The following is a 57671-nucleotide window of genomic DNA, read 5'->3' as shown; positions in this document are numbered from 1 at the left end:
AAGGCTAAAAAAATACTTCCTTTAGGTGGACATATCGAATTGAATGAATTGCCAGAAGAGGCATGTATTCGTGAAGCACAAGAAGAATCAGGTTTAAAAATAAATCTATACAATCCAATAAATAACCAACTTAAGAATTCATGCGAATTGTAGGAGAAAAATTGTTAATAAATCCTATGTACACAATTTTCGGTGAAATAAATCCAGAACATTATCATATAGACTTTGTTTATTATGCAACTGCAAAATCTTTTGATACAATACCAGGAGATGGGGAATCTAATTTGCTCAAATGGTATAATAAAGAAGATTTGAAAAACGCATATGACGTTCAGCATAATATTTTGACAATGGCTAATGAAGCATTAGAATTGTTATCAGAAGGATAGATTTGTTCGTAAATTATTACATGATTTTCTTATTAGACGTCACAATCAATAAAAGGTTGTGGCGTTTTACTTGTGACGACTTAGGCTGATAATTCGACACAACTAGGATTAAAAGCAAATCAATCATCATTAGATACAACTAATACTAATGTAGCTACTAAATTGGATAAGGTTGGAGGGACAATGACAGGTATTCTCATAGCACAATCAAATACATCATATACAGTAGCTCAACTTCATAATGTTATTTTATCTACATCAGATGCAGTATTGGGGAGTATGCAGAATGGTGACATATGGATTAAGTATGTGTAAGAGGGTGAGGTAAATGAGTAAATACTACTATGACAAATACACAGTTGCTAAAGCGGGCGGGTATTACATGGGGACAAAAGTATACCAAAGTGCTATGAGTTCAGATACATCTTGTTGGTCAGATTATATATGCAATATTAATACCGGAGCGGTTGTCCCAAATACCGCGAGTACTTGGTTTACGGTAACAAGAACAAGTAATAGTGTGGGTTATTCCGGCACTGGAGATTCAAGTTTACATTATATAACAAGATATGAAGGTTCGGGAGCGGGTGGTACTACTGTTAAACTTTATACGTATACCTCGACAGGCTCTCCACAGTATGATGTTAGAGGTTCATTACTTCAATCTAATATAATAGCAGAAGATGGTACGTACCCTGTAGATGGTCAAAGTGGTGGTTATTGGTATGTTAGAAAAGGATTAGCTTTCCCTTCCTTCAAAATGAAAGTTGATGGAGTATTAAAAACATCTAGTGATGGTTGGGTAAAAATAGATGGAGTGCTAAGACATATTGATAGTATGTGGACGAATATAAATGGAGTTCTAAAAAAGATATAGAGGGGTGATTATGTGCAAATTGTAAAATATGAAATAAAAAATAATATATTAATTGTAGGATTTAAAGAAGAAAATTTCGTAGTATATGCTCAGATAGCTTTTTTTGATACAAAGACAAAACAAGAATTATTACAAATAGCTTATATTCAATGTAAAAATTCAATAGAATATGAAAAAACACTTGAAACACATGCATTGACAATAGATAAAGAAGGCGAAGAATTTACACCCCAAATACCTATGGCAGTTAAATTAAATGTAAATTTCAATACTCTTACTGGACAAGCTTTAGACCAATATGGTGAAGTTTTCAGTATAGACATTATATTTACTGTAGAAGATACAGACAAGGCTACTATATCAGATAATAAGGTAATTGAAGCAGAAGTGTTTGAGGATACTAATTACTTTATTATAGCTAAATTTAATATGCTAGAGGAAAAACAAGAGAGGATATTACATGCAACTAAAATAATTGACGAAAACGTGGATGATGAAAAAATTGCAATAGCAGAAGCTATTATTGATTTAAGCACTAGAATACAAATATTAGAGGAGGTAAAATAATATGTTAAAAAAATATTTAGTTGTATCTTATGGTATATTAGTTAAAGCGGGCAGATGGAATTTAGAAGTAGTAGAGGGTGAAGCTAAACCTGTAGTTCCAGGGGATTATATGTTAGCAGTTGCAGAATATTTAGCAGGTCAAGTTGTGACGATTTAGGAAATTATGCTGAGACAAAGATTGGGAATATCCTAATCTTTGTTTTCATGTTATATTATGGTACAATCAAGACGGAATCGTAAAACTTTGCGAACTATCATTAAATAATAGGAGGAGAATTAAAATGGAACATGATATGACTCTCTTTGAAAAGCCTTTCAATCTGATTAAAAATGGGAATAAGATTATAGAAGTTAGATTGAATGATGAAAACAGACAGGCCATTAGCATTGGAGATTTAATTATCTTTTATAAACTTCCTGAAAAGGAAGAAAAATTAACCGTTGAAGTTCTAGACAAGTATGCATTTGAAAATTTCGAGAAATTATATAGTAATTTCGATTTCTCATTATTTGGTTGTCAGGATTATACAATGAAACGCATGATTGATGAAACATATGATATTTATACAAAGGAACAAGAAAAGAAATATGGTGCTTTAGGTATTAAAATTTGTTTGATATAAATTCATATTATTCATAAAAGGTTAAGCAAAGTTTAGTTATAAGTGGAGGTTAGAAAATGGACAAAATCAATATCGGTAATAAATTAAATCTTTTTAATGAGTATTGGAGTCCAAAAATTCTAGGTGAGATCAATGAATCGTATGTGAAGGTCGCCAAACTAAAAGGTGAATTTCTATGGCATACTCATGAGAATGAAGACGAAATGTTTTATGTTGTTAAAGGTACATTAGTTATTAAATTTAGGGACAAGGATGTTATTTTAAATGAAGGCGAATTGCTTGTTATTCCAAGAGGAATAGAACATATGCCCTTTGCTGAAGAAGAAGTACATGTAATGTTAATTGAATCAAAAACAACTTTGAACACTGGAGATGTAAGGAATGAAAGAACAGTAGATAACCTCGAGGATATTTAATTGATACAAAATATTCATTTTAGACGTCACAAACAATAAAGGTTTGTGGCGTTTTTACTTGTGACGACTTAGGAATATATGCTGACATGAAGATTAGGATATATCTATTATTTATATTTATGATAAATTATGGTATTATTAAGATGGAATCGTAGAATATTGTGTAATAAAATAAGGGGTAAAAACTACAGAAAATTTACATATGAAAAGGAGTGTTAAAATGAATTCGGTAATGTCATGTATATTAAATCGTAGGAGTATCCGAGCATATACTTCAGAAGAAGTAAGTAAAGATGCTATTATACAATTATTAACTGCAGCTAATTGGGCTCCGTCTGGTAACAATATACAACCATGGAGGTTCTCTGTAGTAATGAATAGCAAAGAACTAATAAAAAAATTATCTTCCCTTACTGTATACCATAATTGGGTGGTAGATGCCCCTTGTTTGATAGCAGTCTTTCTAGATACCAAATTTTTAGACGATAAAGTGCCAAGTATTTACTTGAAACATACTCAATCAATCGGAGCTGCAATACAAAACATGCTACTTGCTGCAAATGAACTTGGTTTAGGTACTTGCTGGATTGGAGAAATTTTAAAAAATGAAGATAAAGTACGAGAATTATTAGGTGTTTCAGATGACTTACAGTTAATGGCTGTTATATCCGTTGGATATCCGAGTAGAAGCAGTTTAAAATCTAAGAGAAGAGATATCTCTGAAAATATTGTAAGTTGGTTATAAAGTTAAACATTAGTCTTTTTATGCATAACATTCATAAAAGGTGAAGTAAAGTTTAGTTATAAGTGGAGGTTAGAAAATGGACAAAATCAATATCGGTAATAAATTAAATCTTTTTAATGAGTATTGGAGTCCAAAAATTCTAGGTGAGATCAATGAATCGTATGTGAAGGTCGCCAAACTAAAAGGTGAATTTCTATGGCATACTCATGAGAATGAAGACGAAATGTTTTATGTTGTTAAAGGTACATTAGTTATTAAATTTAGGGACAAGGATGTTATTTTAAATGAAGGCGAATTGCTTGTTATTCCAAGAGGAATAGAACATATGCCCTTTGCTGAAGAAGAAGTACATGTAATGTTAATTGAATCAAAAACAACTTTGAACACTGGAGATGTAAGGAATGAAAGAACAGTAGATAACCTCGAGAAGATTTAATTCGAATTCTTCATAAACTTCGTCACAACTGTAGAAAAGTCTGAAGTTAGAATTATTTATTTTTAAATGTATATGGGGGAATTTAGATGGTTACAAAATGTATAAGTACAAAGCGAGTAATTATAATAAATATTGCTCTTATTCTATTTTCTGCAATTTTTGCGATTATTGTTCATGCACTTCTGCCCACTTCTGTAGATGTTGCGCAGTTTGATAGTATTTTTGTTAAATGGTTTGGGTTTCCAGCCGTAGCAACATTTTATTTCATTCTGCTATTTATACAGTGTGCGATGGTGGTAAGATACATAGGCGTGAGAGCAGATTTGCCTAAATTACAAGTAGGGATTAGATTTGGGTTAGCATTCGCAATGACTTACTTATTGGGAATGCAAGAGATAGTAGTTGTGGGGTCTCCTTTTTCAAATTGGGGACTTGGGTTTATTAAGTATGAGCTTATAATGGGGATAGGAGATGGGCTACCTGCAATATTGTTATGTGTGGCAATTGCTTATTTTACATTAAGTGAAAGTGAGAAAATTAAACCAATAAGTAAATTACAAATGACGAAATGCATAGAAACCATTGCTATTATTGCAATTGCTATTTTTGTGGAGAGAACAATTGGTTATGAAAGCGGTCTTATAAACAGTGACAGTGCTACATATCCAGTTCCGTGCTATGTATGGACAGGTTTGTTTGGAATACTGATGGGTTATATTTACGTGTTTTTGTATCCTTTGTTAGTATTCGAAAAAAAGCAGAGTGGTATAGGTATACCATTAAGGTTTATAGCAACTATAGGTGTGAATTGGATGATTTTTAATAGCTTTTTTGGCTTAATAATGAAAGGTGCTATGCCTCAAATGCTATTACGGAGTGGATTAGATGTTGTGGTGTTGTTTTTGGCTTCAGCAGTAGCAGGTAAATATATTATTAAATTGAATGACGCTAAATAATTAACGTAATGTGAAAATATTTTAATTCGCAATTTTCATAAGTTACGCCACAACTGTAATTTATTGCGTATCAATAACCCTACTGTTGTTTATCTATAAAATAATTAATAATATGGGAAAGAGAGGGGTGTTTAAAAAGCATGAACAAAATAAAAGATATTTTTATTGGATTAGGTGTAAGTGCGTTTATACTAATAATATGGGTATATAAAATGGTAGTTACAAGTGATATACCTGTTAAAATATCTTATAAGGATAGTGTAGTAATATCTTGTTTATTAGTTTTATTTCTAATATTATATAGTTTTTATACAAGAAAAACAAAATATATACTAATGAATACAATACTGTTGTTAATTCCGTTGTTTCTATGGTTTATGTCTATGCAACAGGCATTAGCATATCACTATCACAAATATGATACGGTGGTTAGTATTATAGGTTTTTCTATTGCTTTGATTTCATTTTTACAACTTATTTATAGGAAAATAAAAATAAAGGGTAAGACGTAATATTCTAATATCATGCAACATTATAATATTAAAAATATAAACATGAAGTTTAAAAATGAATAATTCGGTACTGAATACTAATATATATCCTACAGTAATAAGTTGTATTTCAAAGATATAGAAAACATGTTATAATTTAAGTGGGATTATTGATAAAGAAATAGATTTTTCGGAGGGGATATGAATGGCTACTATCACAAAAATAAGTCTTATTCTTAATATTTTTGCTTTTTTAATAATATTAAGAAAACTATATAGAGTAAGCCATCATGGAAAAATTATTGTAAACGCAAATAAAAGTAGATTTTCGGCTATATTTTCGGTTATATTATGGGCTGGGGTAAGTATCGGCTGGTGTATATTAGCGTATTTATACTATACGCAAAGCGGTTATATTATTTTTATTTTATTGGCTATATTCTGGATTGAAATTTCAATTTCTAATATAATAAGGGTTTTACATAGTTCAGAAATAAGAGAAAATGGGATATATGGCTTTGGAAACTTTTATAAATGGTCTAAAGTTCAAAGTTATAGTTGGATATTACCAACTACTATTCATTTTGAAGTCAATACATTTTTCAAAATTAATTACATTTTTGAATTTACCATAAAAGAAGAATTAAAATCAAAAAAAATAAAGCAGTACAAAAATACGTTCTTTAAAGCTGAATTAAGGGAAGTCAAAAATTTTTAAAAATTGTAAAATAGAAATAAGCAGAAGGTAGTGTTAAACCTTCTGCTTATTTCTATTGTTAAAGCAACTAGTAAAGAGGTTTCATATCTATCTTTACCCCCAATTCTTGTGGGAGTAACCCTTGCCGAAGTTAATTGCGTATCTAACGCAAGGGATATAACGCCAGTACCTTCTACAATTATAGCTTTTATTGCTTTTAATCTAACTATCTCAGCAAGCGTCTCTTTAGTTAATCCAGTGCTAGTAGACAATAGTATTGGAGCATTATACTGTTTACTTAAAGGCGAGGGACATAAAGCATCTGGGAAATCTTCGCCAGAAGCAATGATTACAGTATCTGCAGATGTGAATCTTTCACTCAGTGCATTTGAAGTTGAATATCTATCATTTCCTGAGATTCTGTTTGATATGATAGTGCTACCAGTAGTTGAAGCTTGTACTGAATTAAATGTAAGCATAGTTGATACCATTGTACAAATACCTAATAAATACTGGACATTAGAAACAGGAATTGAGGCTACTAAGTGGCTTGTAGAGGAAAAACTTAAATTGTCAACATATGATATTAACAAGAAATTATCTCGAAATGTATTTAATGAATATGGTCTAGGTGGTATGCTGCGAAGGTGTTTTAATCGATCTGTTTTCAAGGCACTTAACTCAACATACCCCGATAGATTTAAGCTAACAGGGAATTAAAAATCCCTGTTTTTGTTGACCAAAATTAAATTACAAGGACTACCGTTTTTATAACATAACAATAGGCTTTCACAACCTTTCTGATGTAATTTGCTGTGTCTCATTTTTACAGTTTGCAAAGAAGTATTCAAATTTGATATAATTAGTAATAGATATGGAAATAAAGAAAAATTCTAAATGTATTTAACTTATATTCAAAAGGAGAATTATTAATGAAAAATTTAAAAGGACCAATTTTACTGGTTCTAACCGCTATTATATGGGGAACTTCTTTTGTAGCACAAAAACTTGGAATGAATTATGTTGAACCTCTTACCTTTGGTGCAACAAGATTTTTACTAGGGGCATTGGTTTTAATTCCGTTAATATTAATTTTTGATAGAATTAATAAGAAAAAGAATGGAAATCTGCCTGAAAAAGATAGGATAAACTTTAATAATAAAGATCTTATTATAGGAGGCTCCTTATGTGGAGCATCACTTTTTCTAGGTGCATCCTTTCAGCAATGGGGAATTGTTTATACTACAGCAGGAAAAGCAGGATTTATTACTGCCTTATATATAGTATTAGTTCCATTGTTCGGATTGTTTTTGCATAAGAAGGTAAGTAAATTAGTATGGTTTGGAGTTGGACTTGCTACAGTTGGTTTATATATTTTATGTATTAAAGAAGGTTTTACAATACAAAAGGGAGATGCAATTGTATTGGCAGGAACGATCTTCTGGGCAGCACAGATATTAGTAGTAGATACTTATGTTAATAAAGCAGATGGATTGAAATTGTCTTTTGTTCAGTTCTTGACGGCAGGTATTTTTTCTACTATTGGAGCTTTAATATTTGAAACTCCTAAACTTGATACGATTACTGCCTGTGCAGGACCAATATTATATGCTGCTATTATGGTAGTTGGTATTGCATATACACTTCAAATTATAGGTCAAAAATCCACAGATCCTACTGCGGCTGCTATTATATTGAGCATGGAATCATTATTTGCTGTTATCAGTGGAGCAATTTTCCTAAAAGAAGTAATGAGTATGAGAGAAATTATAGGCTGTGTCATTATGTTTTCGGCTGTAATAGTAACTCAAATCAAAACCGAGGATAAAGATGATAGATAGCAACCAAGATAAGGGCATATCATAATAGCGTACATAAATTATTTACTGCGTTACGATAATTGGAGGGGAAACATGGAATTTTGCGTGCAATATACAAGGATATAATTCCTTATCTTGATTAGTCGTAGCAAGAGGCTGGGTTGTAAATTTAGAAACCTCAGAGTCGCTAACAACTAATGGTGTAAGTTAATGTTTTATATAGTCCATTTAAGGACTGGTATTTAAAAAGCCTTATATAATAAGGTATAGTGATTATTAAAACACTAAATATATCTAAATATGGACTTTGTCTCGTTACGAAAAATAATAAATTCAAACATAAGAAAATACTATTGATATAAAATCAATGCTATTTTATAATTTATTGACACGACATAAAAACACCGTAAATACAGTTATGAATATTACGCAATGAGAACGAATATAAGATATACATAAAAGGAGTTAAACTTAAAAAACAGCTTAACCCCTTTTATCAGTAAACTATTTAATTATAAAGGATAAAATCCCTAAAATTATGACTAAAATTCCACTTAATAATTGTCCTAATCCAGAAGCTTGACCCAGGAATAAAAAATTAAAAATATTCTTTCTTGTTTGGGTTTTTCCTACAAACGCCTTATCTGTTTTCATTCTATATATTCCCCATAATGTTAATACTACTCCGAAAAGTATAAATAATAGTTTTTGAATTATCATAATATTCTCCTCCACTCATTAGTTTCTTTCTCAACAATTCCATTACATACTATTCTTGTAATTGGTCCTCTTCTTCAAATACAAAAGTTTCTTCAATTGCTAATTTAAAAACCGAAGATATTTTATACGCCAGTAAAATAGATGGATTATATTGTTGTTTTTCTAAAGAGATAATTGTTCTTGAAGATACACATACTTTATCGGCTAATTCCTGTTGTGTTATTCCATGCTTTAAACGCAATTCTTTTATTCTATTTTTCATAGAGTTCTCCTTATTAAAGAAAATGGCTATAATATTTTTTAGCTAATCCGTTAGTAATCATGCAAAATATTATAATGATAAATAAAGCCATATCTGTAGGAATAGAAATCCATCTTGAAAGAAACATCATAAGCAAAATCACAATCATTAAAATACTCATGGTAAAGTATGAAGCTTTTCCGTCTATTAAATCATCTCTTTCATCATATTCTTTTGACAGTTCTCTTTCTAACTGTTTACGATTTTTTTTGCATTTAATGTGATAAGTTATACTGAAAACTAAAAAGATTGTTCCTACAAATAACTTTATAATACCAAAATAAAACCCCTCGGTAGTATTAGCTTTAGTGTAATTGAAAATTGTTTCAAAAACTCCCATTGTAAGAATTGCTAATGAGCATAAATAAAGCTGTGTAAATTTATTTTTCAAACAAGTCACTCCTAACATAGTGCGATATGAAGTTAAGTTCACATGAATTAAACTTCATGTGAACTTAACTTCATATTACATTATCTTGGAGTAAGTGTCAAGAATAAAATTGTTTTATTTAAATATTAAAATAATGAATTGAGATATTATATTTTTTCTGATATAAAAATCGAGGTAAAACACTGTGATATTTTTAAATTTGCACCTCTAAAGTAACCCCGTTATGGTAAGACGCATTTTTCTACAAGTTCGACTTAAATCCATAGAAATTATAGCATGTTTTGTATATTTTTACATCATTATATTCCTAAAATGGTAAATTTTTTATTTTTAAATATCGTATTATTCAAGTATCAAAGTTCGTATTTTCAATTTCAATAGTTATGTCGACCCTTTCTTATAATATCTTTTTATATCTTATACAAAAAACTTCCACAATATCAATTACTCCTATAGGGTCTATTTAAGTATTAAAAGCATTGCTTTTAATAGCCTCTAAATCCTCATTAGCTATCTTATAATGTCTATCTGAAATAATTAATTCATATACAATATTTTCAATATTGAACTTACAAGACTATATAAAGCGAGTGGTTTGTATTTTTTCATATCGTGATTTTTGCAGATTGCATATAATTTTGATTTCGGTTGGTCAAGAAGATACTCTCTTCTGTTAAAACTTTTAACCCCATCTTCTTCGAATTAAGGGAAGTCAAATTGTGTCCTAATAAATTGTGTTTACAACAAAATTATAACCTTAATTTCCTATAACTAAGCGAAAGTCTTATGTATATACAAATATAGTATTGGAAAGTGTAAATTTCTTAGAGGGAATGTTAATTTTTATATTGACAGAATTTTCTGTATGTTATATATTTATAACATACAGCTTGTAAATATATAACATTGGGAGGAATCGAAAAATGAGTATTAAATCAAAGCTTGCTCTGCAATTAGTAGCAGCATCATATGTATTAATTATAATATTACTGTATAAACTAAATCTACTTTATCCTGTGATCATATTTATTCTATGTGTTCTTGAGATTATAGTGTGGTCCATAATTTTTTTGGATGAAAAAAGATTAAGTGGTATAACTGATGAATTAGTACTTAGTATATTATCTAAAGTAAATAAGAATAGTATGAATTTTTTAGTAATTTCAATTGTTATATTCAGCATCATACTTATATCTCCATTATTTGAATATCTTGTTATTTCAAAGGTTGCAATAGGAATCTGTTTAATGTTAATCCTTTTTATATTCACTATAATAAGATTATTATTCTTTATATATTATGATAGAAAGGGGATTTGTAAATAAGTGCCAATTTTAAATACAAACATTAAAGAGCATAGAGAGAAAGCATTAATGAAACAAGCTGAACTTGCAAAATTAGTGGAGGTTAGACGAGAAACTATAGTACATTTAGAAAATGGGAGATATAACCCATCCTTAAAATTAGCTATGGATATAGCCAAGGTATTCAATACGACAGTTGAAGAATTATTTAAATTTGTTGATTAATAAATTTAACTTTAGAATTCAGAAACCTCAGAGTCGCTAACAACTAATGGTGTAAGTTAATATTTAGAAAAGGTTGTCAGTTATATACAATAGATGTATAATTTTCTATAGCATATAAAGATGGGGATGATTGAAATGATGAAGGTTAACTTAATAAAAGATCGAAATTTTGTAGCAGTTTATGAAATATTGATGGCTCTATTGGCATTAGTTGTTGTTGCAATTTTAATAGTTGAATTATCATATAATTTACCACAAAATATTACTATCATATTTTCTATTATTGATAATATAGTATTAGGTATTTTCGCTATAGACTATTTTACAAGACTATTTTTAGCTAAAGATAAAGTCAAGTTTTTTAAGAGTAACATTATTGATTTAATTTCTATTATCCCATTCAACTCAGCATTTCAGTCAATTAGAATATTAAGGTTATCAAAATTACTAAAGTTTACTAAGATATTTAGGTCAGGTGTATTGATTTTAAAGTTTAGAAAATATATGGATAAATTTTTAAAAACTAATAATTTTAATTATATTATTTGGATAACTTTATTTACATTAATAATAGGAGCGATTGGAATACATTTTGTAGAAGGTATAACATTTGGAAATGCGCTATGGTGGAGTTTTGTTACTATAACAACTGTTGGATACGGAGATATTTCTCCACAAACCTCAATTGGAAGAATTATTGCAGGAATAATAATGCTCACTGGTATTGGATTTTTGGGTATGCTAACCGCAACTATAGCTACATTCTTTCTGAAAGGAAATGATAGTACAAGCTATAAGAATCAAACAATTGAAGATATTAAAGCAAGACTAGATAATTTTGATGAATTAAATATTGAAGACATAAATAATATCCATAATGTGCTTATAGCGCTAAAAAAATAGAAAATATATCAATTTATAATTTATACTCAAACGTTAATTGATTAACTTATGGAATTAGTTTTATGGAGCAGAAATGCTCCGTTTTTATGTATTTGAACATAGGTGAAACATTTGAAATTTGTGTGTAAATTAGGACAAATGCAGTATGGTATATAAACCAAGAAATAGAACCACAGCTTTATACTATGGCACTTAATATTGGAATAGACAAGAAAGTGATCACTTTAGGGATTGCTTCAAATTAAATACAGGCTATCCTATATTGCATAGTTTTAGATTAGTAAAGGAGATTTAAATGAAAAATTATAGAAAATATAAGGCGTATAAAGGAAATGTAATATACAGTCAGAGTAAAGATGTTCTGATTAGTAAAGAGAATTCATATATATTAATTCTTGATGGGGTTATAAAGGAGATTTGCAATCAATTACCAGAGGGCTTTCCAAAAGAAAATCTCATAGATTGGGGGAATAATCTTATCATTCCTGGTTTTTGCGATATGCATGTGCATGCACCTCAGTTTTTGCAAAGAGGCATCGGAATGGATAGAGAACTTTTAGACTGGTTAAATACATATACATACCCCAATGAAGCAAAATTTAAGAATAAAGACCATGCAAGGAAGGTGTATACTCTTTTTGTAGACGAGCTATTACGCCAGGGAACTTTACATGTAAATTGTTTCCCATCTATTCATTATGAAGCATCCGAAATTTTGTTCGATATACTTGAGCAAAGAGGATTGTTTGCATTTACAGGAAAGCTAAATATGGATCAAAATAGCCCTGAATATTATATCGAGAATACAGAACAGTCTATTATTGATACAGAAAGATTTGTTAAACAGCATGAAAAAAATGGAAATGTAAAGACTGCAATCGTTCCGAGATTTACCATTACCTGTAGCGAGGAACTGTTGGCTGGATTAGGACGGTTGTCTAAAAAATATGGAGTTCCTGTTCATTCTCATATGTGCGAGGCTGTTAATGAAATGAAAATTTGTAAGGAACTTTTCCCTGAATATAAAAATGGAGCAGAAATATTTTATAAAAACAATTTGCTTGGACAAAGACCTACAATAATGGCACATTGCATTTTTATGGATGATGATGTTTTGGAATTGATGAAAAATCCAAACTGTATGGCAGTTCATTGTCCTGATGCAACTGCAAATATTAATGCTGGCGGCATAATGCCAGTTAAAAAACTTTTGAAAATGGGTATAAACCTGGCAATTGGTAGTGATATAGGTTCGGGTGCGAGTCTATCAATAGCAAGGGGAATAGTCAGTACTATCGAACATTCAAAAATCCGCAATATGTTTGACCCGCAGTGGGAAGCTGTAAATCTCGCAGAAGCTTTTTATATGGCAACCCGTTCTGGTGGAAGATATTTTAAAAATGTTGGAGCATTTGAAGAAGAATATTGTTTCAATGCATTAGTAATCGACGATAGTAATATGTACTCGGAGGATATCACTCCTGTGGAACGACTGGAGCGCTTCTGCTATGTGGGAGATGATAGAAATATATGTATGAGATATATTATGGGAAAAGAAGTTGAAATATAAAGTTATATTTTATACTAAGTGCATAAGTGCTACTTTTACTCTAAATATGAGGTTAACAGGTTCATAAGCTTTAGTGGATTTCAAAGGCCGTGCTTCGCCTCCACCATGCATATATGCAAAAAAGATGCTAAGGTTGATTTCAACCTTAGCATTATATATTACTATTGAATCCACATAAGTGTTGATGATATCTTTGATATTATCTTTGATATTATCTTTGATATTATCAGCACTTTTGCTTCTGATAGCTAAAGCATCCTTTAATAGATAATCTCTAATTAAGTCTTTATTTAGTAGACTGTTATCTAATTTGTTTTCTAATTCTATCTTATCGGTTCGTAACCTACATTTATCAGTTTCAAGGCTGTCTAACTTATCTTTAATTGAAGACTCTTATTATTAGTAATTCTTTCTTGAACTTTAAGAAATAAATTTCTCTACAATCATAGGCATACAGATGTATGGGGCCCTAACAATATTTACAGTAAATATGAAACGAATTATGAAGCCATTATCGAAATAATAAAGTGTAAAAAAGATAAGTAGCAGTAAAAAAATAGTGCTTTTTTCAGTGGCCTGCAGATTTGTCATGGGTTTATTCATTTTTGTAAGGGGGTTTTTATAAGGTGACTTACCGTATCGCAAGTAATAAGATAAATTGTAATTGGAAAATTTTTAAAAGTAGATTGTTTTTCATTTTAAAGCATTGTATGATTATTTCAGACATCGGTGTACTAAAAAATAGGAGAAAAATAAGTGATGATAGATGAAGAATATTATGATATGATTTTTAAAAGATTTAGAAGATTTAACGACACCCTTAAGTTATCCAATGAAGAATTATATGATATTGAAGAAAAAATTAAAGGTTTAATATCCCTTGTAGATAATATAGAAGTTAAATATAGGATTGTACCAAGATCTGAAACCACTTGTAAACGAGGGGAATATTGTTTGCTAATTTATAGTGAAGAAAAAGCAAATTACTTGTTAAACCTTGGATATATGTTTGAACAGTTGGATTTATATTTGCCTTCTAAGGATATTGGTGTATGCTGGTATGGAATGGGTAAAATACAAGAAGCAGAATATCAAAACTTGAAATTTGTGATTATGATGGCTTTAGGAAAAGGTGAACCTAGAGAGTTTAGAAAAGATTATACAAAATGCAAGAGAAAAGAAACACAGGAAATTTGGACAGGTATTTCAGGGTTAGAAACCATAGTAGATGTTGTAAAATATGCTCCAAGTGCCTGTAACACACAACCATGGAGAGTTGTTTGTGAAAAGAATAAATTGAAAATATATCGAACAACCAATATTAAAGCTATAATGCCTGAAGAGAAAGTACCATTTTATAATTCAATAGATATGGGAATTTTTCTATATTTTTTAGAAGTAACTTTTGTGCATAACAATATTTCTTTTCAAAGGTCTTTATCTAAGGAAGAAGGAAAATCTGATTTAATACTTGTTGCCGTATACAATGTACTTTAACTACAATTTTCAATTTATATATTAGTGAAATTGCAGTTTTTAAATATATAAATTATTTATGTTTATTTTTCATAAAAATTTAATAAAATATAAATAAGAAAAACTTAGTCTGCCAACACTAAGCAATCCTCAGCACATTTATTTTGTTTTAGGGCTATTGGATGAAATTAATTGAAGATTAATTAAGAAAAAGTGCTACTCTTTGCAGGATGGGGCACTTTTTTCTTTGCTTTTAACTTCTATACCAAGACCAAGAAATTTAATCTTAATTCTTAAATGATGTATAAAAAGATTGTGTTTTAGAATTAATCTAATTACATAAATAACTGATATACACTTTATAAAAGTATTAAACATATCCAATACCACTCCTGCTTAAACTAATTTGTACATAAATTATAAATCTGATTTGGCATCTCTAAATCTGTTTGGGGTTATGCCGGTATATTTTTTAAATACTGTTTGAAAATGACTTTGCGAGGAAAAAGCTAGATGCAATGCAATTTCAGAAATACTTTTGTTAGTAAACTGCAGTAATCGCTGAGATTCTAAAATTTTTTCCTTCAAAATATATTGTGTTAAGGTAATACCGGTTTGTCTATGAAACTGAGTACATAAACGACAGCGTGATATTCCAAATTCGGCAGCCATTTCTTCAACTTTGATATTGTCAAACAAATTTTTGGAAATATAATTTGCACATCTTAAAAATAATTTAGAGGAGCTATTGCAATTAAATTTTGCCTTTTTTGTGCGTTCGGCAAAATCTAATAACATTTGCATGATTAATGGGTATATGGATGCAGAATCGCGAAGCATTTCAAACTTTTGAATATACAAATCGGATAAATGAAATGCAGTCTGGACATTTAATCCCCCTTCAATTGAGGCCCGAGAAGCCACGGTAGCGCAACAAATTCCCATGTCCTTAAGTTGGCGCAAGGTATCATTGGCCATTGTTCCGGCCTTTAATTTTGGAAAGGCACTGAACAATTCTTTTAAGTTTTCAGGCTGACCGTTTTTTATATAGAACAATAGCATTTTTTCATTTTGATAGTTATCGACAAGAAGAGTAGTGGCTTCTTTTTCATCAGAAAAAAGAAATGTATCCTGTATACTGCTATTCATAATATCATGTTGATAATTCTCTGATTTGGTTTCTACAAATACGTCTTCTACAAAAAGAGGATTCTTATTGATAGCGGAAGCAATAAAGGAAAGGAGCCATCCTATACGTTCGGCAGAAATAGAGGGGGCGCACTCCAGTTTACCAATATATTCTTCCTGATATTTTTCTTTTACATCCAATAAAAATAAAAGTTTATCCATTTTATCCTTGTCTTTTGTTAAAATGGAAGATGGACCTATCACAATTCGATAATCCTCATCCAAAGAAACATAACCATAAAATTGAAACAAGTCGGTAGTAATGATACCGGCAGTATGCTCAGACTGTAGCATATCTTTCTCATAAAGCAGAAAAGGATCAGGGTTCATGGGATATACCGAGTAATAGTAGACTAGATTTTCTCTTTGGTAAAGTCGGACAGAAGCACTTGTGGATTTGGCAAGTGCTTTACTTAAATATTCTAATTCATTTAAATTCATGTATATTACCCACTTTCTCAGATTCGTGCTTTTTATATAATTTATAAAACAAATTTGAAATACAAGTATAATTTTACCATATAAAATGTAATTAATCAAAAAAATATATCGCTGTAATAATGCTTAACCCAAAACGGATAGCAGAGCAAAAAAGGAGGAACGGACTATATGAAAAGAAAATATCATGAGGTACTTTTAGAAGCAATAAAACAAAATGAAAAAGAGGAAGTAGTAAATGGTATTAAAGTATTGGTCAAGCCTATTCCAGAAGGTGGAGAACCGGGAGATATGGATCCACGGCTTTATAAATCAATGAGGAAAGTTGCTATGTTGATAAAGTTTATGCCAAAGCCCAAAAAGAATCAAAGTGCTTTGAAAAGAATAAAGCCTATGCGAAAGATGTTTAATGAGTATAAGGGAATTCAGCTGGTTGAAGAGGGTGTTACCACACAATACTTTAATGTAAGCAGCGCAGATGGTTATCAAGTACCAGTTCGAGTGTATAAAAGAACGAACGCCGGCACAAATTTACCCATGTTTGTTTACTTTCACGGTGGTGGATTTTTTGGCGGTTCTGCCGATGTTGTAGAACAGATGTGCAAAGTTCTGGTACAAAATATTGATTGTGTAGCCTTTAATGTTGATTACCGTCTATGCCCAGAAAACCACTATCCACAGCCCTTTGATGATTGTTTCTTTGCAACAAAGTGGGCATATGATAACGCAGAAAAATTTGGTGCTGATAAAAACAAAATAGCAGTATCTGGAGACAGTGCGGGTGGAAATTTGGCAGCAGCAGTTACCTTGCGTGACAGGGAAGAAAAAACCGGAATGGTAAAACTTCAGGTCCTAATTTATCCTGCGGTCAACATTTCGGGGAAAAAAACGGAGTTTTATCAAGGTGTGGATTTAAGCAAATATCAGCGCAACAAAAGGCATGGGAAGGTTTTGGATGCTACGTTGTCTATGATGAACAGTTTGTTGGAGGGCGGCGGCGACATCAGTATGCTGGAGGAGGTCTATTTGCAAGGGAACATAAATCCGGAACATATATATGCATCTCCATTATTGGATGATATGCATAATTTACCTCCTGTTTTATTGATTTTCGGAGAACATGATTTCTTAGTATTTGAAGACTTTGCTTATGCAAGAACATTTGCAAAAGCTGGTGGAAAAATAAAGACAATTGTATATCGCGGATTGGGGCATGGGTTTGCGGATCAAATCGGAGTAATACCACAGGCTGAAGATTGTATGAAAGAAATTGCTTCTTATATGAAAGAAATTTTATAGTATCAAAATTAAAAGGTAATCAGAAGCGGTAAAAAAAGAGAGGTTTTTAAAAAAAGAGAGATAGAAAGGAGCTAAATATGGAATTGTTATGGCTCAAAAGAGCACAGAAAGGAGTTTGAACATGGAAAAAGTTAATCATACGTTAAAAACTGTTTTACCAAGAGCAAAGGAACTTGTAAAGATGATGTCTCTTGAGGAAAAAGCTAGTCTTTGTTCTGGAAAGGATTTCTGGCATACAAAAGGAATAGAACGTCTTGGAATAAAATCAATGATGGTAACGGATGGGCCACATGGTTTACGTAAACAGGGAGGAGATTCCGATCACTTGGGTATTAATAATTCGGTATTAGCTACTTGTTTCCCTACGGCTGTAGCAACAGCCTGTAGCTTTGATCGTGATTTAGTGTATGAAATGGGTATTGCACTTGGAGAGGAATGTGTACAAGAAGAGGTTGCTGTGATTCTGGGACCAGCAGCAAATATAAAGCGTAGTCCACTTTGTGGCCGTAATTTCGAATACTTTTCAGAAGATCCACTTCTGACTGGAGAAATGGCTGCGGCACTCATTGGTGGAATACAGAGTAAAAACATAGGTACCAGCCTGAAGCATTATCTTGCGAATAATCAGGAAAAAGCGCGTCTTATCTCAAATTCGGTAATTGATGAGCGGGCATTGAGAGAAATATATCTTACTGGATTTGAAATAGCGATAAAGAAAGCAGAACCTTGGACATTGATGTGTTCGTATAATAAGATCAATGATATTTATGCTTCCGGACACAAACGCTTTATGACAGACATTCCCCGTGGTGAATGGGAATTTGAGGGAGCCATAATGACGGACTGGGGAGCAATGAATGACAGGATAGAAGGTATCCAGGCAGGACTGGATTTGGAGATGCCGGCTTTTGATGGAGCTACGGACAGATTGATTGTTGATATGGTTCTAGCAGGGAAATTAGATGAAAAACTTGTTGATATTTGTGCTGTAAGAATGACGGCTATCGCACTACAGGCAGAGAAAACACAGGCAACACCTTATGATGCAGAAGCACACAATGAATTGGCACGACGCATTGCACGTGAAAGTGCAGTATTGTTGAAGCTTGGAAATGTACTGCCAGTAGATAAAAATAAGAAGATTGCTTTAATTGGAGAATTTGCTAAAGTTCCTCGTTATCAAGGGGCAGGAAGCTCAAAGATAGTTCCAACAAAGATTACTTCCGTAACTGATGCCTTTGATGCAGAAAATATAAGCTATTCTTATGCACAAGGTTATTCAGCTGCAAGTGATGAACCAAATGAAGATTTAATTAGACAAGCAGTTAGAGTAGCAAAGGAAGCGGATGTAATATTTGCATTTGTTGGATTACCAGATAGCTATGAAAGTGAGGGCTTTGATAGATCTCATTTAAATATGCCGAAAGCACAGACAAGATTGATAGAAGACCTTGTTTCTACAGGAAAAAAGATAGTAGCAATTATAAGTTCAGGAGGAGTTGTAGATATTCCATGGCGTGATAAAGTTGATTCAATACTTTTGATGAATCTTTCAGGACAAAACAGCGGTTACGCCACATATGATTTGATTTTTGGGGATTATTCTCCATGTGGTAAACTAGCAGAAACCTATCCGTTAACACTTACTGAAACTTCTAGTATTGCTCATTTTGGCACAGGAGGCAATATTGAATACCGAGAAAGTATCTATGTGGGGTATCGTTACTTTGATAAAGCACAAAAACAGGTTATGTTTCCATTTGGACACGGACTTTCCTATACAACATTTACCTATTCGGGATTAAAGCTTAGTGCAAAAAACATTGGAGACAGAGATACACTTCAAGTAGAGTTAGTGGTTACCAATACCGGAAAGTGTGCTGGAAAGGAAATAGTTCAGTTGTATGTTTCAGCACCAGAAAGTACTGTTTATAAATCTGTGCGTGAACTTAGAGATTTTGCAAAAGTGGAATTGCAGATGAATGAAAGTAAAACGGTTGAATTTACATTGGAAAGGCGTGCATTTGCTTACTATAATGTTAATGTGAAAGACTGGTTTGTGGAAAGCGGTGATTACAAGATTGAAATTGGTGCATCGTCAAGAGATATACGATTAAATGATATTGTTGCCATTGAAAGTAAACAAGAGGGAGAAATACCTGATTATCGTACATCAGCACCAGCATATTATAATCTTTTACAACAAGAAACTTATGATGTTCCAAAGTCAGAATTTGAGGTAGTTTTAGGAAGAAAAGTACCAGAAGAGCGCAAACTAAGACCTTTTACCATCAATTCTACCCTGGGAGATATAAGAGTTCACTGGATTGGACGTATGATGAATAAGCAAATAGAAAAGTCTGTAAAGAAAATATTTTCAAGTGGACAACCTAATTCAGAGGATGATATCGTGAAGATGATAGATGCAATGCTGGTAGATATGCCACTTCGTCAGTTGGGTATGATGTCACAAGGTGCATTATCAGTTAAAATTATTGAGGGACTCATAGATATAATGAATGGACATATTCTAAAGGGACTTCGTGGATTAATGAAAAAATAAAACGCAGTAGTACCTTATCCAGCATTAGGAGATTTGGGTTACTTGAGATTATTCAATTCTTAAAATGGATTAATAAAAAGGTTAAAATTGATATGAACTATGGATTTATGGCAAATAGGGAAAATTAAGCGAGGAAATATAAGATGGATAATATAAAACCAGGTTTACACACGGTGGAACAGATAGCACCTAACACCTACCGAATAGATGAGAACGGTGCCGTCAACTGCTATCTTGCGGTGGGCAAAGAGAGGGCATTACTCATAGACACGGGCTGCGATAGGTTCTGTGATTCTTCTAAAGGAGGGAGAAAAAAGATTAATGATATCTGTATCTGTTGAAGAAATTACATAGGAAGACTAGCAAAAAAGAAGTGGTAGAACAAATAAAATCAGAAGATATGATTATTGAACCGAACTTTTAAGGGCATATAAGGAGGAAGAAAAAATGGAAAATAATAGAGGATATTGGAATGGACCCAAAGCAGCACATCGTCGTGTTATGTTAAAAGCATCTGGATATACAGACAGCGACATAAAACAAAAACCCCACATTGGAGTACCAAACTCATTCATGGAAGGTTCTCCAGGTAGTGCGCATCTTCGCCAAATTGCAGAAGCAGTAAAACAAGGGATTTGGGCTGCAGGCGGGATCCCTATAGAATTCGGAATCCCTGCAACATGTGGTAACGTAGCAAATGGATCAGAAGAATTAAAATATGAACAAGTTGGACGTGATATCGTAGCAATGTCCATTGAATTTGTTACAAAAGTACATCATTTTGACGGCTTGGCAATGATTGCATCTTGTGACAATATTATCGCAGGTACGTATTTAGCAGCAGCTAGACTGGATATTCCATCAATGGTTATCACTGGTGGTTCTATGCAGCCAGGTAATTACTGTGGTAAAAAAGTAGTAGAAGCAGATCTAGATGTTGCGGTGCTCGGCGGTGAAAGTGAAGAAAAATTAGCGGATATGGAGGAACATGTATGCCCATCTTTTGGTGCTTGTCCATCTATGGGAACAGCTAATACAATGCAAATGCTTGGGGAAGTTTTAAATTTGGTTCTACCAGGAACAAGTACAATTCCAGCATCTGATAACTTAAAGATTCGTAAAGCTAGAGAAGCAGGAGCTTATATGGTGGAGTTAGTAAAATCTGGCCGCAGACCATCTGACTTAATTACAAAAGAAACATTGTTAAATGCAATTATGTTTGATATGGCAGTTGCAGGGTCAACAAATGCAGTATTACATATTTTAAGTATTGCATATGAACTTGGTATCAAAATCACAATGGAAGACTTTGAAAAATACGCGAAAGAAATTCCATGTATTACAGGTGTCATTCCAAGCGGTCCATATACAGTAGTAGATTTCCACTATGCAGGCGGGGTTCCAGCTGTTATGAAGATGATTGAAAGCAAACTTTATTCAGATGTTCCAACTATCACAGGAAAGACGTGGAAAGATGTTTTAGCAAACGTAAAAGTAGAAAGTACAGATATTATCAGAAGTCTTGACAATCCATTATACAACGAACCAGGACTTAAAGTGTTGCGCGGTAATCTTTCTCCAAATGGTGCTATCGTAAGACCAACAGGTGTGCCAAAAGAAATGAAATACTTCAAAGGAAAAGCAAAAGTATTCGGCAATGACTTTGAATCCTTGGAAGCAATCGAAAAAGGTGAAATTGTACCAGGCGATGTAATCGTTATCCGTTATGAAGGATGTAAAGGTTCTCCAGGTATGAAGGAAGTGATGCTTACGACAGATGCTTTGGTAGGCTATGGATTGCATAAGAGCGTAGGACTTGTAACAGACGCCAGATTCTCAGGATTTAACTACGGAGCAATCGTAGGACACGTATCACCAGAGGCATACGATGGTGGTAACATTGCACTTGTAGAAAATGGTGATGTTATTGTTGTAGATACAATCAAAGGAGAAATAATATTAGAAGTATCGGAAAAAGAATTGGAAAAGAGAAGAGAAGTTTGGGTATGCCCACCTCTTAAAGAACAAAAAGGCTGTCTCGCATTATATGCAAAGAACTGCAGACCAGCAGAAGAAGGTGGAGCTATGCAACCTTGGTAAAAAATTAGGTAACAGATTTCCTATGGGGTCTCACCGAACACCAGGGGATAGCAAGCCCTGTCGTTCCTACATCGCAAATATCTTGGGTGCTTATTTTACCTTAATATAAAAATAAGATAATGAGAGTTTGGAAAAAATTCGTGACTGATTAAAAGAAATAGCAGGAGTTATTTATAATTAAAACACTGAATTTATTTTATAAAGTGATTACAATAGGTACAGAAATTATAAGGCCCCACATATCCTGAGGGGCCTTGTTTCATTAAACCCGCAAACTTTTTATACTTAATTTTAAAAATTTTCTATTTACGCCTTCGATAGATTTGGGCAAGTTTCGCTAATCCCGTCTTGAATTACTTTTAAATATTTCTGCACAAGCAAATTCCTAGTGAACATCCTTGAATGGGTAAAGGTCTTTATGGGTATAAATATCTTTTAAATTTCATGATTTAAGGCATACCTATATAGCTCATTTATTTGTGAATGGTATGGATATAAGTGTTGTTAATTTATATGGAATTACATTACTGATAGCTGTTGATTTGTAATGATAGTTATACAATTATGTTGATATTTAAAATAAATTATACTATCATAGTTAATGTAATGTTTCACAAAGGTGGTGTCTAATATTAAATCTATTGTAAAAAATATTGTATTTTTCGGTTTTATTATGGGTACAGTTGTTGGTGCCTTTTGTTGGTCATTTATATTTCTTATAAATCTATCAAGTAATTTTTTGTGGCATGAGCTACCTCATATTATTAAAGTAAGTAGTTTTACCATTACTATAATTTTATGCACACTAGGAGGATTAATAATAGGTCTTTGCCAAAAGTTTTTAGGGCCTTATCCAAAAGAAATGGAAGAAATACTTCACGAATACAAGATTACAAAAACCATTGACTATAAACCTCTACCCAAATATATTGCATGTGCTTTTTTACCACTAATTTTTGGAGGCAGTATAGGTCCGGAAGCTGGCCTTTTTGGAATGACAGCTATGTTTTCAACTTTTTTAAGCAAGAAAATTAAAAATTCAAATCCTGAATTAAAAGAAGAATTTATAGAAACCTCTACTAGTGCTGTACTTACTGCTATTTTTCAAGTACCTCTTTTTACCTCATTTTCTTATGATAAAAATTCAATTTATAAAGTACAGCTTATTTCCAAAAAACTATTAAATTATTTTACATATAGCTGTACAGCCTTATCTACTTATTTTATCATGAAAATTTTAAATAATTTAATACATAAAGAAAGTTTTAATTTTAAATTAGCCCAAAATCATATTTCTAATAAAGATTTGTTGTTTTTTATACCTATTTTAATTCTTTCAATAATAATAGGTCTATCTTTTAACTATATCGGCCATTTAATAGAATGTATTTGTAAAAAAACTAAATTAAGTTCAAATCCATTTATAGCTGCGATAATCGGTGGATTTATTTTAGCACTTTTAGGTGCGTATTTTCCTCTTACACTGTTTTCTGGTGAACATGCTTTAAGAGAAACTATTAATAATTCAGGGGAATTGGGAAATGCTTACTTATTGCTTATTGCTTTTTTAAAGATATTAGCTACTAAAATATCCATTAATTTCCGATGGGTTGGTGGCCAAATATTTCCTACAATATTCGCCTCCTTTTGTATAGCATTTGCTCTTAGTGGTATTTTGAATATTGATCCAACTTATCTTGTAGCAATTACTTCAACTGGAGTAATTACAGTAGTGATTAGAAAACCTATTATAGCTGTAGTTTTAATATGTTTCTTCTTACCTGTAACATATTGGATTTTTGTCATAATATCATCCTTCTCAATAAATTTTATAATTAATAAATTTATATATAAAACATCTCTAAATTAATATTTATATTTTATAATACATATTATTTAGTTGATTATTGGGAGGTTGATGAAGATTCTTTGAATCATTAATTTTCAGTAAGTCAAAATCTATGATAAGATGGTCGAAGTCTAATAGAATAGCGCATTTTGAGTTATTTGAGCATATTAAAAATAATTATTATGATGGAACGATTTCCATAGTAGAGAAGATAAGAGATAATTTAAGTAATACTAAAATAAAAGATATTATAGATGGGTATGATAATTAATCCCATGATCAAAGAATGGTAAGTATGAATTCAAATATAAAACTAAAGAGCTAGATAATGCAATTTAAAATGGTTTCGAACCATTAATAGCATTTGCAAATATAAATGAAGTTTATGAAAGTCATGATATGTTTCCAGCCTTTTCAAGTAGACTACCGGATAAGAGAAGAAAAGATGTAAAAGATCCTAGAGAACTACTTACTACTTTAGATGCGACTGCTATATTACTAGTAATAGGAATGATAAAATATTCAGATGAAGTTGACATATTAATTAGGTTAATTTAAAACTGTGACAAGCATCTTTCAGATATTGGTAGTGATGCGGACAATATCTGGTGCTTGTGTGTTGACTGTAAAAATGATTTGTTGCTATAATTGTAGTAACAAATCATTTTATTACTTCTAGACCAACACCAAAACGAAGGAATACTTGTCTTATTGATCTAAATTAGTGAAGAAAATAATATATCTTAACAAATATATTACAAGAAAATGAATGATTTAATTGATGATGACGATAGTAAGGAGATGTATTTAATTGGCTAAAGATAAAAAAGTTTATATTTGTAAAGACTGTGGGTTACAATCACCAAAATGGATGGGGAAATGTAACGATTGTGGTGCCTGGAATACATATGAAGAAAAAATAGTTAAGGCAAGCTCTGCTAAATCTAACTCAAGTGGAATGCTAATAACAACTAGCCCAACAAAACTAAGAGCGATTGTACAATCTAACAGTGACAGGATAGTTACAGGAGTATCAGAATTTGATAGAGTTATGGGTGGCGGAATAGTTAGAGATAGTATAAGCATAATTTCAGCACCTCCTGGGATGGGCAAGTCAACCCTTTTACTGCAACTGGCAAATGCTCTGTCTTTAAAAGGATATAAAATTTTATATGCATCTGGAGAGGAAAGCAATAGTCAAATTAAAAATAGAGCTGACCGTACGGTAAAAGAAATAGCTGATAATTTCTGGGTAGTTTCTGATACTAAATTAGATGAAATATTACAACATATAGAAACAGTTGATGCAGACTTAATAATACTTGACAGCATTCAAACATTTACTTTAGAAGAATATTCAGGTTCGAGAGCGGGATCTCCTACTCAAGTAATTGAATGTGCCACAGCTTTAAAGGATAAAGCAAAGAATCCGGATAGACCAAGAGCTGTATTTCTCGTAGGCCAAATGACAAAGGCTGATGAGATGGCGGGGCCACGGATATTAGAGCATTTAGTGGATACCGTATTGTACATAGAGGGAGAAGATGGAGAAGAACTGAAACATTTAATTAGCAAAAAGAATAGATATGGGGATACTTCTGAGAGTGGACTATTTCGCATGACAGAAATAGGGATGGAAGAAATATCTGACCCGTCGGAGTTTTTTATGACCAAAAGGGAAGAACTAGTTCCAGGGAGTGCTTTGGCCGTCATAAAGGATGGAACAAGACCAATTGTTGTAGAGGTAGAGAGCCTTGTATCTAAATCTTTTACTCCTTATCCAAGTAGACTAAGTGAGTGTTTTGCAAGGAAGGAACAACTAGGGACTCTTATCTCAATACTTGAGGAAAGGGGAGGAGTAGGACTTTATGATAAAAATGTTATTATAAAAGCAACAGGTGGTCTTAAGTTAACTGAAACGTCAGTAAATCTTGCTGTTGTAATGAGTATTGCATCCTCCGCATTAAATCATGGAATATCTACTGACACAGTTTTTATAGGAGAGCTTGGTCTTACTGGTGAATTGAAAAAAGTACCATCATTAGAGCAAAGACTAAAAGAAGTAGATAGAATGGGTTTTAAAAAGGCGTATATACCCATGAATTCTTTGAAACCAGGGGTTAAATTTAAAAATATAAGGGTTATTCCGTGTAAGAAATTAATAGATGTTATTCAAAAGGAACTCAAATAATGGTAAGAAGTATTATAATTTATAATGTGAAAAATATTAAAACATCGGCTAGAGTTGAGGTCCCGGCAATGGGAACAAAGATGGCCACTGAGGATAAGTTTGTCACCCAACAAATTATTGATTATCATGTGGCTAGAGCTTTAGGTGGAAATGGTTTAAATTATCGCGACTACATTCATTGACGTCTATTATAATACTTTATTTAATATAATATTTTAAGTAATTATATTAAAAGGTAGGGAATAGATGAAGCTTACAAAGTTAAATAAGAATAAAATTTTCGAAATTATTATTGGATTATTAACATCTTTATTATTAATATTAGTTGTTTCTATTGCATATCATAAAAACCGAAATTCTGTAAAGATAACAATGGGAGGACAGTTTTATTCACAGTTTAGTGATAGTGAAGGGAAAGACATAGAAAAATATTTTAGACCATCAAAACTACCTTCTATTAACGATAGGTTTTCAGATTACAAATTTTTTGATAACTTCTACGATAAAAAGTCCTCAGAAATTACATTGCCTAATAATTTGCTTAAAACTCCAGAAGATACAATAATTAATTATTTCAGCGTTTTAAGGGAAGCTGCGAATCCATTAGGAGGAAAGGGAGCGGGATGTGGAACACTGGGGAATGCACAAATACCTTATCCAGTGGCATATAATTTTTTATCCTCTAAATATCGAGATAAGTTAAAGTATAATGATTACCTTAAATCTTTTGAAAATATACTTCATATAAATCTAATAAAACTAAAAAAAGTTCCTGTGTTTAATAATGATCTAAATAAAATCAAATATTTTGTTGAGATTGAAACTATTGAAGGTACAGAAGACAACATCTCTAATTTTGCTTATTATTATGCTTTTATAGAAATATCAAAAGAAGATTCTTTGTATAAAATTTCTGATGTTCAACTTTTTGGAGAGGATTTTTTATGTGCACCTTATCATGGTTGGAATCATAATGCTGAAGCTGTAGTGGATATTAAATATGGGGGTTGGTGTTCACTCGTAAAGGAAAGATATCCCACTAAACAAGAAGGATATGTTAAGAATATATATTTCAAGGGTACCGATGGTAATGATTACAAATTTGTGTTTTTCCAATTGACTAATGATACCGATATAGAGATAGCGCAATATAAAAAAGATGAAAAGGAAAATTGGAATTTAATAAAGATTAATCCGGAAAAATGTTTAGAGAAAAAAACTTAGCAACCAAAGAAACTATACCCATGAAAAAATGTCTAAGTACTATATTTTGTATAATACTTGGACATTTTCATATCTTAATTTAATTAGTAAGCATAAACTTCTAATTATGGCGCGATCTCGGGGGAGATTGCATAAGCTGGGAAGTACAACTGAGGTGCCGTTTTGTTAAATCACTTCAAATAACAATTATATCAGCTTATTAATTAGAAGGCTTTACTAAATAGTGGAGTTCTCAAAAGAATGAGTTCATATAGCTGATGAAAATGGAGTTCCATTACTAAATATTTAAGCAACTTAATAGAAAATCAAGTTTTTGATAAACAAGAAAAGCCAAGAGACGTGTTCACAGATCTAGTATACTTGAAGAGGAGAAGGCTTATGCGGCATATTTTTCAAAATTACTTAAGGAAATAATAGCTTAGTTTGTGTTGAATATTTCCTTCTATTCTATAATTTATGTAAAAAATATTGCCACCAATATATCGGGTGGAATTAATATACTATATAATATTAGTCCTTATGGGTTGACAATAAAAAAGGTATGTGCTACTATAAATTTATGAAAAGGGTTACTTTTTAACACCAATGTACAAAATTTTGTATATTGAAAACAGCCTAATACACATAGATTTTTAGAACACATTGGTTTAATATAAAAAGATCATATTTCAAATATAATCCTAATATAAATAATATGGGTGTATATGACTAATGAATATTCATCCTAAAAATAATCTTGAGATAATAATACTTACAAATAAACAAAACAATGGAGTGTATAATTCAATAGTAAAATAGTAAATCATGAGGGTGGAAATATGAACGTAAAGATGAGTTTAATGCAAAAGAGCGGATTAATAGTAATGAAATTAGCCCAACAGTTTATTGGAATGGAAGTCGGGGATAGAATTGATACAGTGGCAAATTATTCCGAAAAATATGACACAGCAAGAGGTACAGTGCAGAGCGCTATAAAACTTTTGCAGGATAATAAAGTCATAATACTTGAAGCAAGAGGGCATCTTGGCACTTTTATTACAGGTATAGATCATAAGAGACTTTTGGATTTCACGGATAGAAACTCTATAGTTGGTGTTATGCCACTACCTTATTCAAAACTTTATGAAGGTCTCGCTACTGGTCTTTATAAAACTATGTATAAAAGCAACATACCCTTTAATCTTGCATATATGAGAGGGGCAAAAACCAGAATAGATGCACTTAAGAATGATAGGTATGATTTTGCTATAGTTTCAAAATTAGCTGCTCAGCAGAGTATAGAGGAGGGCATGGACATCAGCATAGTAATTGAATTTGGACTGCTTACATATGTAAGTGAGCATGTACTTATATTCAATAATTCACTGAAGAAAAGCATTGAGGAGGGCATGAAAGTTGGTATAGACAAAACATCTACTGACCACAAAATTCTTACTTTAATGCAGTGTGAAGGAAAAAATGTAGAGCTTATAGATTTAGCATACAATCAAATTATGTCAAAGGTCATAAGTGGTGAAATAGATGCAGCTGTATGGAATATAGATGAAATACTTGATAGAAAAATAAATATAAAATACTATCCATTGGAGAAAAATCATCTAAACAATATAGATACAGAAGCAGTCCTTGTAATGAATGGTAACAAAAATGAATTGAAAAATTTCATTAAAAGGTTTCTAATTAAGGAAGAAATTTTAATGTATCAGAAAAAAGTAGTTTTAGGGGAAGTAATACCTAACTATTGATTTACGGTACAGGAAATTATTTTACGACCAATATACAGTATATTGTATATTGTAATGAAGAAGAGGAGATGTTAAATGTGGAATTAGATATTAGACTTGGTATATTAAAGGATGCAGGGCAGATTGATGAAGATGTATATAGGAATGTTATAAAAGTAATTTCTATTTTTCGTGATAGATGGAGTATAGATCTTAAAGAGGAAAACGGTGCAATGCTTATAACACACCTTTCTATTGCACTTCAAAGGGTGAAAAATAATTGCCCAGTTGAAAAAATTGATGAAGAAATTTATGAAGAGGTAAAGCAAAATCAATATTTTCAAACTTCCGAAAAAGCTTTACGTAGTATTAAAAGTGAAATGAATATGGATATCCCAGAAAGTGAAAAAAGTTTTTTAATAATGCACTTATGTGCATTATTTGAAAAAGAAAATATTGAAAAATTAGGGGGTAATTAATTTGATGAGAATAGTTGTAGGCGGACAGATGGACAAGGATAGGGTAGCAGAAATCATTAAAAAATTAGGAGGAGACAAGGTTTCTGTAGAAATTAAAACAGATATTCAAGCTGCTATGGCAATTAAAGCAAATCAAGCGGACTATTACTTTGGTGCTTGCAATACAGGGGGTGGCGGTGCACTAGCTATGGCAATAGCATTACTTGGAATGTCACTTTGTGCAACAGTTTCAATGCCCGGAAACATAAGAAGCGAAAGCGAAATAATAAAAGAAATTGAAAATGGAAAAAAAGCATTTGGTTTTACACCACAGCATGCAGAGCAGGTTATACCTGTTATCATGAATAAAATTTTAAAATAGGGGGGACTTATCATGAAGTTTATTATTATAGCCCTAATTGGGGCATTTGCCTCAATTCTTGCAAACAAGGGTGTTGCAGTTTTTAATGATGGATTAAGACCTATAGTGCCAGAATACCTTGAAGGTAGAATGAGTAAAAAGGCTTTGGCTGCAACAAGTTTTGCATTAGGTTTTGGACTTGTTATAGGATTTGGTATTCCAGTATCTGTTGCGGCAAACATTATACTTATTCATAGTATATTACTTGGTACTGATATTATTGGTACCTGGTCACCAGATGGCAAAAAAGGAATGGTGATTTCTGGAGTAATAGGTGCTATCTATGGTGTAGGAATAGTTGTAGGTTTAAAATTCGTAGTTGATGTATTTGAAATGCTGCCAGTAAATTTCCTACCAGAACTCGGTATGGTTAGTGTTCCAATAATTGCTGCATTTGCAACTTTCCCAGCTTTAGTGGTAGCTTATCAATATGGAGTTAAAAACGGTGCAATAACTTTAACTTTATCATTCCTTGTAAGACAGATTGTGCAATATTACGGAAAATTTCAAATCGGAACTGCAAAAGTTGCTCTTAATCCTGAAGGGATGGCACTACTTGTTGGTATGATAATAATGATAATATATGCAGTTAGAGAAAAGGCAGATCCAAACGCACAAAGCGTAGATCTTGTATCATTATTTAGCGATAGAGTTAAGAAAATAAAAAAGAATGTACCATATCTTGCAGTTATGGGTGGGTTAATCGCAGCGGGTACAAGTATGCTTATAATAGCAGGAGACCCTATATCCTTGAATCTTTTATCTAAGGGTAAAAATGTTGAAGCAGCACTCACAGCATTAGCAAGAGGAATTGGATTTGTTCCACTAGTTGCAACAACAGCAATTGCCACAGGTGTATATGGACCTGCTGGAATGACCTTTGTATTTGTTGTAGGACTTCTTATTAGTAATCCTATTCTAGCATTCATAGTTGGTGCAATAGTAATTACTTTAGAAGTTCTTCTCCTTGACTATATTGCAAAATTCCTAGACAAATTCCCAGGAATGAAAAATTGTGGGGATAACATAAGAACCGCAATGAGTAAAATACTTGAGGTTGCTCTTTTGATAGGTGGTATGATGGCTGCTAATGCCATGGCCCCAGGACTGGGATTATTTATAGTTATTGGAATTTACACTCTTAATAAAGTATCTAAAAAGCCTATTGTAGATATGGCAGTTGGTCCTGTGGGAGCAATTTTTGTAGGAGTATTAATAAATGTATTGTATGTACTCGGACTTTATTTACCAGTAGTAACTAAATAACTTTATTAGACTATTTTACTATGCTGTTTAATGAATCAAAGAAAGCAACTAGATTAAAAAGTACATTTTTAATTTAGCGCAGTGATTCATTAAATGGCATTTTACAAATCACAATATATTTTATTATAATACGCCTAAAATAAAGATGAGGTTTAATTATGGATAATAATTTTGAGCAAATGCTAAGAATATCAAAAGCTACAGTAAAAGCTAATAAGTTGCTTAATATTACTGTGGACAGAGTAAATGAAGACGCTGCTTTGGATACAGTTGAGATCTTAAATGATAATACTTGCCCTATATTTTATGGAGTAAAAAACACTAAAGCTGTAAGAAGAAAGTATATAAATAATTTAGCAAAACATAATAAATATGTATGGCACACCATAGATAGTATGGCTGATGGTGGAAGAGCAATAGATATAAGACTTACAAATCCTCTTACAGGTAAAATAATGACAGGATCTTCCAGTGCTACAGCTATTAATGTACTATATGGCATAAACGATGTTGGCATAGGTTCTGATGGCGGGGGATCTGTTCTTGCTCCGGCAATTAGCTTAAACTTATATTCTATAATGGCAAAGGGTATGGGGCTTAAAGCAAACTATTCTAAGAAATCCACGGATGGAATTGATTTTACTGCAGGTGTTGGAGTTATAAGTCATTCCTTAAAGATTGCGAAAGAGTGTATATATAATATGGCGGATATGCAACTTACCGAAAATTATTGTGAGGATGAACTTAGAAAAATAAAGATAGCGGTCCCCTGTATTGGAAATATAACACTTCCAAATGGTAAGGATATGAGAGAAAGTCTTAATGACATTGTATCTTTTATGAAGAAAAACGGAATAGAAATATATGAAGAAAGATTCCCTGATTTTAATCATAGGGAGGACTCAATAATAAGAGTAAATGAATTGCTATGTAAATATGATATATTGATTACTTTTGAGGGTCCTATTGATTTAGAGGGGCTAGGAGATTCTGTGTTTGGTAATATGGGCAGTTTTGCAAAAGAAATTCAAAATAGAAGTGGGAAATACCTTGTGAAGATAGCTAATATGGTTAATGCTACTGCGGTGACAATTCCTGCAAATGAAGTAGCCTCTGGTATCGTTATGGTATCAAGAGAAGGAATTGATAATGGGATTTGCGTGATAGAGCTTGCAGAGAAAATAAGTAGTCAATACATAATGCCTCAGCTTTATATTGATTATTTTAAAAAATCATATTTAAGAAGAAAATATGAATTGATATTTAATACAGATGGAGATGAAGATTAATGAAATTATTAAATGGAATTACCTATGCCCATGAGCATATAACTATAGATTTATCGGGTCCTAAAAAAGATGAGGACTGCAAGCTTGACACCATGGAAGAAATAATTAAAGAACTCAAGGAACTTAAATCAAAGGGTGTTAGTAATATCATTGATGTTACTAATAGAGGAATGGGAAGAAATATTGAGTTTCTTACAAAGGTAAAAGACGAAACTGGTATTAACATTTTAAGCTCCACAGGATATTATAAAAGCCCTTTTTTCCCAGAAGAAGTATATAAATTAAGCATAAAGGAATTAGCACATATAATGCTTATGGAAATAACAGATGGAATCGATAATACAGGGGTAAAAGCTGATATTATTGGTGAAATAGGAACAAGTAAAGATAATATTCTTCCAGAAGAAGAGAAGGTGTTTAGGGCTGCATCTATGGTACACGTAGAAACTGGAAAACCTATTGTAACCCATACAACACTTGGAACTCTGGGACTAGAGCAGTTAAAAATATTTAAAGAATATGGTGTTAACCTTGATAAAGTTGTTATTAGCCATGTTGATTTGAGTGGAGATCTAGATTGCATATTAAGACTTATAGATAGTGGAGCAAATGTTGCTTTTGATACTATAGGTAAAATAAATTATCAACCGGAAGCTGTGAGAGTTAATCTTCTTAAAGAGCTTAGCAAAAGAGGTCTTTCAGAAAAAATTGTTTTATCTATGGATATTACAAGAAAATCTCATCTTAAGTATTTAAATGGATTGGGATATTCATATCTTCTTGATAATTTTGTGCCATTACTAAGAAAAGGTGGCATAAGCGAGGCTCAAATTGATAATATGATAAAGAATAATGCCCTAAGGATATATGCTTAGAGTAAAAGGAAATGGAGTGATTATATTGAAAACATATCCCTTGGAATCTATGACAATGGACGAGGCAAAGAGATTGCAGTTTAAATTAATAGATACAATAACAAAACATTTTGATGGAAAAGATATATTAACACTTGGGGATTTGGGAGTTGTGGTGGGCATTAATAAACCAGTTACTACTTTAAAAGTAGAGCAAACCTTAGCAGATTTTTTTGGAGTGGAGAAGGTCGCACTTTTAAGAGGAGCTGGTACTGGAGCTTTAAGATGGGGTATACTAAGTATGGTAAAACCAGGGGGCGTTATGCTGGTTCATGATGCACCTATATATCCTACAACAAAAGTAACTCTAGATTCAATGGGCCTTAAAATAGTTAAAGCAGATTTTAATAGTGAGGATGAAATTAGAAGAATTCTTACAAGTGAGAATATAGATGCTGTACTTATACAGTATACAAGGCAAAAGATAGATGATAAATATGATATGGAAAAAGTTATAAAGATAATCAATGATGTTAAGAAAAACATTCCAATAATTACAGATGACAATTATGCAGTAATGAAGGTAAGAAAAATAGGCGTTCAATTCGGCGCACAGCTTTCAGCTTTTTCCTTATTTAAGCTTTTAGGTCCGGAAGGTATAGGTTGCCTAGTGGGTAAAAGTTCCTATGTGGACAAAGTAATAGAATTAAACTATTCAGGTGGAAGCCAGGTTCAAGGACATGAGGCAATGTCAGCTTTACGGGGGCTTGTCTATGCTCCAGTACAGCTTGCCATTCAGGCTGAAGTAAATGAAGAACTTGTACAGAGGTTTAATACCGGAGAAGTCAAAGGCGTAAAAAATGCTTTTCTAGCTAATGCACAATCAAAAGTACTCTTGGTGGAATTAGACAAAGCTATAGCAAAAAAAGTGCTGGTGGAAGCAGAAAAGCTTGGAGCAGCGCCTAACCCTGTTGGTGCAGAATCAAAATATGAATTTGTACCTATGGTATATAGAGTTTCTGGAACTTTTAGAGCTACAGATCCTACACTTGAAGAAAGAATGATTAGAATAAATCCCATGAGAAGCGGTGCTGATACCATAATTAGAATAATAAGAGAAGCAATAGAAAGAGCAGAACACTAATATATATAAAGAGGTGCAGTAATGTTTTTAGATATCACATTAAGAAGAAATAGAAAGCTTGTAGAAACAGCTTTTGAATTACATCAAAATGGAAGTATAGAACCAGATACCTATATTCTTGATGTTGATTCCATTTTATATAATGCAGAATGTATAAAAAAGGAAGCAGATAAGTATGGCATAAAGCTTTATTTTATGACAAAGCAGTTTGGAAGGAATCCATATATAGCTTCAGAAATTATGAAATTAGGGTATGAAGGTGCTGTGGCAGTAGATTGGAGAGAGGCGAAAACATTAGCGGAAAATGGAATAAAACTCGGACATGTAGGTCACCTTGTGCAGATACCAAATAATGATATTGAAAATATTTTATTACAAAAGCCTGAGGTTATAACGGTTTATTCTGTAGAAAAGGCTAAAAAAATCTCTGAAGTTGCAAAAAAAATAAATGTAACTCAGAATGTTATGCTAAGGGTTATAGATAAAGATGATATATTGTACCCTGCACAATACGGAGGTTTTTACTTAAATGAACTAATAGAAAATGCTGCGATAATAGCTGCTATGCCAAACATAAAAATCTATGGTATAACGTCTTTTCCCTGTTTTTTATATAATGCTGACAATATGAGTATAGAAAAAACACATAATATGGACACATTAAGTGCAGCAAAAGCAACACTTGAAAAAGAATTACACCTAAAACTGGAGCAAATCAACACTCCTTCCGCTACATGCACATCAACTATTGAAAAAATATACAGCTCAGGTGGTACTCATGGAGAACCAGGACATGGACTAACTGGTACAACACCACTTCATGCCTTGAGAGATGAAGTAGAGCTACCTTCTATAGTATATGTAAGTGAAATATCTCATAATTTAGATGAATCCTGTTACTGCTATGGTGGTGGATATTACAGAAGATCAAATACAAAGAACGCTCTTGTAGGCAGAAATATAGAAGTTGCAAAAAAACTTGAGCTTGAGACCCCTTCTTTGGAAAGTATAGACTATTACTTAGGGCTTAAGGGAAATGCCAAAGTTTCCGATACTGTTGTTTTTGCAAGTAGATCACAAGTTTTTGTAACGCGAAGCCATGTAGCTGTGGTAAAGGGAATACAAAAGGGAAACCCTGAAATTGTTGGTATATATGACAGTTTAGGAAGGAAAATAGGGAGATGATTTAATGAATAGATTTGTTGTAATTGTTTTAGACAGTTTTGGTGTAGGTTATATGAAAGATGTAGTAGATGTGAGACCTCAGGATGTGGGTGCAAATACTTGCAAACATATATTAGAAAAATTTCCGAATTTAAGACTTCCAAACCTTGAGAAGATAGGGCTTATGAATGCCCTGGGAGAAGAAATAGGTGCTATGAAAAAAAGTACTGATGCTATTTATGGGAAAGCGTCGCTAATGCATGCAGGTGCTGATACATTTTTAGGTCATCAGGAAATTATGGGAACGAAACCAAAGTTACCACTTATAGAGCCCTTTTCTAAATCTATTGATAAAGTGTATACTGCACTTATAAGTGCTGGATATAAAGTTGAATATATGGGTGATAATACAAAATTTCTGTTTGTAAATGGATGTGTTACTATTGGTGATAATATAGAAGCGGATTTAGGTCAGGTATATAACCTAACCTCTTCATTGGATTTAATAACATATGAGGAAGTTCTTAAGATTGGAAAGGTAGTTAGGAATAATGTGAAGGTTTCAAGAGTAATAGCTTTTGGAGGGAAAAACGTCAGTGTAAAAAATATCTTTGATGCAGTGGAAGAAAAAAATGGAAAGTATATTGGAATAAATGCTCCAAAGTCTGGGGTATATAAAGAAGGATACCAGGTTATGCATATGGGATATGGAGTGAATGCTGAGGTACAAGCACCAACAATTTTGGGCAAAAACGGTATATCTGTATGCCTAATTGGGAAAGTTGCTGATATAGTGGCAAATGATTATGGGAAAAGTATATCTTGTGTGGATACAAAAAAAGTTATGGAATTAACAATAGTGGAAATTCAAGCTATGAAAGCAGGCTTTATCTGCACTAATGTTCAAGAAACTGATATTGCAGGTCACGAGCAAAATACGGATAAATATGTAGAAAAACTTAAAATTGCAGATAAATATATAGGACACATAATGGAGATTTTAGATGGAAATGACAGACTTGTAGTAATGGCGGATCACGGCAATGATCCAACTATAGGCCACAGCCATCACACTAGAGAATATGTACCTATCTTATTATACGGTAAAGATTTAAAGAAGAATTATTTAGGACAGAGAGAAACATTATCAGATGTAGGAGCTACAGTAGTTAAATATTTCGTATGTGAAAATACCGAAAGTGGACAGTCATTTTTATAATTAGCTAATAACATAGTTAAATAATAAAGTTAATGGATATAGATTTATAGTATGCTCCATTAAAGTAGACAGCTGTTAATATTAGATGCATAAAATATTTCAACCCTGAGGTTAACATTTAAACTAATCCCAGGCATTGACCCATAAATATTACTACCCAGATAATGGAAGACCTGGTATAGAGCCTATTTTACTTTTTAAAATGTTGTTCATTGGGTACTTATTTGGAATAAGATCTGAAAGACAACTTGTAAAGGGACAGACGTGTTCCAAAAAATATTTGACGAAGTAGTATTTAAAGCTATAAATCTTAAAATGGTAACTGGAAAAATACTTTATACAGATTCTGCACACCTAAAAGCAAATGCTAATAAGCGAAAGCTTATAAAGATTGAAGTAGAAAAAACACCAAAAGAATATGTAGCTGAACTTAATAAAGCAGTAGAAGAATATATGCAATTAAAAATGGTTTCGAACCATTAATAGCATTTGCAAATATAAATGAAGTTTATGAAAGAGATGATTAAAAAGCTAATCACAGATATGTTAAATAAAAAAATAAAAAAGGTAATTCCCAGTGAAAAGATGCGTGAAAGTCAAATGATTGACATAGCAAACTTTTTAATAAAGAATAATACAGAAATAACCTATGATTATTATAAAAAATATGGATTAACTGATGAGGATTTTAAAGAAAATATTAATAGTAAAGTTGAGGAAGTAATTGAAGAAAGCTATGAAAAGGTAGTTGAAATAAAGAGTGAGCAGCCTGTTGAAAAGATAGTTGAAATAGAGATTGAGAAGACTATTGAAAAGAAAGAAGATTGCATAGGAAAAAATTATGAGGAGTTATATGAAAAGCTAAAAAAATACAGATATGCAAAGGCACAAGTGGAAGAAATAAAGGCATATTGCATATTTACTAATAATACTTTGGAAGAAATAATAAAAGCTAAACCTAAAAATAAGGAAGAGCTTTTAAAGGTTCAAGGCTTTGGTAAAGTAAAGGTTGAAAAGTATGGGGAGGATATTATAGGTATTATTAGGGCGTAGGTATAATTTTTTTATTCTACTAGTTGAATTTTGAAAGTTAGTATGATATAGTCTAAACAAATATGATGATTGGAGTGGAAAAGATGATTAATTTTTCTTGCTAGCTTTATAAAGCATAATAAAATTGTGGATACATACTATACCTCTTTTTATTGTGCTTATGCAAGAAAGTTAATTGTTTTTTCACTCAGAAAATATATACCCTTCGTGACCTTAATATAGGGGTGGATTTGATATATTTATGAGCTGTAGGAATAATAATTTCTTGCGGCTCTTATTTTTTATAAATAAATAGAATGAACAGGAGGGAATATATAATGGATAATAAAGATACCTTGCTAACGCATGATAATCTCCATGTAGAGCCGGATACTTCAGGTGGCATTTATATGGAGTAATACCAGTCACCTATTGTTCCGACTTTGTTATTCGTACTATTAATTACAAAGGAGGACAAAACTATGTCTTTAATAAATGTTACAAACCTGACCTTCGCTTATGAAGGTAGTTACGATAGTATTTTTGAAAATTTAAGCTTTCAAATCGATACAGATTGGAAATTGGGCTTTGCAGGAAGAAATGGGCGAGGAAAAACTACTTTTCTGAATCTTTTACTTGGCAACTATGAATACACTGGAAATATTTCAGCTAATGTAACTTTTGAATATTTTCCCTATGAGGTGAAGGAACAAGAAAATTTCACCATAGATATTATAAGAGAAATCAGTCCAAATTCAATGGATTGGGAAATAATGAGAGAATTATCACTTTTAGATATAGACGAAGATGTTTTATACAGGCAGTTTTATACACTATCAGAAGGAGAACAGACAAAAGCATTGCTTGCCAGTATGTTTTTGAAGGAGAACTCCTTTCTGCTTATTGACGAACCTACAAATCATTTGGATGCTGAAGCTAGAAAAAAACTCAGTTATTACCTTAGAAAAAAGAAAGGATTTATTTTGATTTCACATGATAGGTCTTTTTTGGACAATTGTATTGACCATATTCTTTCAATAAATAAGACAAATATAGAAATACAAAAGGGTAATTTTTCCAGCTGTCGGGAAAATAAAAAAAAGCAGGATGACTTTGAGTTTGCAGAAAACGAAAAGCTCAGAAGAGATATTAACCGTTTATCGGAGTCTGCTAAACGAACGAACAATTGGTCAAATGATGTGGAAAAATCAAAAAAAGGAACAACAAATTCCGGTTCTAAGCTAGATAAAGGTTATGTTGGCCATAAGGCAGCTAAAATGATGAAACGTTCCAAGTCAATCGAAAACAGACAGCAAGCTGCCATTGAAGAAAAATCTAAGCTTCTCAAAAATATTGAAAGCTCCGACAGCTTGAAGATTTCTCAACTTACCTTTCATAAAGATAAACTTGTAGAACTTGAGAATGTTTCGATTTTTTACGGTGACACCATGGCTTGTAAAGATGTTGACTTTAGTATTGAGCAAGGTGACCGAATTGCACTCAAAGGCAAAAATGGCTCAGGAAAGTCAAGCATTATTAAGCTTATTTGTGGTGAGGATATGAAATATTCAGGCACTTTCAGAAAAGGAAGTGACCTTAAAATTTCTTATGTATCACAAGATACATCGCATCTTAAGGGCAACCTAACTGACTACGCTTTTGATAACAATATTGATGAAAGTCTTTTTAAAGCAATACTAAGAAAACTTGATTTTTCAAGAACTCAATTTGAAAAAGATATGTTAGCTTTTAGCGGCGGCCAAAAGAAAAAAGTACTAATTGCAAAAAGTCTTTGCGAGAAGGTTCATTTGTATATTTGGGATGAACCACTTAATTTTGTGGATATTATCTCTCGTATGCAGATAGAAGAGCTACTTATAGAATATTCACCAACCTTATTATTCGTAGAGCATGACAGTGAATTCTGCAAAAATGTTGCAACAAAGATTTTTGAGCTTTAGTTTTTGGATCAGAGTGGTACATAGGGGTAGTGACAGGTCTACCCCTTTTGTTTGTCTTAATAGAATGGTAATGAACGGAGGACATTGTATGGAACAAAAACAAAGCGCAATAATTGTAGGCTGTTATCTCAGGAATGATAAGGATTTTTTAAATATGATGGGGGAACTATATAGCTTGGCTGATGCATGTGATATTGAAGTAATTTGTGAAATTACTCAAAAATTAGAACGAGTGTATCCGTCACATTATCTAGGCAAGGGGAAAATACAAGAATTGCATGCATTAATTCTTGAGAAAGAAGTGAATATGGTTATTTTTAATGATGAGCTGTCGCCTTCACAGATTCGTAATTTGAATTCAGCTCTAAAATGCAAGATAATAGATAGAACGGTTCTTATTTTGGACATTTTGGATAAAAGGTCTAAAAGCAAAGAAGCACAGCTGCAGGTTGAAATAACAAAATTACAATATATTCTACCGAGGTTAACCGGCCTTGGAGAATCATTGAGTCCTCAGACAGGAAATACCGGTTTAATAAATAGAGCTTCGGAGGAGACAAAATTTGATCAGTATCACAGGACTATTAAAGATAGAATAAGTGCACTGAAGGCTGAACTGAAAACTCTTGTAGTTCAGCGGCAGAATCAAAGAAAACAACGTAAAAAATCAGGAATACCTGTGGTTGCTTTAGTAGGTTATACAAACGCAGGTAAATCAAGCATTATGAATTCCATGATTGATTTGTACTGCTCTTCAACTGATAAGAAGGTACTTGAAAAGGATATGTTATTCGCTACATTAGAAACTTATGTAAGAAACATTAAACTTCCTGATAATAAATCATTTCTGTTAAGTGACACAGTAGGGTTTATCAGTAAACTTCCTAAACAGCTTGTAGATGCATTCCGCTCAACTTTAGAGGAAATTATTGAAGCTGATTTGTTAGTTCATGTAGTTGACTATTCAAACGCTAATTACAAACAACATATTGAAGTTACAAAGCAGACATTAAAAGAGCTAGGTGCGGATAATATCCCTATTATTTATGTTTATAATAAGGAAGATTTAGTAGAGGGTGAAATCACAATACATGAAGAAGATTGCATATATATTTCTGCAAAAAATAAAGCTGGAATAGATAAGTTAGTAAATGAAATTTGCAAAAAGGCTTTTCACCATCATGTTTGCTGTGAAATGCTAATCCCATATGAAAAGGGAAATGTACTGTCATATTTTAATGATAATGCCAATATCAAATCAACTAAATATAATAGTAATGGAGTTCTAATATCCATGGAATGCAAGGAATCAGATTATAGAAGATATAAACAATTTGAAAGTCTGATTAAACCATAGTTAGTAGACATACATAAACAACAATTTTGATACAATGGAAAACCCTTGAATTCAGGGGTTTTCGTTGTTTTTTGGTAAAATACAGTGGGAAATTGAGCTGAAAGCCGTGAAATTATAGAGTAGAATGGAATAAATGCACACCTCTATGGTTTTTTAAGTTAGGGGGGTACTTATTTATTAGTTACTCAAGATATTGTTTTAAGCTAATTCAATAAGAAGGGAATTAAGTATTATGAGTTAAGGATTATCTTATTGAGTTTATAAAAATAATAAATCTTCACTTAAAGACTGACATACTGATGTCAGTCTTTGTTTGATATAATTAATAGTAAGTAATGAAAAGCTAGTATATGGAAAATATCATAATGAATTAGAAATGATTTAACAAAGGATTTAGTAGAGTAGATGTTTTAGCGGTCAGACGGATTCTTTTGGTGAATAAAATTCTATAGAGGGGGTTTATTAATGAGTATTAGTAAAAAAAATTATCTAAGTATAGAAGAGAGTATTTCATTACCAACCTTATCAGATACAAACATAAGTGATGATGGCAAAAACGTAGCATTTGTCAAGAGGACAACTAACTGGAAAGACAATAAATATAGTAACCATATATGGATATATGAAAAAGACAAGGGGCAATGTTACCCATTAACAACTGGAGATATAGATTGTACACACCCATTATGGTCTCCAGATTATAGACATATTGCATACCTTAGTTCAGTTGGTGACGGGGATAAGAAGAAAAATCAGATCTTTGTTAAGTCAATAGATGATTATACTAGGATTCAAATTACTGATGAGAAAGAAGGAGTAAGTAAATTCAAATGGGAACCAACTGGAAAGGGTTTTTATTATGTTGCACAGTCAAAAGAATCTGAGGAAATTAAGAAACGCAAGGAGATATATGGAGATTTCCATCATATAGGCAAGGAATACCAGAATAATTGTTTATATTACATTGAAATAAAAAAAGGTATACAAAAATCTAATGATAAATATGAGTACCCAGAAGATTCTAGTAGTGCTGGTAAGGATAAAAACGAAAATAGCGTTGCGTATCAACTAACTGACGGTAAGGATTTTCATATCCATGAATTTGATATTTCAAATGATGGCAATAAGGTTGTATTTATGGCTACCCCAAGCCCAGATGGGGAAGATTGTCAGAATGGAGACCTATACATACTAGATATTAAAGCTGGAGAGCTACAAAAGATGAATGGAAATAAGTTATTAGGGGGGAGCGTTTGTTTTTCTCCTCATGGCACCAAAATATGTTATACGGCAAGCTTAAGGGAAAAAGATTACTATAAGACACATATAGAAGACAGTACACTAGAGATATATGATATTAACAGTGGAGAGCGAGCTCAACCTTTAACAGATTTTGATAGTACGGTTATTCCATTACGATGGACAGCTAAAGGGATTTTAATTAGATGGCAGAATAAAACTAATTATCTTATTGGGTTGCTATCTGAGGATGGCACTGTGGAAATGTTAAGCGAAAAAGCAGATAGCTTTATAATGGAAGCTTCTATAACAAGGGATGGAAATCATATATCCTATAATAAGGCTATAACAAATGAAACCTTTGAAATCTATTTAGACAATAAAAAAATAACGAATGAAAATAGCTTTTTTAAAGGAAAGCTTAAAAGTAACAGGGAAATAATCTCATGGAGAAGTAGTGATGGTCTTGAAATAGAAGGGGTTTTATCAACCCCAGTAGAGTTTGACGTAAATAAAAAATATCCCTTATTAGTGGTAATCCATGGTGGTCCGGGTTGGACATCCTTTCCAATATTTTCAGATTGTTTTAATGAGAAATATCCTATTGAGCAGTTTATTGAAAAGGGCTTTATAGTTTTAGAACCAAACTACAGAGGAAGTTCAGGATATGGTAATGAATTCTTAAAAGCAAACTATAGAAAATTGGGAATTGGTGACTACAATGATGTTATATCTGGGGTGGATGCACTAGTTGATAAGGGGATTGCAGATAAGGATAGAGTAGGGGCTATGGGATGGAGCCAAGGGGGATATATATCAGCCTTCTGTTCTACATATAGTGATAGATTTAAGGCTATTTCAGTTGGAGGTGGAATTAGTGATTGGATTACCAATTATGTGAATACAGATATACCTCAATTTACTAGGATGTATTTAGGAGATACTCCATGGAATGATCCAGAGATATATGCTAAAACTTCACCAATAACATATATCAAATCAGCCTGTACTCCCACCTTGATCCAACATGGTGAAAAGGATGCAGGAGTTCCAACTCCAGATGCATATGAGTTATATCAAGGACTAAGGGATATGGAAGTTGATACAGAATTAGTTATATTTAAAGGAATGGGATATAGTTCTGACCAGCCAGGAATTAATGTGGCTATTATGAAGCAGAATTTGATGTGGTTTTCACACTATATTCTTGGAGAAAGCATTAAAGATTTTAGGGTTTTATGATTAAGAAATGAATATCCTCATAGGAAACATAAACATGAAACAGTCTCCATAAGGAGGCTGTATTTTTATGTGTGCCCAGCAAAAAAACAAGGGGATGGTTCTATTGTTTGGTCCTTCTCTATATGGTATAACAAACCCAAAATTATAGGTGAGGTGTAGCTTAGGGAGATAGTAAATAAAAATGGTGGGAAATTAACACATTAATATATTGAAAAAAAATCATGCTTCAGCTCCGATAATAACGGAATAAGGTTTACAAATACTAAAATAAGGCATACAATAGGAGTTCTGTTATTATTTTCTTTTGATATTTTCTTATCAAAGTCTTCTCTATAGATTATAGGTATATCATAAAATACATAATGTTTAATTATATCAATAATTTTATATATGCTTATATTTTTTTTTAATCAAATAGTGATTACCACCTTGTTGTATATTTTTGTACATAATTCATACAAAAATTATATTAAATAATTATAAAATTTCCACATATTATGATTAGATTCATAAAATAATTTGTTAAATAGATGTAGATTTTGTTGCGGAAATAATGAGTATATAAATTATATCAATGAAAATCATGCAGAAAAAAATACATTCACTGTTAAATTAATGTCAAACATGTTATGACATTGACGAATTAGTAAATATATATAGTTTAGAAAGGGGATAAATACTTAAATGGAAAATAAAAAATACTTAGAACAAACAAAAATTGGGCTAACACCCCTTTTAGCAATGGAAGAGGCAGCGAGATGTCTTTTATGCCATGATGCACCTTGCAGTAAGGCATGCCCTGCTGGTACAGAACCAGCAAAATTTATCCGATCACTTCGTTTTAAAAATACAAAGGGTGCCGTTGAAACCATTAGAACAAACAATATTTTAGGTGGAATATGCGCTAGAGTATGTCCTACAGCTCAATATTGCGAAGGGGCTTGTAGTAGATGCGGTATAGACAAGCCAATAAGAATAGGTGATTTGCAGAGGTATGTAACTGATTATGAAAAAAGTATAAATATGAAAGTTTTAGATAAAGTAGAAGCTATAAATGAAAAAATAGCAGTTATAGGGTCAGGTCCAAGTGGAATTGCAGCAGCAGCATCACTTGCACTAAAAGGATATAAAGTAACGGTATTCGAAGAAAAAAGTATACTAGGCGGATGGTTAAATTATGGAATACCACCTCAAAGACTACCAAAAGAAGTTGTAGAAGCAGAAATGAATTATGTAAAAGACTTAGGGGTAGAGTTTAAGACAAATTGTAAAATAGGAAAAGATATTAAGCTAGAAGACCTTAGAACAAAGGGATATGAGGCGTTCTTAGTTTCATGTGGAATGCAAAAGGGGAAAGCTATAGACGTTAATGGTTCAGAACTGAAAGGCGTTTTAAATGGAGTGGATTTTCTTTCAAAAGCAAAAACTACTGAAGGCAACATTGAGATAGGTAGCCATGTGATAGTTATAGGTGGTGGAGATGTTGCTTTAGATTGTGCATCAACTGCTAAATTACTTGGATGTGAAGATGTAAAAATAGTATATAGAAGAACTATAGAAAAAATGCCTGCAGATATAGCGGAAAGAGAATATATCCAATCATTGAATATTCCAATATTTACAGGGTTCAAACCATTAGAGATTAAAGGAGAGAATGGATTGGTTTCTGCTTTCAAGGCCGAAGGAATGTTTGATTCAGCCCTATTAGAACTTACAGCAGATATGGTCATATTCGCAGTAGGACAGGAATCAGAAGATATAAAAAACATTGCAGATATAAACATTGATGGAAAAGGAATAGTTGTTACAAAAAATTGTAGAACCAATATTGAAGATATATTTGCAGCAGGAGATATCATTGAGGGAGATAAGACAGTTGTACAAGGTGTTGCATCAGGTAAATTAGCTGCAGAAAGAATTGAAGGATATTTGACTGCAAAAAGAGAGTCTAGGCAAGCAGATAGACAGGTAGCATCAACTAAGGAGGTTTAAGTTATGAAAAAGAAAGATCTTTCAATAGAATTTTGTGGAGTAAAGTGTGAAAATCCATTTTTCCTGGCCTCATCACCAGTTGGAAACAATTATGAAATGTGTGCAAAGGCATTAGAAGCCGGTTGGGGTGGTATAGTATTTAAAACAATCGGAGTTTTTATACCAAATGAAGTATCACCACGTTTTGATGCACTAAGAAAAGAGGCTACTCCGTTTACAGGATTTAAGAATATGGAACAGATAGCGGAGCACCCACTTGAGTGGAACATTGAGCAGATGAAAAAGTTAAAAGAAAACTACCCAAGCAAGGTTCTTATTGCTTCAATAATGGGAAGTAATGAAGAAGAATGGACTATGCTTGCAAAACGTGTTACAGAAATAGGTGCTGATATTATTGAATGTAACTTCTCCTGCCCACAGATGACATCTCATGCTATGGGTTCAGACGTTGGACAAAACCCTGAGCTTGTTAAGTCATATTCAGCAGCAGTAAGAAGAGGAACACATCTTCCAATAATTGCAAAAATGACTCCTAATATAGGAAACATGGAAACTCCTGCAATAGCAGCTATTGAAGGTGGAGCAACAGCAATTTCAGCTATAAATACAATAAAGTGTATAACTGGAATAGACTTTGAAAAGCAAGTAGCATTGCCAATAGTAAATGGAAAATCATCTATATCTGGATATTCAGGAAAAGCTGTAAAACCTATAGCACTAAGATTTATAGCTCAGCTCTCAAAAGAACCAAAACTTAAAAATATTCCTATAAGCGGTATTGGTGGTATAGAAACTTGGGAGGATGCATTAGAATTTATAATGCTTGGATCTTCTAATCTTCAAGTGACTACAGCAATTATGCAATATGGTTATAGAATAGTTGAAGATTTAATAAGTGGAATTTCATACTATATGGAAGAAAAGGGAATTGATAAACTAGAAGATTTAGTAGGAGTAGCTCTTGAAAATACAATTCCAGCAGAGAAATTAGATCGTGGATACATAGTATATCCTAATTTCAAACATGAAAATTGTGTAGGCTGTGGAAGATGTTACGTATCTTGCTTTGATGGTGGTCATCAAGCAATTAAATGGGATGAAGAAAATAGAAGACCTTCACTAGATAGGGAAAAATGTGTAGGATGTCACTTATGTTCTTTAGTATGTCCAGTAGATAATTGTATAACTAAAGGTGACATAAAATTTAAAGATGGAGAAAAAGAAAGAAAAATCGCTTTGTAAAAATTCGCCCAATTCGGTATTACAAATTACCTATTAAGATTAATGGTGAAAAAATTGCAAACTATTTGTTTGCTACAACACCCCTCGCCTCCACCATACATAAACAATGATTTTGATACAATGGAAAACCCTTGAATTCAGGGGTTTTCGTTGTTTTTTGGATTGAAATATAAGTTGAAAGTTGAGCAGGACGTTATAAAATTATAGGTTGGAATGGAATAAATGCACACCCCTATGGTTTTTTAAGTTAGGGGGGCACTTTTGGAGTGGGGTGTGCACTTTTTAGCGGAATTATTATCGGCATGATTACAGCTAAAACCACAAATGATAAGAATAGATTATTCTTACTAAAACTCATAAGAAAAAAAGGTAATATGCTAATTATATAGAATTTAGAATATAGTAGTATTGGAAATTTTATATTATAGCTATTAAACATAAAGTTGATGAAATGTATTCTGAAAGAAGGCAAGAGGATGGCAAATACAAATCTATTAAAAACCGTTGTTGAAAAAGAGTTGGCTGAGAATTTTTGTATAAAATATGAATTGGAACAATTAACTTTGCCCCAAAAACAGATGCATAATATATTTAGTAATATGGAACCTGACTTAATTGGAATAAATAGAAACCAAAAGACTTTATATTTGGGGGAAATAACAACTTCGGGATTTATGGGACAGCGTGGGAGAGATTATCATGTTGGAGCAGTTAAGAAAGTAGCAGAAGCATTTTCAAAATTTTATTTGTTTAAGGATGATGAAAAAAATATTATTAGAAGTATTAGTAATTATATTCCATTAGCTGAGGTGTATAATTTAAAATGTTATTTTATTGTTCCAGAAGGTAGCAAATTTTTGAATGCTTTAGGGTACAGGACTAAATTGTTTGAAAAAGGTTATATGGAACTAGAAAAAATTAAATTATCAAAAGAAACAGAAGATAAAATGATAGAAGTATTAATAGAATCAAAGAATGAAAATAAACAGTTGTAAATAGCAGATAATAACTATAATAGAGAAAAATTAAATGTTGTTTCGTTATATTGTGTTTCCTGCGACATCACATTGTGAGAGCATTTGCCTTTTGCAGAAAAAAGAGTGAAATTCCCCACCAAAAGGGATAACTCAAGTATGTGGGATGCATCCTAAAATTTCTTGTTGCAAAATAATATCAGATAGTAATAGGAGTTGTGCATTATGATCACAAACGAATTTATAAATCAAAGTATTGATTATATTATACGACATTTAGACGAGGAAATTTCCATTAAAGATGTTGCAGATCACTGTCATTTTTCAAAATATTACTTTAGCAGAGTTTTTAAGGCAGAAACAGGAGAAAGTATCTATGCCTTTATCAAACGCTTAAAAATAGAACAAAGTGCTTTAAGTCTCAAAATTGAAAAAGATAAATCCATTACTGACATTGGATTTGATTATGGATATAGCCCATCAAATTACAGTTCAGCATTTAAGAAGCACCATAATATTTCTCCGACAGAATTTCGAAAGGGTATGAATACAATATGTGTACCCCATCCTTTTTACCTAGACAAGCTAGCCAGGTTTCAATCATTTGAAGAATATGATGGACAGATCCTAATACAGGAACTGGACGATTTCGTGGTTATCTACGAAAGACATATTGGAAACTATATTGAGCTGGAGAAAAATTGGTGCGACTTCACAGAAAAATACAAAGATTATTTTAATGAAGATACGCTTTTGATTGAAAGGTCTTATCATGATCCTTCCATTACAAATTTAGATCAATGTTTATATGACATATGCATGACGGTTGATAAAAATTGTTCTCTCGGTAATGTAACAACGATTCAAGGGGGTAAGTTTGCGGTTTATCGCTTTGATGGATTGATACAAGATATTTTTGTCGCTTTTCAGGGCATATTTAGTATTTGGCTGGCACATAGCGGTTATGAAATGGATGAAAGATATGGATTAGATATTTATCGGGCTGTTGACAGAGAAAACATGAATGTTGTAATGGATCTATGCATACCGATTAAATAGAGCAAGAATTCAGAAGTAAAAAAATAGAATTCTTACTATAATGAGAACTGTCACAGGGATATAGTTCGATTGAAAGGAGTCTATTTTATGTTTTTGATGTAATAGAAACAAAACGGTGCATATGTCGATCATTATAATAAGCAGAGGGATTGGATTAACTATGATTTTATAAATTCACAATTCACAGCTAAATAAAAAAATGGAGGTTTTAAAATGTTTGATATAAGGGAAATTCAGGAACAGGTAATTTATGGTGCTGTCAAAAGCGCGAGCAATGATAAAATGGCAAGAGAAATAGTATATGGAAAAGATGAGGTGGCTAGAAAAGAGGATAATCCGACATGGGTGAAGTCTACAATGAAGAGATTAGAAAATCATTTTGATAAATCGGATGTTAAACAGATTAGAATGCACTGTCAGTGTGGATATGGAATGGATGAGAAATTAGCGCTGGTGAAAGAGCTGGTAGAATCATCTTCGAGTATGGATGAATTTGGAAATTCGGACAAGGCAAAAGCAGCTGGACTGTCATGTGCAAATGGAGAACTATATCTGCAATTTCCTTTTTGCCCATGTCCAATGCTTGCAGATGTGGATAGATTAGATACCGATACCTGGTGTCAATGCACGACTGGGTATAGTAAAGTCCTTTTTGAAAAAGCCTTTGAGTGTAAAGTAGATGTGGAACTGTTAAAAAGTATAAAAATGGGTGATGAGATATGCCTTATGAAAATAATTCCACAAGGGTCTATATGGAAATAGAAATTGTCTTCTCATGAAATGCCGTATACTTTAATAATAAGGATATTGACATGGTTGCAGCAGAGTCACTAAAGTACCAATGGATGATTAAGGAAGAATAGGTGTCGATAAACTACCTCAAATGGATAACAGGACGCTTTTGATATTGCAGGCTGGCAACGTTAACACAGGAAAGTAACAAACAAAACACAATTAGAATAGCTAAGTTTCCATATAAAAAATACATCGAAAATCTTGTAGTAGAAGACTTACCAGTTGATGCCAAAAAGAAATTAAAGACGTTAAGTTCACTTGAATTTATTAGTACAGGACAGAATGTGATTTTATTATATTTAAAGGAATTTTTGCCGACAAAATACTAAACTCTTAAAAGTGTTAGTTATATAAATAAGATATATACAGAAGGATATATTTCATCAATAAAATTAGCAGGTAAAAATATAGAATATAGGAAATCAACATTTGCATATTTTGATAATTATTTAGCTGGCTTAGATAGTGAGAAGGCAATAATAGATAGCAAATAAAACTTTTAGGATAATAAATTATTTTTTATTCAAGTATAACATGTTCATGCACATGAAACGAGTAGTAGATGGAGCAGTTTTATATGGTTGTGCACTTTTTAGCGGATGAACAAAACCCACAAGGTTCATAGCTGTTATAAAAGACTTTATGACAAATTAAAGGTATATTTAAACAATGTGGAGAATATAGAGATATATGTAATTAGATTCTAATTAACACAATTATACATACTCATTTAATATAGGGTCTATTTTTATAGGGGGTGGCATAATTTTTATAATAGGGCCATTTTTGGAGATATAATATCTTGAGTTAAATTTAAATGGTAAATAAATATAAAAATAGAAAGGTGGATTTTTATGAAAATAAGTTCAGAAAAGAAAAAAGAAAAGAATTTTCTACTTAGAAATAATGTGACCTTATTCTTCGCTGTTTTTGTAGTACTTGGGATTTTCATATCAAAAGAAACGCCCTATAACATGATGAATGCACTTGTACAGAGTTTTACTGGCTACTCTCTCCTTGTCCTCTCTCTACTCATACCAGTAATAGTGGGTATGGGCTTTAACTTCAGTATTGTCATTGGAGCAATTGCCGGTCAGCTCGGCGTCATCATGGCTGTGAACTGGGAGTTGTCGGGGATTTTAGGCTTCCTGACTGCAGCTGTTTTTGCCACCCTCTTTGCCGTTTTATTTGGCATTCTAACAGGGATGCTGCTCAATAAGACCCGTGGTCACGAGATGATTGCCTCATGGTTTGTTGGTTATTTAGGAAATGGCATATACATGTTCATCGTACTTGCTCTCATGGGGTCTGTTATTCCAATAACTTCCCCTGAGCTTTTGTTAAGCGGCGGCGTAGGTCTTAAAAACACAATTAACCTAAAAGGCACACTTTTGCATTCTGTTGATGGACTACTGCAAGTCCAGTTCTTCTTACTTCTCATCATCGTAGGGATTCTCTTTCTCGGATTCACCATTTATCATTTGATGAAAAAGGATGCCCACTTTGACAAGAAGACAGGTTACACCAGAATAGCCCTAGTCACTGTAGTCATTCTCATGAGTTCCTTGATTATGTATGCTGATGTCCTTCCAAATGAGATCAAGCAACTTAAAAATATAGAGTTCCCCGTGATAACAGGTGTCCTCATTTGTGCCGTTGCAGTTTTCAGCCTAATGATTACTCGCAGCAGGATTGGGCAGGATTTCACTCAATTATCTTCGAAGCAGCAAAATTCCATAGATTCTGAAGGGCAAATCTCAAAAGTCAGAATCACTGCGATTACCATTTCCACTATTGTGGCGGCATGGGGGCAAATAATCTTATTGCAAAATACCGGTAATTTTAGCACCTATGGTTCTCACATAGGTATTGGAGTATTCGCCGTGTCTGCACTGGTTGTTGGCGGTGCTACAATTAGTAAAGCAACAGTGCGAAACGCACTTCTTGGAATCATAGTCCTACAAGGTTTTAATATTATTTCGATTCCAGCGCTATTTCCATCAAATGTATCTGAGATCCTTAGAGTCATCCTTATAAACGGTGCAATCCTTTATACCTTTATAAGGTCTAGACGTGATAACCAGATCGGATAAAAACCCTCATCAAATCATGATTCAACCAACAGTCCATTGTCATGATGAATCGGTGACTGAAGTAATCAGATTGTAGATAATAGAAATGGATGTTTTATACTCAAAGAGAATATTTATTAAGATGCGTATCAGTATCAACTTACTATCAAAACACACCCAGTATGTGATAACATATGGATATATGGGTGTGCACCTTTTAGCAGAAACCCCTACAATTTAGCGTCAATCAAATTTGAGATTCCTCTTGAAAAGCTCGCTAAATTGTATTAAAATATTTAGCCTAATCATCTCATACATAAACAACAATTTTGATACAATGGAAAACCCTTGAATTCAGGGGTTTTCGTTGTTTTTGGGGTAAAATGAAGTGCGAAAATTGAGTTTGAAAGCACAAAAGTTTGGATTGAATTTAAATAAATGCACACCCCTATGGATTTTGAACTCAGGGGTGTGCACTTTTTATTGAACATTGCTACGGCTAGTCTTGTCTATCAGAAGCAAGGGAATCAAATTAAGGTCTGGGTCGCAGTTAAATATCTCGAGCAACAAACGAAAGGCAAACAAATTTTACAATATGAATTAACCTTAAAAAAACAAAATAATTGGTTAATTGCAAAATAAAAAAAGAAATCAGCATGCTTCACAGTAATGTGATTTGCATTCTGATTTATAATTTTTGATAATAATTTAATAGATTCTCTATTTTTTCTTGAATAAGGTGTTTTAGCGATTCAGGTTTTACTGATACGATGGAATTACCATATCTAATAAAATAATTTGCAATAAATGCTTCTTCGCCTAAATTATAGAACCCTTTTATAAGTGTCTTAGTTCCACTTTCTATTTTCATTGATGGATATTGCTCTTTATAAAAAATATCCTTTGCATGTTTTAAAATTTCCACTTCAAACTCAATACTTTTTTCAGATTGATAAAATTCTAAAGAACGGTTGATGAGTTCTTCAACAGAGAATTGTGATTTATCATTACGAAATTCTAACAAAGTCATTCTATCACATCTTAAAACTTTATATTTATTTGTATTCATCTCTATTCCAGTAGCATACCACTGTCCAAACTTAGCAGAAATTTTAAAAAACTGAATATGGTAAATTACCTGTTTGTTATTTTTTAAGTATTGAATCTTACAACTAATTTCATTAAGAATACTTTGTAAAATTGTATCTAAAAACTGACTAACATTATTATGTTGATAAGCTTCAAATTGTAAAACTTTTTTCATCTGATGAATTTGTTTTATTTGTACTTTAGAAAGACAGTTTTCAAATTTTTCATTTAGTTTATTAACACTTAAATGGAATGGTGTAGATTGATAAGACTCTAACGTCAACATTGCAAAATATAAAGCATACACTTCATCAAGAGTAAAATTAATAGGTGATAATAACCTGTGTTTTAAGATACCATATCTTCCATATCTACCATACTCTGAAAAAATAGGCATACCTAATTGTTCCAATGAACTAATATCACGCAAAGCTGTACTTTTTGAAATATTATATCTATCCATTAAATCACCCAAATTAAAGAATTCTCGACTATTTAAGTATCTTATCATGTCATTTAATCTTTCTGATTTTTTCATACAATCCTCCTTTAAAGGTATCATGTTTTGATACCTTTAAATATTATAATAAATTTAAGGCAATACATCAATATATATATAATATATGCCTGAGAATTACTATAAAAAAGGAGATTGATACTATGAGTAAAACACTAGAAATTGCTATTTTTCTTTCAATAAATGGGAAAGCACAAGAAGCTATAAATTTCTATAAAAAACATTTCAATGCAGAGGAATTATTACTGGTTACATACCAAGATATGGGAAAACGAGATAATACAATACAGATTACTGATGAAAATAAAAATTATATCTCTCACTCTATTTTAGCAATTGGAAAAACTAAAATAATGATTGCAGAAAATACAATGGATAGTAATGAAAAATATAAAGTTGGTAATAACACATCATTATGTATTCAAAGTGCTGACTTAAACGAAATTGAACATTTTTATAATAGCTTAATTACAGATAACAGAATTAGAATCATCGTTCCATTATCTAATAATGTGTTTAGTAAAGCATACGGGATTATTGAAGATCCTTTTGGTATTCAAATTCAACTAATGTTTGATAATAGATTGAAATAAAAAAAAATCAGCATGCTACACATTTTAAATGTGAGATTCATGCTGAAACTTTATTTCCTATTCAAATGATATTTTCACAAAGAAAATGGGGGAAACTTTTTACCATTCTGAGTTAAATATTCGCTACCACTTGTAATAAAGCCCTCTTGTTCTAATCCAATGTAGACGCGACGAATAGTAAGAACACTTACTTTCTGATAAATTGTATTAAAATATTTAGCCTAATCGTCTCAAGATAAGAAGACAGATTAATTTAAAGAACAGATTATTGCTGATTTTTAGCAGTAATCTGTTTTTGATTTTTATAAGAAAATATGTGGTAATAAAATTATAGATAGGAATTGTATCTATAATGAATAAGGGGATAGATAACGTGGATAAAAAAATTAAAAAAAGAATTGCTTTTGGATATAATAGAGGATTTACAAATAGAATTGAAATAAATGAACTACAGGCTATGGCTGTTAAATTAATATACGAACTATATGCTGATGGAGAAAGTATGGGAAGTATCTCATCCAGGCTTGAAGAGTGTAGCGTTCCTTCACCTTATAATAATCCTAAATGGGGAAAGCAGGCCATATCAAAGATACTTTCTTATGAACGTTATATAGGCGATGAATATTATGCAAAAATCATTGATGAAGATTTATTTAAGGAAGTGCAGAGAATTAGATTAACAAAAGCTATATGAGAATAATAAAACAAATAATAAACTTTAATACAATACCACAATTTAAAGTATTAAAAGTGGCTGCATACTGTAGTATAAGTACTTCAAATGAAAATCAACTATATAGTCTAGATAATCAAGTATCATATTATGAAAATGAAATTAAGAAAAATATAAATTGGGAATTTGCTGGAGTCTATGCAGATAAAGTTTCTGGAAGAAACAGAAGTAAGAGAAAAGAGTTTTAAAGAATGATTTTAGATTGTAATAGTGGCAAAATTGATATAATTCTTACAAAATCAATTAGTCGTTTTGGAAGAAATACCTTAGATACACTCAAGGCATTGAATGAACTTGAAAATTTGGGAATAGATGTTTATTTTGAAAATGAAAAGATGATATATTAGAAAAGAATGCAGAACTAATGTTAACAATATATGCCGCTCTTTATGAAAATGAAAATATTTCAGGAAGCAACCTTGCAATTATATCTGAAGAACAATTTAATAAAGTACAATTAGAGAAGAAATATTGGAGAACTGCTAAAATTAAGAATTCATAGATAATATTTATAAAAATAGGTGATCAGGTGTTAAGAATGGCTAAAAGTAAAGAATAAAAAGCAACTATAAATGCTAACTTCAGGCATTTTTATTTATTTTTTTATATATTTATTTTAAGATTCAGAATACCATGCCGACCAACTTCCATACACTATTTTTCTGTTAACATCTTTGCAAATGGAACATTTTATTACTAACATAGTGTTAGTTCTATCTCGTTTGTAGATAACACCGCCACGATATTCAGATTTGCTTTCTGGCTGTTGAGTACTACATAGATTTTTTAATAATTGTATGATTATGCCTAATATGGTACAATCCAATAGAAATTGAATTATAGGGGGGAATCGTTTTGAAAATTAAACCTAAAAGTAAGTTTTATAAAAAGGGGTACTCTTGGCTAATTGCTATCGCGATAGTTATAGGCATGATTACTGGGTGCAGTAAAGACAAGGCAAAGGTTGAAGCTAATGCTAAAATTGTAGCTACAACTACCACTAAGACTGAAACGTCTAAGAAAGAAGTTGAAAAAGAAAGTAATAGTAATGAAACCATAGCAGTAAATACTTCTAAAACAGAAGTTAAAGGAGAACTAAAAGTACATTATATCGACGTAGGTCAAGCTGATTCAATACTTATTCAACAAGGTACTCAAAATATGCTTATTGATGCAGGAAATAATGCCGATGATAAATTAGTAGTAGCCTATCTAAGAAAGAAAGGCGTTAAAAAGATTGATGTATTGATAGGTACTCATTTAGACGAAGACCACATTGGAGGGCTTGACACAGTAATTAATACTTTTAGTGTAGGTAAAATTTACATGCCTATAACAACTAAAACAACTGAAACAACTGAAACATTTAAAGATGTAGTATTAGCAATTAAGAATAAAAATATGAAAGTATCTGTACCAAAGGTAGGGGAAACGTTCAAGATAGGTAATGCTGAATGTAATATTATAGCTCCTAATGCAGAAAAATATGACAATGATAATAATTATTCAATAGTCACTAAGCTTAAATTCGGCAACTCAAGATTTATATTCATTGGTGATGCTGAGCATATATCAGAAGCACAAATACTTCAAAATCAATTAGATATTTCAGCAGATGTAATTAAAATAGGGAATCATGGTAGTAATAAATCAACCTCCAGTGATTTCCTATCAAAAGTAAATCCTAAGTATGCAATAATTTCATGTGGCAAAGAAAATAGCTATGGTCATCCGCATAAGGAAACAATGACTTTGTTAAAATCTAAAAACATACATGTTTATAGAACTGATGAAGTAGGAACTATTATAGTCACATCTAATGGAAAAACAATAACGTTTGATAAAAAGGTAGGGAGCTATAATATAGGCTCTAAAATTAAGAAACCAGTACCTATAATTAAGAAACCAATAATCAAGAAAGAAGTACCTATAATTAAGAAACCTATAACTAAAAAATCAGTAACTGTAACTAAGAAACCTATTGTTGTAGATAAGAAGATTGTAAGTAAACCAAAAAAGAAGCGTATGTAAGAGTTTAAACAGCATAACAGCTCAAGGTTCAACAAGAAGAAGCTGAAATTCAGGGTATGACCCATGTAGCGTTTGCGGACCACCATAATAGGAGGACATAAAATGAAAATCATTATTGATAGATTTGAAGGATCTTATGCAGTATGTGAAAAAGAGGACAGGTCAATGATAGATATACCTAAAGATAAAATTCCTACTGGGCTAAGGACGGAGATGTACTTAATATAATTAATGATGCCATTACTATTGATATAATAGAAACTGAAAAAAGGCATAGAGAAATTGAAAAATTAACTGAAGATTTATGGGAATAAAATTAACCTCGGGGTAATAGGAGGCCACTGAAAAAATGGTTGTTTTTTCAACTGGGTTCCTAATTTGAACAAAAAAAGCATGAGATATCCATATTTTTGGATATCTCATGCTTTATATTTTTATAATTAAG

Annotated in this window: 63 protein-coding genes and 3 pseudogenes (1 of these 66 running past the window's edge); 58 read left to right on the top strand and 8 right to left on the bottom strand. The window is 32.0% G+C overall.

What is annotated here, in order from left to right:
* From KPL50_RS27205 to KPL50_RS20235, 13 genes are all read left to right on the top strand, one after another.
* Window positions 1-153: the 3' portion of an NUDIX domain-containing protein gene (locus tag KPL50_RS27205; protein ID WP_253200728.1), read on the top strand. 69 nt of this gene lie to the left of the window's left edge; only the last 153 of its 222 coding nucleotides appear in the window; its start codon lies beyond the left edge, outside the window; it ends in the stop codon at window positions 151-153.
* A gap of 23 nt (window positions 154-176) precedes the next feature.
* On the top strand, window positions 177-389 hold the full coding sequence (locus KPL50_RS27200) for a hypothetical protein (protein WP_253200727.1): 213 nt from the start codon (window positions 177-179) through the stop codon (window positions 387-389).
* A gap of 162 nt (window positions 390-551) precedes the next feature.
* Window positions 552-704, top strand: coding sequence for a hypothetical protein (locus KPL50_RS20285; protein ID WP_216300364.1), 153 nt, complete (start codon window positions 552-554; stop codon window positions 702-704).
* Between the two features lie 13 nt (window positions 705-717).
* Window positions 718-1266, top strand: coding sequence for a hypothetical protein (locus KPL50_RS20280; RefSeq protein ID WP_216300363.1), 549 nt, complete (start codon window positions 718-720; stop codon window positions 1264-1266).
* A gap of 12 nt (window positions 1267-1278) precedes the next feature.
* The gene (locus KPL50_RS20275; protein ID WP_216300362.1) at window positions 1279-1833 is read left to right on the top strand and encodes a hypothetical protein; all 555 of its coding nucleotides are present in this window, start codon (window positions 1279-1281) and stop codon (window positions 1831-1833) included.
* Between the two features lies 1 nt (window position 1834).
* Complete coding sequence (locus KPL50_RS20270; protein WP_216300361.1) at window positions 1835-1990, top strand: CD1375 family protein; 156 nt, start codon at window positions 1835-1837, stop codon at window positions 1988-1990.
* Between the two features lie 124 nt (window positions 1991-2114).
* Window positions 2115-2456 carry an ASCH domain-containing protein gene (locus KPL50_RS20265; protein ID WP_216300360.1) on the top strand — a complete coding sequence of 114 codons (342 nt, stop codon included), beginning with the start codon at window positions 2115-2117 and terminating at the stop codon, window positions 2454-2456.
* A gap of 56 nt (window positions 2457-2512) precedes the next feature.
* A complete protein-coding gene (locus KPL50_RS20260) occupies window positions 2513-2872 on the top strand; it encodes a cupin domain-containing protein (RefSeq protein WP_216300359.1) in 360 nt (119 codons plus the stop codon).
* Window positions 2873-3092: 220 nt separating this feature from the next.
* Window positions 3093-3617 (top strand): nitroreductase, encoded by a 525-nt coding sequence (locus KPL50_RS20255; protein ID WP_216300358.1) that lies wholly within the window; start codon window positions 3093-3095, stop codon window positions 3615-3617.
* 76 nt (window positions 3618-3693) lie between these two features.
* Window positions 3694-4053 (top strand): cupin domain-containing protein, encoded by a 360-nt coding sequence (locus KPL50_RS20250; protein WP_216300357.1) that lies wholly within the window; start codon window positions 3694-3696, stop codon window positions 4051-4053.
* 86 nt (window positions 4054-4139) lie between these two features.
* Window positions 4140-5009, top strand: a complete 870-nt coding sequence (locus KPL50_RS20245; RefSeq protein WP_216300356.1) for a hypothetical protein — start codon at window positions 4140-4142, stop codon at window positions 5007-5009.
* Between the two features lie 140 nt (window positions 5010-5149).
* On the top strand, window positions 5150-5521 hold the full coding sequence (locus KPL50_RS20240) for a hypothetical protein (protein ID WP_216300355.1): 372 nt from the start codon (window positions 5150-5152) through the stop codon (window positions 5519-5521).
* A gap of 184 nt (window positions 5522-5705) precedes the next feature.
* Window positions 5706-6218 carry a hypothetical protein gene (locus tag KPL50_RS20235; protein ID WP_216300354.1) on the top strand — a complete coding sequence of 171 codons (513 nt, stop codon included), beginning with the start codon at window positions 5706-5708 and terminating at the stop codon, window positions 6216-6218.
* Here the strand turns inward: KPL50_RS20235 and KPL50_RS28015 are convergent.
* Entirely contained in the window at window positions 6215-6676 is a 462-nt protein-coding gene (locus KPL50_RS28015) for a cell wall-binding repeat-containing protein (protein WP_216300353.1), read from the bottom strand. The genes KPL50_RS20235 and KPL50_RS28015 overlap by 4 nt on opposite strands.
* Here KPL50_RS28015 and KPL50_RS28010 point away from each other — a divergent pair.
* Window positions 6627-6917 (top strand): hypothetical protein, encoded by a 291-nt coding sequence (locus KPL50_RS28010; RefSeq protein ID WP_216300352.1) that lies wholly within the window; start codon window positions 6627-6629, stop codon window positions 6915-6917. The genes KPL50_RS28015 and KPL50_RS28010 overlap by 50 nt on opposite strands.
* A 212-nt stretch (window positions 6918-7129) precedes the next feature.
* Window positions 7130-8038 (top strand): DMT family transporter, encoded by a 909-nt coding sequence (locus KPL50_RS20220; protein WP_216300351.1) that lies wholly within the window; start codon window positions 7130-7132, stop codon window positions 8036-8038.
* A 483-nt stretch (window positions 8039-8521) separates the two neighbouring features.
* Here KPL50_RS20220 and KPL50_RS20215 read toward each other — a convergent pair whose 3' ends face one another.
* Genes KPL50_RS20215 through KPL50_RS20205 form a run of 3 tightly spaced genes read right to left on the bottom strand, consistent with a single transcriptional unit; the run spans window position 8522 to window position 9429 of the window.
* A complete protein-coding gene (locus tag KPL50_RS20215; RefSeq protein WP_216300350.1) occupies window positions 8522-8737 on the bottom strand; it encodes a hypothetical protein in 216 nt (71 codons plus the stop codon).
* A 49-nt stretch (window positions 8738-8786) separates the two neighbouring features.
* Window positions 8787-8999: a helix-turn-helix transcriptional regulator gene (locus tag KPL50_RS20210; RefSeq protein WP_185170269.1), complete on the bottom strand. Its 213-nt coding sequence runs from the start codon at window positions 8997-8999 to the stop codon at window positions 8787-8789.
* 13 nt (window positions 9000-9012) lie between these two features.
* Window positions 9013-9429, bottom strand: a complete 417-nt coding sequence (locus KPL50_RS20205) for a DUF2178 domain-containing protein (protein ID WP_216300349.1) — start codon at window positions 9427-9429, stop codon at window positions 9013-9015.
* Between the two features lie 923 nt (window positions 9430-10352).
* Between KPL50_RS20205 and KPL50_RS20200 the strand changes: the two genes are divergently transcribed.
* From KPL50_RS20200 to KPL50_RS20185, 4 genes are all read left to right on the top strand, one after another.
* Window positions 10353-10754: a hypothetical protein gene (locus tag KPL50_RS20200; protein WP_216300348.1), complete on the top strand. Its 402-nt coding sequence runs from the start codon at window positions 10353-10355 to the stop codon at window positions 10752-10754.
* Entirely contained in the window at window positions 10755-10958 is a 204-nt protein-coding gene (locus tag KPL50_RS20195; protein WP_216300347.1) for a helix-turn-helix transcriptional regulator, read from the top strand.
* A 135-nt stretch (window positions 10959-11093) separates the two neighbouring features.
* Entirely contained in the window at window positions 11094-11861 is a 768-nt protein-coding gene (locus KPL50_RS20190) for a potassium channel family protein (protein WP_253200725.1), read from the top strand.
* Between the two features lie 295 nt (window positions 11862-12156).
* Window positions 12157-13431, top strand: coding sequence for an amidohydrolase family protein (locus KPL50_RS20185; RefSeq protein ID WP_216300346.1), 1275 nt, complete (start codon window positions 12157-12159; stop codon window positions 13429-13431).
* A gap of 9 nt (window positions 13432-13440) precedes the next feature.
* Here the strand turns inward: KPL50_RS20185 and KPL50_RS20180 are convergent, their stop codons facing one another.
* On the bottom strand, window positions 13441-13605 hold the full coding sequence (locus KPL50_RS20180) for a hypothetical protein (RefSeq protein ID WP_216300345.1): 165 nt from the start codon (window positions 13603-13605) through the stop codon (window positions 13441-13443).
* 585 nt (window positions 13606-14190) lie between these two features.
* Between KPL50_RS20180 and KPL50_RS20175 the strand changes: the two genes are divergently transcribed.
* Window positions 14191-14928, top strand: a complete 738-nt coding sequence (locus KPL50_RS20175) for a nitroreductase family protein (protein WP_216300370.1) — start codon at window positions 14191-14193, stop codon at window positions 14926-14928.
* A gap of 195 nt (window positions 14929-15123) precedes the next feature.
* Here the strand turns inward: KPL50_RS20175 and KPL50_RS20170 are convergent, their stop codons facing one another.
* Together KPL50_RS20170 and KPL50_RS20165 are read right to left on the bottom strand one after the other, a co-directional pair.
* Window positions 15124-15285 (bottom strand): hypothetical protein, encoded by a 162-nt coding sequence (locus KPL50_RS20170; protein ID WP_216300344.1) that lies wholly within the window; start codon window positions 15283-15285, stop codon window positions 15124-15126.
* Between the two features lie 39 nt (window positions 15286-15324).
* Complete coding sequence (locus KPL50_RS20165) at window positions 15325-16536, bottom strand: AraC family transcriptional regulator (RefSeq protein WP_216300343.1); 1212 nt, start codon at window positions 16534-16536, stop codon at window positions 15325-15327.
* Window positions 16537-16704: 168 nt separating this feature from the next.
* On the opposite strand from KPL50_RS20165, the gene KPL50_RS20160 reads away from it, so the two are divergent.
* The 32 genes and pseudogenes from KPL50_RS20160 (at window position 16705) to KPL50_RS20010 (ending at window position 52905) form a co-directional block, all read left to right on the top strand.
* On the top strand, window positions 16705-17832 hold the full coding sequence (locus KPL50_RS20160) for an alpha/beta hydrolase (RefSeq protein WP_216300342.1): 1128 nt from the start codon (window positions 16705-16707) through the stop codon (window positions 17830-17832).
* 88 nt (window positions 17833-17920) lie between these two features.
* Window positions 17921-20395, top strand: a complete 2475-nt coding sequence (locus KPL50_RS20155; protein ID WP_253200724.1) for a glycoside hydrolase family 3 C-terminal domain-containing protein — start codon at window positions 17921-17923, stop codon at window positions 20393-20395.
* Between the two features lie 143 nt (window positions 20396-20538).
* Window positions 20539-20736: a hypothetical protein gene (locus tag KPL50_RS20150; RefSeq protein WP_216300341.1), complete on the top strand. Its 198-nt coding sequence runs from the start codon at window positions 20539-20541 to the stop codon at window positions 20734-20736.
* Window positions 20737-20842: 106 nt separating this feature from the next.
* Window positions 20843-22495, top strand: a complete 1653-nt coding sequence (ilvD, locus tag KPL50_RS20145) for a dihydroxy-acid dehydratase (RefSeq protein ID WP_216300340.1) — start codon at window positions 20843-20845, stop codon at window positions 22493-22495.
* A 673-nt stretch (window positions 22496-23168) separates the two neighbouring features.
* Window positions 23169-24365: a chloride channel protein gene (locus KPL50_RS20140; RefSeq protein WP_216300339.1), complete on the top strand. Its 1197-nt coding sequence runs from the start codon at window positions 23169-23171 to the stop codon at window positions 24363-24365.
* A 91-nt stretch (window positions 24366-24456) separates the two neighbouring features.
* The gene (locus KPL50_RS20135) at window positions 24457-24615 is read left to right on the top strand and encodes a hypothetical protein (RefSeq protein ID WP_216300338.1); all 159 of its coding nucleotides are present in this window, start codon (window positions 24457-24459) and stop codon (window positions 24613-24615) included.
* Window positions 24616-24743: 128 nt separating this feature from the next.
* Window positions 24744-24902: a hypothetical protein gene (locus KPL50_RS20130; protein WP_216300337.1), complete on the top strand. Its 159-nt coding sequence runs from the start codon at window positions 24744-24746 to the stop codon at window positions 24900-24902.
* A gap of 253 nt (window positions 24903-25155) precedes the next feature.
* Window positions 25156-26535 carry a DNA repair protein RadA gene (radA, locus tag KPL50_RS20125; protein WP_216300336.1) on the top strand — a complete coding sequence of 460 codons (1380 nt, stop codon included), beginning with the start codon at window positions 25156-25158 and terminating at the stop codon, window positions 26533-26535.
* Window positions 26535-26717 (top strand): hypothetical protein, encoded by a 183-nt coding sequence (locus KPL50_RS20120; RefSeq protein WP_216300335.1) that lies wholly within the window; start codon window positions 26535-26537, stop codon window positions 26715-26717. The genes radA and KPL50_RS20120 overlap by 1 nt, the downstream gene beginning before the upstream one ends.
* A gap of 64 nt (window positions 26718-26781) precedes the next feature.
* Window positions 26782-27759, top strand: a complete 978-nt coding sequence (locus tag KPL50_RS20115) for a hypothetical protein (RefSeq protein ID WP_216300334.1) — start codon at window positions 26782-26784, stop codon at window positions 27757-27759.
* A gap of 818 nt (window positions 27760-28577) precedes the next feature.
* Entirely contained in the window at window positions 28578-29504 is a 927-nt protein-coding gene (yhfZ, locus tag KPL50_RS20110) for a GntR family transcriptional regulator YhfZ (RefSeq protein ID WP_216300333.1), read from the top strand.
* A gap of 77 nt (window positions 29505-29581) precedes the next feature.
* Window positions 29582-29962, top strand: coding sequence for a PRD domain-containing protein (locus tag KPL50_RS27575; protein ID WP_216300332.1), 381 nt, complete (start codon window positions 29582-29584; stop codon window positions 29960-29962).
* Between the two features lie 4 nt (window positions 29963-29966).
* On the top strand, window positions 29967-30323 hold the full coding sequence (locus KPL50_RS20100) for a DUF2620 domain-containing protein (protein WP_290443264.1): 357 nt from the start codon (window positions 29967-29969) through the stop codon (window positions 30321-30323).
* A 12-nt stretch (window positions 30324-30335) separates the two neighbouring features.
* Window positions 30336-31628 carry a YhfT family protein gene (locus KPL50_RS20095; protein ID WP_216300330.1) on the top strand — a complete coding sequence of 431 codons (1293 nt, stop codon included), beginning with the start codon at window positions 30336-30338 and terminating at the stop codon, window positions 31626-31628.
* A 158-nt stretch (window positions 31629-31786) separates the two neighbouring features.
* A complete protein-coding gene (locus tag KPL50_RS20090) occupies window positions 31787-32917 on the top strand; it encodes an amidase family protein (protein WP_216300329.1) in 1131 nt (376 codons plus the stop codon).
* Window positions 32917-33792: a phosphotriesterase gene (locus KPL50_RS20085; protein WP_216300328.1), complete on the top strand. Its 876-nt coding sequence runs from the start codon at window positions 32917-32919 to the stop codon at window positions 33790-33792. The genes KPL50_RS20090 and KPL50_RS20085 overlap by 1 nt, the downstream gene beginning before the upstream one ends.
* Before the next feature lie 49 nt (window positions 33793-33841).
* The gene (locus tag KPL50_RS20080; protein WP_375372950.1) at window positions 33842-34915 is read left to right on the top strand and encodes an aminotransferase class V-fold PLP-dependent enzyme; all 1074 of its coding nucleotides are present in this window, start codon (window positions 33842-33844) and stop codon (window positions 34913-34915) included.
* A 21-nt stretch (window positions 34916-34936) separates the two neighbouring features.
* A complete protein-coding gene (locus KPL50_RS20075; RefSeq protein WP_216300326.1) occupies window positions 34937-36100 on the top strand; it encodes a YhfX family PLP-dependent enzyme in 1164 nt (387 codons plus the stop codon).
* 4 nt (window positions 36101-36104) lie between these two features.
* Entirely contained in the window at window positions 36105-37298 is a 1194-nt protein-coding gene (locus tag KPL50_RS20070) for a phosphopentomutase (RefSeq protein ID WP_216300325.1), read from the top strand.
* Between the two features lie 136 nt (window positions 37299-37434).
* A pseudogene (locus KPL50_RS20065) lies at window positions 37435-37748 on the top strand (transposase); the annotation flags it as partial.
* Between the two features lie 51 nt (window positions 37749-37799).
* A complete protein-coding gene (locus KPL50_RS20060) occupies window positions 37800-38351 on the top strand; it encodes an HRDC domain-containing protein (RefSeq protein WP_216300324.1) in 552 nt (183 codons plus the stop codon).
* A 461-nt stretch (window positions 38352-38812) separates the two neighbouring features.
* Window positions 38813-40291 carry an Lsa family ABC-F type ribosomal protection protein gene (locus tag KPL50_RS20055; RefSeq protein ID WP_216300323.1) on the top strand — a complete coding sequence of 493 codons (1479 nt, stop codon included), beginning with the start codon at window positions 38813-38815 and terminating at the stop codon, window positions 40289-40291.
* Between the two features lie 88 nt (window positions 40292-40379).
* Window positions 40380-41648 (top strand): GTPase HflX, encoded by a 1269-nt coding sequence (gene hflX, locus KPL50_RS20050; RefSeq protein ID WP_216300322.1) that lies wholly within the window; start codon window positions 40380-40382, stop codon window positions 41646-41648.
* Between the two features lie 465 nt (window positions 41649-42113).
* Window positions 42114-44129 (top strand): S9 family peptidase, encoded by a 2016-nt coding sequence (locus tag KPL50_RS20045; protein ID WP_216300321.1) that lies wholly within the window; start codon window positions 42114-42116, stop codon window positions 44127-44129.
* Between the two features lie 684 nt (window positions 44130-44813).
* The gene (locus KPL50_RS20040) at window positions 44814-46121 is read left to right on the top strand and encodes an FAD-dependent oxidoreductase (protein ID WP_216300320.1); all 1308 of its coding nucleotides are present in this window, start codon (window positions 44814-44816) and stop codon (window positions 46119-46121) included.
* 3 nt (window positions 46122-46124) lie between these two features.
* Complete coding sequence (gene preA, locus KPL50_RS20035; RefSeq protein ID WP_216300319.1) at window positions 46125-47363, top strand: NAD-dependent dihydropyrimidine dehydrogenase subunit PreA; 1239 nt, start codon at window positions 46125-46127, stop codon at window positions 47361-47363.
* A 476-nt stretch (window positions 47364-47839) separates the two neighbouring features.
* On the top strand, window positions 47840-48358 hold the full coding sequence (locus KPL50_RS20030; RefSeq protein WP_216300318.1) for a hypothetical protein: 519 nt from the start codon (window positions 47840-47842) through the stop codon (window positions 48356-48358).
* A gap of 204 nt (window positions 48359-48562) precedes the next feature.
* Entirely contained in the window at window positions 48563-49396 is an 834-nt protein-coding gene (locus KPL50_RS20025; RefSeq protein WP_216300317.1) for a GyrI-like domain-containing protein, read from the top strand.
* 213 nt (window positions 49397-49609) lie between these two features.
* On the top strand, window positions 49610-50158 hold the full coding sequence (locus KPL50_RS20020; protein WP_216300316.1) for a DUF6144 family protein: 549 nt from the start codon (window positions 49610-49612) through the stop codon (window positions 50156-50158).
* 152 nt (window positions 50159-50310) lie between these two features.
* On the top strand, window positions 50311-50520 hold the full coding sequence (locus KPL50_RS27185) for an ATP-binding protein (RefSeq protein WP_253200731.1): 210 nt from the start codon (window positions 50311-50313) through the stop codon (window positions 50518-50520).
* Between the two features lie 525 nt (window positions 50521-51045).
* Entirely contained in the window at window positions 51046-52284 is a 1239-nt protein-coding gene (locus KPL50_RS20015) for a hypothetical protein (RefSeq protein ID WP_216300315.1), read from the top strand.
* Between the two features lie 417 nt (window positions 52285-52701).
* Window positions 52702-52905, top strand: coding sequence for a conjugal transfer protein (locus KPL50_RS20010; protein ID WP_309245201.1), 204 nt, complete (start codon window positions 52702-52704; stop codon window positions 52903-52905).
* Window positions 52906-52951: 46 nt separating this feature from the next.
* Here the strand turns inward: KPL50_RS20010 and KPL50_RS20005 are convergent, their stop codons facing one another.
* Entirely contained in the window at window positions 52952-53890 is a 939-nt protein-coding gene (locus KPL50_RS20005) for a YafY family protein (protein WP_216300313.1), read from the bottom strand.
* A gap of 122 nt (window positions 53891-54012) precedes the next feature.
* Here KPL50_RS20005 and KPL50_RS20000 point away from each other — a divergent pair, with 122 nt between their 5' ends.
* From KPL50_RS20000 to KPL50_RS19970, 6 genes and pseudogenes are all read left to right on the top strand, one after another.
* Window positions 54013-54462 (top strand): VOC family protein, encoded by a 450-nt coding sequence (locus KPL50_RS20000; RefSeq protein WP_216300312.1) that lies wholly within the window; start codon window positions 54013-54015, stop codon window positions 54460-54462.
* A 373-nt stretch (window positions 54463-54835) separates the two neighbouring features.
* On the top strand, window positions 54836-55156 hold the full coding sequence (locus tag KPL50_RS27180) for a recombinase family protein (protein WP_216300311.1): 321 nt from the start codon (window positions 54836-54838) through the stop codon (window positions 55154-55156).
* A pseudogene (locus tag KPL50_RS27175) lies at window positions 55153-55542 on the top strand (recombinase family protein). The gene KPL50_RS27180 and the pseudogene KPL50_RS27175 overlap by 4 nt, the downstream one beginning before the upstream one ends.
* A 17-nt stretch (window positions 55543-55559) precedes the next feature.
* Window positions 55560-55697, top strand: coding sequence for a hypothetical protein (locus tag KPL50_RS19980; RefSeq protein WP_216300308.1), 138 nt, complete (start codon window positions 55560-55562; stop codon window positions 55695-55697).
* A gap of 353 nt (window positions 55698-56050) precedes the next feature.
* Window positions 56051-57226: a ComEC/Rec2 family competence protein gene (locus KPL50_RS19975; RefSeq protein WP_253200723.1), complete on the top strand. Its 1176-nt coding sequence runs from the start codon at window positions 56051-56053 to the stop codon at window positions 57224-57226.
* Between the two features lie 102 nt (window positions 57227-57328).
* Window positions 57329-57540, top strand: a pseudogene (locus KPL50_RS19970) (DUF3006 domain-containing protein).
* The last annotated feature ends 131 nt before the right edge of the window (window positions 57541-57671 follow it).

This window comes from Clostridium sp. CF012, assembly GCF_018861755.1.
GTDB lineage: Bacteria > Bacillota > Clostridia > Clostridiales > Clostridiaceae > Clostridium_AD.
The sequence above is the reverse complement of the archived record's forward strand: the minus strand, read 5'-3'. Positions and strand labels throughout refer to the sequence as shown.

Bases quoted from the DNA above. Each gene is read 5' to 3' on its own strand.
- KPL50_RS27200 (WP_253200727.1), top strand. From the start codon at position 177: ATGTACACAATTTTCGGTGAAATAAATCCAGAACATTATCATATAGAC.
- KPL50_RS20280 (WP_216300363.1), top strand. From the start codon at position 718: ATGAGTAAATACTACTATGACAAATACACAGTTGCTAAAGCGGGCGGG.
- KPL50_RS20270 (WP_216300361.1), top strand. From the start codon at position 1,835: ATGTTAAAAAAATATTTAGTTGTATCTTATGGTATATTAGTTAAAGCG.
- KPL50_RS20265 (WP_216300360.1), top strand. From the start codon at position 2,115: ATGGAACATGATATGACTCTCTTTGAAAAGCCTTTCAATCTGATTAAA.
- KPL50_RS20260 (WP_216300359.1), top strand. From the start codon at position 2,513: ATGGACAAAATCAATATCGGTAATAAATTAAATCTTTTTAATGAGTAT.
- KPL50_RS20255 (WP_216300358.1), top strand. From the start codon at position 3,093: ATGAATTCGGTAATGTCATGTATATTAAATCGTAGGAGTATCCGAGCA.
- KPL50_RS20250 (WP_216300357.1), top strand. From the start codon at position 3,694: ATGGACAAAATCAATATCGGTAATAAATTAAATCTTTTTAATGAGTAT.
- KPL50_RS20245 (WP_216300356.1), top strand. From the start codon at position 4,140: ATGGTTACAAAATGTATAAGTACAAAGCGAGTAATTATAATAAATATT.
- KPL50_RS20240 (WP_216300355.1), top strand. From the start codon at position 5,150: ATGAACAAAATAAAAGATATTTTTATTGGATTAGGTGTAAGTGCGTTT.
- KPL50_RS20235 (WP_216300354.1), top strand. From the start codon at position 5,706: ATGGCTACTATCACAAAAATAAGTCTTATTCTTAATATTTTTGCTTTT.
- KPL50_RS28010 (WP_216300352.1), top strand. From the start codon at position 6,627: ATGATAGTGCTACCAGTAGTTGAAGCTTGTACTGAATTAAATGTAAGC.
- KPL50_RS28015 (WP_216300353.1), bottom strand. From the start codon at position 6,676: ATGCTTACATTTAATTCAGTACAAGCTTCAACTACTGGTAGCACTATC.
- KPL50_RS20220 (WP_216300351.1), top strand. From the start codon at position 7,130: ATGAAAAATTTAAAAGGACCAATTTTACTGGTTCTAACCGCTATTATA.
- KPL50_RS20215 (WP_216300350.1), bottom strand. From the start codon at position 8,737: ATGATAATTCAAAAACTATTATTTATACTTTTCGGAGTAGTATTAACA.
- KPL50_RS20210 (WP_185170269.1), bottom strand. From the start codon at position 8,999: ATGAAAAATAGAATAAAAGAATTGCGTTTAAAGCATGGAATAACACAA.
- KPL50_RS20200 (WP_216300348.1), top strand. From the start codon at position 10,353: ATGAGTATTAAATCAAAGCTTGCTCTGCAATTAGTAGCAGCATCATAT.
- KPL50_RS20190 (WP_253200725.1), top strand. From the start codon at position 11,094: ATGATGAAGGTTAACTTAATAAAAGATCGAAATTTTGTAGCAGTTTAT.
- KPL50_RS20185 (WP_216300346.1), top strand. From the start codon at position 12,157: ATGAAAAATTATAGAAAATATAAGGCGTATAAAGGAAATGTAATATAC.
- KPL50_RS20175 (WP_216300370.1), top strand. From the start codon at position 14,191: ATGATAGATGAAGAATATTATGATATGATTTTTAAAAGATTTAGAAGA.
- KPL50_RS20170 (WP_216300344.1), bottom strand. From the start codon at position 15,285: ATGTTTAATACTTTTATAAAGTGTATATCAGTTATTTATGTAATTAGA.
- KPL50_RS20165 (WP_216300343.1), bottom strand. From the start codon at position 16,536: ATGAATTTAAATGAATTAGAATATTTAAGTAAAGCACTTGCCAAATCC.
- KPL50_RS20160 (WP_216300342.1), top strand. From the start codon at position 16,705: ATGAAAAGAAAATATCATGAGGTACTTTTAGAAGCAATAAAACAAAAT.
- KPL50_RS20155 (WP_253200724.1), top strand. From the start codon at position 17,921: ATGGCTCAAAAGAGCACAGAAAGGAGTTTGAACATGGAAAAAGTTAAT.
- KPL50_RS20150 (WP_216300341.1), top strand. From the start codon at position 20,539: ATGGATAATATAAAACCAGGTTTACACACGGTGGAACAGATAGCACCT.
- ilvD (WP_216300340.1), top strand. From the start codon at position 20,843: ATGGAAAATAATAGAGGATATTGGAATGGACCCAAAGCAGCACATCGT.
- KPL50_RS20140 (WP_216300339.1), top strand. From the start codon at position 23,169: ATGGGTACAGTTGTTGGTGCCTTTTGTTGGTCATTTATATTTCTTATA.
- KPL50_RS20135 (WP_216300338.1), top strand. From the start codon at position 24,457: ATGATAAGATGGTCGAAGTCTAATAGAATAGCGCATTTTGAGTTATTT.
- KPL50_RS20130 (WP_216300337.1), top strand. From the start codon at position 24,744: ATGTTTCCAGCCTTTTCAAGTAGACTACCGGATAAGAGAAGAAAAGAT.
- KPL50_RS20120 (WP_216300335.1), top strand. From the start codon at position 26,535: ATGGTAAGAAGTATTATAATTTATAATGTGAAAAATATTAAAACATCG.
- KPL50_RS20115 (WP_216300334.1), top strand. From the start codon at position 26,782: ATGAAGCTTACAAAGTTAAATAAGAATAAAATTTTCGAAATTATTATT.
- yhfZ (WP_216300333.1), top strand. From the start codon at position 28,578: ATGAACGTAAAGATGAGTTTAATGCAAAAGAGCGGATTAATAGTAATG.
- KPL50_RS20100 (WP_290443264.1), top strand. From the start codon at position 29,967: ATGAGAATAGTTGTAGGCGGACAGATGGACAAGGATAGGGTAGCAGAA.
- KPL50_RS20095 (WP_216300330.1), top strand. From the start codon at position 30,336: ATGAAGTTTATTATTATAGCCCTAATTGGGGCATTTGCCTCAATTCTT.
- KPL50_RS20090 (WP_216300329.1), top strand. From the start codon at position 31,787: ATGGATAATAATTTTGAGCAAATGCTAAGAATATCAAAAGCTACAGTA.
- KPL50_RS20085 (WP_216300328.1), top strand. From the start codon at position 32,917: ATGAAATTATTAAATGGAATTACCTATGCCCATGAGCATATAACTATA.
- KPL50_RS20080 (WP_375372950.1), top strand. From the start codon at position 33,842: ATGACAATGGACGAGGCAAAGAGATTGCAGTTTAAATTAATAGATACA.
- KPL50_RS20075 (WP_216300326.1), top strand. From the start codon at position 34,937: ATGTTTTTAGATATCACATTAAGAAGAAATAGAAAGCTTGTAGAAACA.
- KPL50_RS20070 (WP_216300325.1), top strand. From the start codon at position 36,105: ATGAATAGATTTGTTGTAATTGTTTTAGACAGTTTTGGTGTAGGTTAT.
- KPL50_RS20060 (WP_216300324.1), top strand. From the start codon at position 37,800: ATGAAGTTTATGAAAGAGATGATTAAAAAGCTAATCACAGATATGTTA.
- KPL50_RS20055 (WP_216300323.1), top strand. From the start codon at position 38,813: ATGTCTTTAATAAATGTTACAAACCTGACCTTCGCTTATGAAGGTAGT.
- hflX (WP_216300322.1), top strand. From the start codon at position 40,380: ATGGAACAAAAACAAAGCGCAATAATTGTAGGCTGTTATCTCAGGAAT.
- KPL50_RS20045 (WP_216300321.1), top strand. From the start codon at position 42,114: ATGAGTATTAGTAAAAAAAATTATCTAAGTATAGAAGAGAGTATTTCA.
- KPL50_RS20040 (WP_216300320.1), top strand. From the start codon at position 44,814: ATGGAAAATAAAAAATACTTAGAACAAACAAAAATTGGGCTAACACCC.
- preA (WP_216300319.1), top strand. From the start codon at position 46,125: ATGAAAAAGAAAGATCTTTCAATAGAATTTTGTGGAGTAAAGTGTGAA.
- KPL50_RS20030 (WP_216300318.1), top strand. From the start codon at position 47,840: ATGGCAAATACAAATCTATTAAAAACCGTTGTTGAAAAAGAGTTGGCT.
- KPL50_RS20025 (WP_216300317.1), top strand. From the start codon at position 48,563: ATGATCACAAACGAATTTATAAATCAAAGTATTGATTATATTATACGA.
- KPL50_RS20020 (WP_216300316.1), top strand. From the start codon at position 49,610: ATGTTTGATATAAGGGAAATTCAGGAACAGGTAATTTATGGTGCTGTC.
- KPL50_RS20015 (WP_216300315.1), top strand. From the start codon at position 51,046: ATGAAAATAAGTTCAGAAAAGAAAAAAGAAAAGAATTTTCTACTTAGA.
- KPL50_RS20010 (WP_309245201.1), top strand. From the start codon at position 52,702: ATGCACACCCCTATGGATTTTGAACTCAGGGGTGTGCACTTTTTATTG.
- KPL50_RS20005 (WP_216300313.1), bottom strand. From the start codon at position 53,890: ATGAAAAAATCAGAAAGATTAAATGACATGATAAGATACTTAAATAGT.
- KPL50_RS20000 (WP_216300312.1), top strand. From the start codon at position 54,013: ATGAGTAAAACACTAGAAATTGCTATTTTTCTTTCAATAAATGGGAAA.
- KPL50_RS19980 (WP_216300308.1), top strand. From the start codon at position 55,560: ATGTTAACAATATATGCCGCTCTTTATGAAAATGAAAATATTTCAGGA.